Source organism: Paramesorhizobium endophyticum (assembly GCF_014640615.1).
GTDB lineage: Bacteria > Pseudomonadota > Alphaproteobacteria > Rhizobiales > Rhizobiaceae > Paramesorhizobium > Paramesorhizobium endophyticum.
This window is the reverse complement of record NZ_BMHH01000005.1, coordinates 1-57,671: the sequence shown is the minus strand read 5'-3', so window position 1 is coordinate 57,671 and position 57,671 is coordinate 1. Positions and strand designations below refer to the sequence as shown.

Sequence of the window (57,671 nt, the reverse complement as noted above, 5' to 3'; positions counted from 1 at the left end):
GAGCTGATCGCGCTGCTCGGTCCCTCGGGCTCCGGCAAGACGACGCTCTTGCGCCTCATCGCCGGGCTGGAGACGCCGACGGGGGGGACGGTGTTCTTCGGCCATGATGATGCCTCGAAAAAGACCGTCCAGGAACGCAATGTAGGGTTCGTTTTTCAGCATTACGCGCTGTTTCGGCACATGACAGTGCTCGATAATGTCGGTTTTGGCCTGAAGGTGCGCCCGTCATCGAGCCGCCCGCCCAAGGAGGAAATCCGCCGCCGCGCGTTGGAACTGCTCGACTTCGTCCAGCTCGGCGGGCTGGAGAAACGCTATCCCGCGCAACTCTCCGGCGGCCAGCGCCAGCGCGTCGCGCTCGCCCGCGCCATGGCGATCGAACCGAAGGTGCTGCTGCTCGACGAACCCTTCGGCGCGCTCGACGCGCAGGTGCGCAAGGAACTGCGCCGCTGGCTGCGCGAAATCCATGACAAGACCGGCCACACCACAATCTTCGTCACCCACGACCAGGACGAAGCGCTGGAACTTGCCGACCGTATCGTCGTCATGAGCCAGGGCCGCATCGAGCAGGTCGGCACGCCGGACGAGGTCTATGACCGGCCCAACTCGCCCTTCGTCTACGGTTTCATCGGCGAGTCGAGCACGCTTCCAGTGAAGATCGAAAACGGCGCGGTGCTCGTTTCCGGGCAGAACACCGGCCTGACTTCGGATGGCCTGCCGGACGGCGAGGCAACGCTCTATTTCCGCCCGCACGACGTGGAGCTTGCCGATGGCTCCGGCCATGGCATTGCCGGAACGGTGGTGGCCAGCCGCCGCGTCGGCGGCACGCGCCGGATCGAGCTGGAAGTGGAAGGCGCCCGCGTCGAGATCGAAGTTCCCGCCGGATACCCCGCGGCGGACGGAACCCGCATCGTTTTCAGGCCGAAGCACTGGAAGCTGTTTGCGGGGAAGGTAGGGTAGTTCAGCTGTTCCAGGGAGAGATGAGTTCGAGCCCCGTGGTTTTGAAGTCTCGTACGTTGCGTGTTGCAAGATGACCGCCATTGACCCGCGCAATAGCGGCAATCATGCCGTCTGGCGTAGACATAGGGTTCCCCATACGGGCCGCATTGCCCATGATTTCGCCGTAGGCCAAGGCCGCTTCTTCGGTGAAACCAAAAATGCGGCCGGCAAAGCGTTGCCGCCAGTCCGATAATCGCTCCTCCAATTGGGGGGAGCGATTATCGGGCTTGATGCGGAAAATACCGAATGCGATTTCGGCGATTACCACAGTAGACAGGGCCAGCTCTGCGTCATGTCGGGCCATCCATGCGATAATGGCCTCATGCGGCACCTTTTTCATGGTTTCCGATACGATGTTAGTATCGAGAAATATCAAAGGTCTATACCCTTATCAGGCTTGCGGTTTTCTTGGATCAGTGCGTCGAGATCGATGTCTGTATCGATCCCTTTCGCAAGCCGGGCATAGAATGCGGCGGCAGGTTCGCGTCCGGTCTCGCGCGCCTCATAGGCTTCCAGCGCCCGCTCCACGATATCCGCGATGGAACGGTTCTCGCGTTGCGCAAGTTTGTGCGCAAGCTCCCGGGCCTTCGCGCTGCGTACTGAAAGTTGCGGTTTGGCCATGGTTGGCTCCTTTCGGAGATTTGTTCGAAAGGAAATATAATCCAACACCGCCCAGCCATCAAGATGGCAGGAGATGGCCGGCCATCAGGCTGGCAAACACCTTGCGCCGCTCTATCTTCTAACGCAAGAGTAACAGCCGGATACGATTTGTGCGTTGCGGGTGAATCGATTTAGCCGGACTTGGGGATAGCTGACGCAATTTGGCCAAAACTCGTCAGCACCACGGATCGGGGGCTTCGGGGACACGCATCGTTTTTCAAAAGGCTGCGGTGTGCTACAACCGTCTGCTTCCGGCCAAAACTCGGAAAACTGAAACCGTTTCATTCATAGGGCTGCAAGGGCATATGCCGGCTTTGTCTTTTTCTGTGTCGTCTTTCTTTTCGCGTAAGCCCGATGGGAAACTCCTTGCCGAACTGCCTATTCCTATCCGGGCCTCGTATAAATCACCGGAGGATCTGGAGACGCTCGCCGCCGCCGTCGCGCGGGGCGAACATATCCGCCTGCCGGAATATGAGCCGTTCGATTTCACCAAGCGGCTGTCCGAAAATGCCGGGCTGATCCTTCACGTCTACCGCACCTCCGACGCCGCTGCGCGAGCGGGCGAGACGATCACCCCCGCCGCGCAATGGCTGCTCGACAATCATTATACGGTCGACAAGAACATCCAGCAGGTGCGCCGCTCCCTGCCTGCGCGCTTCCTGCGCCAGCTGCCGCCTTTCCCGCCGGTGGAGGGGATGCCGCGCATCCTCGCGCTGGCCTGGCTCTATGTCGCCCATAGCGACAGCAATTTCTCGCTGAAAACGCTGACGGCGGTGGTCAGGGGCTTCCAGACGGTGGAGCCGTTGCGCATCGGTGAATTGTGGGCGCTGCCTTCCGCCGTGCGCTTCGTTCTCATCGAAAACGCGCGCCGCCTTGCGCTGCGCGTCGAGCGCGCCCGCGGCATGCGCAATTTCGCCAACAAGGTGGCCGACGAGATCGCGCTCGCCCAGTCCAAGGAAGCGCTGAGCCAGGTCCTGTCGCAATATGCGGAAGCGGCCCGTGACAGCACGTTCGCCACGCATCTTCTCTATCGCCTGCGCAACAGCCCGAACGATGTCGGCGCTGCCGCCGACTGGCTGGAAAAGGAGCTTGAGAAGCACGGCAGCGACGCCGAAGATGCCCTCATCCAGGAACATGCCCGCCAGTCCACCGGCGGCGTGTCGATGGGCAATATCATACGCAGCCTCAAGGCCATCGATGACGTGGACTGGACCTCATGGTTCGAGACCGTCAACGAGGTCGACGCCATCCTGCGCGAGCACAGCGATTTCCAGAAGCTCGATTTCCGCTCCCGCAATGCCTATCGCGTCACCATCGAGAAGATGGCGCGCCATTCCCCTAAAACCGAGATCGAGATCACCTGGGCCGCGCTGCGCCTTGCCGAGGACGGCAACCGGGCCGAAATCGCCGGGCGTGAGGATGCGAAGGGCACCGGCGCGGTCGCCTATTATCTGGCAGGCGACGGCAGGCCGGAGCTGGAGCGTATCTGCGAATACCAGCCGCCTTTGTCACTGCGCCTCCTGCGCTTCTATCGCGGCCTTGGGCTCTGGGGCCTCGCCGTGCCCATCGCCATCTTCACGGTGGTGCTGCTGGCGCTTGTCCATTCCGGCCTGTCCGCTTTCGGCGTTTCCGCAGGCGCGGCGGCGGCCTTCACGCTTCTCGCCATCTTCCCGGCAATGGATGCCGCCTTCGCGCTGTTCAATTCGCTGGTGCCGCTGTTCATCCAGCCCACGCGGCTCATCGGCTATGAGTTCAAGGAGGGCTTGCCGCCCGAGGCGCGCACCCTCGTGGCGGTGCCGACCTTCATCACCTCGCGGGATTCTGTCGATGAGCAGATTCGCAATCTCGAGGTTCATTACCTCACCAATCCGCGCGGCGAAGTCTATTTCGCCCTCGTCAGCGATTGGGTCGATTCGCAGCAGGAGATGTCAGCTGCGGATATGGAGGTGCTGGAATACGCCCGCGCTGAAATCGACAAGCTGAACTATCACTATACCGGCGAAGGACAGCCTCGCTTCTTCATCCTGCACCGCCGCCGTCTCTATAATCCCAGTCAGGGCTGCTGGATGGGCTGGGAGCGCAAGCGCGGCAAGCTGCACGAACTGAACCTTTTGCTGCGCGGCGATCAGGACACGAGCTTCTTCCCCGCCGATCCGCGCCTGCCCATGGACGTCAAGTTCGTCATGACCCTTGACGCCGACACGCGCCTGACGCCGGAGGCTGTCACGTATCTCGCCGGCAAGCTCAGCCACCCGCTCAACCGCCCCGTTTTCGATCCGAAGACGGGCGAGGTGGTGCGCGGCTACGGCATCCTCCAGCCGCGTGTCACGCCCTCGCTGACGACGGGCGACGACGCCTCCTTCCTGCAGCGCGTCTTCTCGGTCAATCGCGGCATCGATCCCTATGTCTTCGCCGTGTCGGACGTCTATCAGGACGTGCTGGGCGAGGGCACGTTCACGGGCAAGGGTCTCTATGAGATCGATACGTTCGAAAAGGCCATGGCCGGGCGCATCGAGGAAAATGCCGTCCTCAGCCATGATCTGCTGGAAGGCGGCTATGCGCGTTGCGCCCTTGTCAGCGATGTCGAAGTGGTCGAGGACTACCCCACGGGCTACAATGTCGATATTTCGCGCCATCATCGCTGGGCGCGCGGCGACTGGCAGCTTCTTTCCTATCTTTTCTCGACCGGGCGCGGCATCAATTCCATCACCCGCTGGAAGATGTCGGACAATCTGCGCCGCTCGCTGAATCCGGTCCTCTGGGTCATCGCCTCAATCGCCGGCTGGACCTTCCTGCCGTTCAGTGTGGCGGCGCTCTGGCAGTTCTTCCTCTTGGCGAGCATGTTCGTCGCTCCGACATTCGGTTTCATCCGCAATTTGCTGCCGCCGGGCATGGATTATTCGCTGAAGGGACATCTGGAATCGCTGCTGACGGAGGTGAGGCTTGGCGCTGCGGACGTGTGGCTCCGTACCACCTTCCTTGCCAACAATACCTGCCTGATGGCCGACGCCATCGTACGCACGCTCTATCGCCTCGGTGTCTCGCACCGCAATCTCCTGGAGTGGCGTACGGCGGCGCAGGCGAAATCCTCGCCCGATACGCTTGCCTATTACACGCGGCTGATGTGGCCGGCCATGGCGCTTGCGGTCGTGTCGTTCCTGATCCCGCTTCTTGCGGAAAGCAAGGCGCTGCTCGTTGCCGTGCCCTTCGCGGTTCTCTGGCTCTTCTCGCCGCTCATCGCCTGGCTCGTCAGCCGTTCGGCCAAGCCGCAGGACACGCTGGAGGTCCGCTCGTCGGACAAGGGCGATCTGCGCCGCTACGCCCGCCGCACCTGGCGCTACTTCGAAACGTTCACGACCGAAGAGCACAACCACCTTCCGCCCGACAATTTCCAGGAAGACCCGTTCCCGGTCGTCGCGCCGCGCACCTCGCCGACCAATATCGGCGTCTATCTCCTCTCGGTGGTGGCCGCGCGCGATTTCGGCTGGATCGGCTTTGCCGACGCGCTGAACCGCATCGACCAGACGCTCGGCACCGTCGAAAAAATGGAGAAATATCGCGGCCATCTCTATAACTGGTACGACACGACCAGCTTGAAGCCCCTGATGCCGCTTTACGTCTCCGCCGTGGACAGCGGCAATCTGGCCGGTCATCTGGTTACGCTTTCCTCTGCCCTCGAAGAATGGGCCGAAGCGCCGTCCGTCTATCTCCAGAGCGACCTCGACGGCATCCTCGACGTCAACGACATTCTTGAGGAAACACTGGCCGAAATCCCCGATGACCGCCGCATCCTGCGCCCGCTGCGCCGCCGGCTGGAAGAGCGTATTTCCAATTTCCGCCGCGCCGTCCGCACGGTGAAGGAGGAGCCGGAAACCGCCTCGTTCCGCACCATCAATCTGGCGCTCTTCGCCAATGACATCGTCAAGCTGACGGATGAATTGAACAGCGAGATCGGCACGCCGCTGAGCCTCGCAGCCAGCCAGTGGGCGCGCATTCTCGTCGATACCTGCAAGGCCCATACGGACGACGCCATCGGCGAGCATGACACCGATGCGCTGCGCGAGCGGCTCCGCGAGTTCGCCACCTGCGCCCGCCAGCTAGCCTTCGACATGCAGTTCGACTTCCTGGAGCGCAAGGAGCGCCGTCTGCTCTCCATCGGCTACCGCGTGCAGGAAAACGAGCTGGACGAGAGCTGCTACGATCTTCTGGCCTCGGAAGCGCGCCTCGCCAGCCTCTTCGCCATCGCCAAGGGTGACGTGCCTGTCGATCATTGGTTCCGTCTCGGCCGCCTGCTCGTGCCGGTCGGCTGGAAGGGCGCGCTCCTTTCCTGGTCCGGCTCGATGTTCGAATATCTGATGCCGCCGCTGGTGATGAAGGAGCCGCTCGGCTCGCTGCTCGACCAGACCAATCGTCTCGTCGTCAAGCGCCAGATCGAATATGCGACGTCGCGCGGCCTGCCCTGGGGCATTTCGGAAGCGGCCTACAATGCCCGCGATCCTGAGATGAACTACCAGTACACCAATTTCGGCGTGCCGACGCTGGGCCTCAAGCGCGGCCTTTCGCGCAACGCCGTCATCGCGCCTTATGCCAGCCTGCTCGCCGCGCAGTACCAGCCGGCGGAAGCGGTGGCAAATTTGAAGCGCCTGCGCACCGTCGGCGCGCTTGGGCCTTACGGCTTCCACGATTCGGTGGATTTCACCCCGTCGCGTGTGCCTGAGGGCGAGAAATGCGCGGTCGTGCGCAATTACTATGCGCACCACAGCGGCATGTCGATCATCGCCGTCAACAACGTCATCTTCGATGGGCGCATGCGCGAGCGTTTCCATAGCGATCCGGTGATCGAGGCGGCGGAACTGCTCCTGCAGGAGAAGGCGCCGCGCGAAATCCCGATGGTCTACGCCAAGGCGGAAAACCCGATGCGGACCGACGACGGCGGTTTCGACGATGCGCCGATGCGCATCATCGACAATCCGCTGAAAGCGCCGCGCGCCACGCAGATCATGTCGAACGGCCAATATGCCGTCATGCTCACCGCCAACGGCGCGGGCTACAGCCGCTGGAACAATCTCGGCATCACCCGCTTCCAGGCGGATGCAGCCGAGGACATGCAGGGCACGTTCCTGTTCCTGCGCGATGTGGAAACCGGCCATTGGTGGTCCGCCACCGGCGAGCCGACCCGCAACGCGGAAGGCGAGGCCAAGGCTGTCTTCACCGACGAGAAGGCAGAGTTCTTCAAGACGGTGGGCGATATCAAGACGGTGGTCGAGTGCATCGTCGCCTCGGAATCGAATGGCGAAGGCCGGCGCATCGACATCATCAATACGAGCGCGCGCGACCGCGTCATCGAGCTGACATCCTATGCGGAGCTGGTGCTCGCCCCGGATGAGTCGGACAGCGCCCATCCGGCCTTCTCCAAGATGTTCGTGGAAACCGAGATTGCCGCCAACGGCACGACGGTCTATGCGACGCGGCGCAAGCGCGCGCCGTCGGATCCGGATATCCATGTGGCGCATTTCGTCGCCGATCTCTCCGGCGCGGCGCGTGAGGCGGAAGCCGAAACCGACCGCCGTGTGTTCATCGGCCGTGGCCGGTCCTTGCGCAACCCCGCCGCGCTGGAGACGAACGCTCCTCTTCTGGGCAGCCAGGGCTGCGTGCTCGATTCCATCGCCTCGGTGCGCTGCCGTGTGCGCGTCCCGGCGCGCAAGAAGGTGAGCCTCGTCTTCTGGACGCTCGCCGGCGATAGCCGTCAGGGCCTGGAAGAAACGGTGTCGCGCTACCGCCACCCCGAATGCTTCGCCCGCGAGTTCTCGCTGTCGTGGACGCGTTCGCAGGTGCGTCTGCATCACATCGGCATCGGCCCGGCGCAAGCCGCCGACTACCAGAAGGTCGCGACTTACCTCCTCTATCCAGACCGGGCGTTCCGCCAGTCGCCGGAGGCGATCGCATCCGGCCTCGGCAAGCAGTCGGAGCTCTGGCCGCTCAGCATATCGGGCGACTTCCCGATCTTCGCCTTGCGCATGGATGACGAAGCGGCGTTCGACCTGTTGCGCGAGGTGCTGAAGGCGCAGGAATATTGGCGCGCCAAGGGGCTGGTGGTCGATGTCGTCGCCATCAATGAGCGCGCCTTCTCCTATGCGCAGGATTTCCACCGCGGCATCGAATGGGTTGCCGACAGCTATCGCGCCCGCGGCGTCTGGGCCGGTCCGCGCCAGCACATCTTCGCGGTGCGCCGCGACCAGATGAGCGAGGAAACCTATAACACCCTGCTCGCCTCCGCCCGCATCGTCATGCATGCGCAGAACGGCTCGCTTGCCGAGCAGCTCCGCCGTACGCAGGAGATATCAGGCGATTTGGCCGCGCGCAGCGAGAGCATTATAGAGGCCGAAAGCGCCGTTTCCGCCGCTGAGCGCGCGGCGGAGATTGCGAAGCCGCTGGTTACGACGCCGGTTCTGCCCGTGAAGGAACGGGCGCTGCCTGACGGCACGGACCTGCAATTCTGGAACGGCTATGGCGGCTTCGATACCGATGGTGATTACGTGGTGCGCCTCAATGGCCAGCGTGTCACGCCGCATCCGTGGATCAACGTCATCTCCAACCCGAATTTCGGCTTCCATGTTTCCGCCGAGGGTGCGGCCTTCACCTGGGCCGGCAACAGCCGGGATTTCCAGTTGACCCCCTGGGCCAACGATCCGGTGGCGAACCGTCCGGGCGAAGCGATCTATGTGGTTGATCTCGACTCGGGGGAAGCCTCCTCGCCGGTCGCCGCCGTGCTGCGCGACGAGGAAGCTGATTACGAGGCCAAGCTTGGCGCCGGCTATGCCCGCTTCGCGAGCGAGCGCGACGGCACCGCGATGACCCTGACCCACATCGTCGATCCCGCCGAACCGGTCCGTATGTCGAAGCTGGTGATCAGCAACCGGGGTCGCGCTGTGAGACGCCTGCGCGTCTATGCTTACGTCGAATGGGTGCTGGGCAATGTCCGCTCCAGGACCGCGCCTTTCATCGTGCCCGCGCATGATGAAAAGCTGGGTGCTCTCTTCGCCCGCAACCCCTATCAGGTCGACAAGTCCGGTCAGGTCGCCTTCTTCGCGGCGTCGCGCCAGCCCTCTTCCGTTTCGTCGGACCGTGTCGAGTTCATCGGCAATACCGGCTCTGTCGAGGAACCGGACACGGTGCTGCAGGGCAGGCCGCTGTCCAACACGGTCGAGGCCGGGCGCGATCCTTGCGCGGCGCTCGCCTTCGATCTGGAGATCGCGCCGGGCAAGGAGGAAGAGATCATCTTCTACCTCGGCTGCACCGAGGGCGAGACCGAGGCGCGCCGCCTCGTCGCTGCACAGCGGGTGAAGTCCTTCGAGGATACGCTGGAAGCGTCCCGTGTGCTCTGGCGCGATTTCCTCGGCAGCCTGCAGGTAAAGACGCCCGACCCGGCCTTCGACCTCATGGTCAATCGCTGGCTGCCCTATCAGAGCCTCGCCTGCCGCATCTGGGCTCGCGCCGCCTTCTACCAGGCGAGCGGCGCTTACGGCTTCCGCGACCAGTTGCAGGATACGCTGGCGCTGCTGGCGCTCGACCCGTCACTGGCGCGCCGGCAGCTCGTCAACGTCGCCTCGCGCCAGTTCCGCGAGGGCGATGTGCAGCATTGGTGGCTGCCTTCGACGGGGGCGGGCGTCCGCACGCTGATCTCGGACGATGTCGTCTGGCTCGGCTATGCCGCCTCGCTCTACACCCAGACAACAGGCGACCTGGCCGTCCTCGATGAGGAAGTGCCGTTCCTTGAAGGCGCGGCTTTGGAGGAGGGGCAGCACGACGCCTTCTATCAGCCGGAGGTCTCGAAGGAGACCGCCAGCATTTACGAACATTGCGCGCTGGCGCTCGACCTCGCCATTGCCCGCACCGGCGAAAACGGCCTGCCGCTGATTCTCGGCGGCGACTGGAACGACGGCATGAATCTCGTCGGCGTCCATGGCAAGGGCGAGAGCGTCTGGCTCGGCTGGTTCCTCGCCTATACGCTGCGGCAATTCGTGCCCATCGCCGAAGCGCGCAAGGACGCAAAGCGGGCGGAGGCCTGGACACGCCATCTCGAAAGCCTCAAGGCTGCGCTGGAAGAAGCCGGCTGGGACGGCGCATGGTACCGCCGCGGCTATTATGACGACGGCTCGCCGCTCGGCTCCAAGGACAGCGACGAATGCCGCATCGACGCCATCGCGCAAAGCTGGGCGGTGCTGTCGGGCGTGGCTGATCCGGAGCGTGCCGGGCAGGCCATGCAGTCGCTGCGCGAGCAGCTTCTGGATGTGGAAGGCGAGCTCATCCGCCTCTTCACGCCGCCCTTCGACAAGACCGTGCATGATCCCGGCTACATCAAGGGCTATCCGCCGGGCGTCCGCGAGAATGGCGGCCAGTATACCCATGGCGCAACCTGGGCGATTCTGGCGCTGACGCAGTTGAAGCAGAATGACGAGGCCTATCGCTGGTTCGAGATGATCAACCCGATCCATCACAGCCGCAACCCGGAGAGCTATCGCGTCGAGCCCTATGTGGTCGCCGCCGATATCTACTCCGTCGCGCCCCGGCGCGGGCAGGGCGGCTGGACCTGGTACACCGGCTCCGCCGGCTGGCTCTACCGCGTCGCGACGGAAGGCATACTCGGCATTCGCCGCGAGGCGGATCGCCTGTTCATCGACCCGGCGCTGCCCTCGGCATGGGAAGAATGCTCGGTGTCGCTGCGCGTCGACGAAGCCACCTACCGCATCGAAATCAGGACAGGCGGCAAGGCAGCGTCGGTCAAGCTTGACGGCAAGAAGGTGGCAAGCCCCGAAAAGGGCATCCCGCTGAAGAAGACCGGCGAGCACGAACTCATCGTGGAGCTTCCAAAGATGCCGCAAGGGTAGTAGGGGAATAGGCAAATAGAGAAATAGGGGAGTAAGGGAATCCAGTTATCCTTACTCCCCTATCGCATATTCCCTTACTCCCTTCTCGGAGAGCCCGATGACCAGAACCGACATCGCGCAGCGCGTCTACAATCACGCATGGAAGCTCGATCCGATCATCCGCAGCCTGCTGGATACGGATTTCTACAAGCTGCTGATGCTGCAGATGATCTGGGGCCTCTACCCGAAGGTCGAGGCGACGTTCACGCTCATCAACCGCACCACCACCGTTCGCCTTGCTGACGAAATCGACGAGGCGGAACTGCGCGCGCAGCTCGATCACGCCCGCACGCTCCGCTTCACCAAGAAGGAGATGATCTGGCTGGCGGGTAACACCTTCTATGGCCGCAAGCAGATATTTTCGCCGGAGTTCCTCGCCTGGCTCGCCGACTTCCAGTTGCCGGATTACGAGCTCGTCCGCCGCGACGGCCAGTTCGAGCTGAACTTCCACGGCCCGTGGATGCACACCACCATGTGGGAGATCCCGGCGCTCGCCATCATCAACGAATTGCGCTCGCGCGCGGCGATGAAATCGCTCGGCCCCTTCGCGCTCGATGTGCTCTATGCCCGCGCCAAGGCCAAGATGTGGAGCAAGGTCGAGCGGTTGCGGCGGCTGCGCGATCTCAGAATCTCCGATTTCGGCACCCGCCGCCGCCATTCCTTCCTCTGGCAGCGCTGGTGCGTCGAGGCGCTGAAGGAAGGCATCGGCGACGCCTTCACCGGCACGAGCAATGTGCTCCTCGCCATGGACACCGATCTGGAAGCCCTCGGCACCAATGCCCATGAATTGCCCATGGTGCTCGCCGCCATCTCGCGCAACGATAAGGAGCTGCGCAGCGCGCCTTATCGCGTGCTGAAGGACTGGGAGCGCTATTACGACGGCAATCTCCTGATAGTGCTGCCCGATGCCTTCGGCACTGCCGCCTTCCTGCGCGAGGCGCCCGACTGGGTTGCGAACTGGACCGGCTTCCGCCCCGACAGCGCGCCGCCGATCGAGGGCGGCGAGCGCATCATCCGCTGGTGGGAGGAGAAGGGGAAGAACCCGCGCGACAAGCTGCTGATCTTCTCCGATGCGCTCGATGTCGACACCATCGAGGAGACCTATCATCATTTCCACGACCGGGTGCGCATGGGCTTCGGCTGGGGGACCAACCTCACCAATGATTTCGCCGGTTGCGCGCCGACCCATATCAACGGCCTCAACGCGATTTCGCTCGTCTGCAAGGTCAGCGAGGCCAATGGCCACCCGGCAGTGAAGCTCTCCGACAACCCGCGCAAGGCTACCGGTGACTCAAGGGAAGTGGAGCGATATCTCAAGATATTTGGGAACGAAGATCGGGCGGAGCATCTTGTAAAAGTATGATTTGAGAAGTGAAGCCGGAAGGACGCAGACGCGCTTTCGCTCGCTCCAAAATTGTGCAATCAGGAAGATATGTTGGCCAGAGGAGGATGGCGCACCATGTATCTTGGAATTGATCTTGGCACATCAGGCATCAAGGCGCTGCTGATCGACGACAATCAGCGGATCACCGCTTCCGCCTCCGCTGCCCTCACCGTTTCGCGGCCCCATTCGGGCTGGTCGGAGCAGAACCCGGCGCATTGGATCGACGCGCTGGAGACCGTGCTTGGCGTCCTCAAATCCACTTTCCCGGCAAGGCTTGCGGCCGTGCGCGGCATCGGTCTTTCCGGCCAGATGCATGGCGCGACGCTGCTGGACGGCGAGGGCAAGGTGCTGCGCCCCTGCATGTTGTGGAACGATACGCGGTCCTACCAGGAAGCAGCCCGGCTTGATGCCGATCCGCGCTTCCGCGAGATTACCGGCAACATCGTTTTCCCCGGCTTCACTGCGCCGAAGCTTTTGTGGGTGAAGAACAACGAGCCGGAAGTCTTTGCCCAGGTGGCGAAAGTGCTGCTTCCCAAGGATTACCTGCGCTTCTGGCTGTCAGGCGAATATGTCTCGGACATGTCGGATTCGTCCGGCACCGCCTGGCTCGATGTCGGCAAGCGCCGCTGGTCGCCCGAACTGCTCGCCGCCACGGACATGGACGAAAGTCATATGCCTGATTTGGTTGAGGGCACCGAGGTTTCCGCCGTACTGAAGCCGGAGCTGGCTCGCCGCTGGGGCATCGAAGGCACGCCCGTTGTCGCGGGCGGTGGCGGCGACAATGCCGCGTCGGCCTGTGGCATGGGGGTGGTCTCGCCCGGCCATGCCTTCGTCTCTCTCGGCACTTCGGGCGTGCTTTTCGCGGCCAATGGCGCCTATCTACCCAATCCGGCAAGCGCGGTCCACACCTTCTGCCACGCCCTGCCGGACACATGGCACCAGATGGGTGTCATCCTGTCGGCCACCGACGCGCTCAACTGGTATGCGAGCATTGCCCGCAGCACGCCCGCCAATCTCACGGCGGAACTGGGCGATGAACTGAAAGCGCCGTCCGGCGTCACCTTCCTGCCCTACCTCTCGGGAGAGCGTACACCCTATAACGATGCCGCCATTCGCGGCGCCTTTGTCGGCCTTGGCCGCGAAAGCGACCGCGCCACGCTGACGCAAGCCATCGTCGAAGGGGTTTCCTTCGCCTTCCGCGATTGCCTCGAGGCGCTCGCCGCCGCAGGCACTAAGCTTGACCGGGTAACGGCAGTGGGAGGCGGCTCGCGTTCCGATTATTGGCTGAAGGCGATTGCCACGGCGCTTGGCATTCCCGTGGATGTCCCCGGCGACGGCGATTTCGGCGGCGCGTTTGGCGCGGCGCGGCTGGGCCTCATCGCTGCGGAAAAGGCCGATCCCTGGACGGTCTGCACCTTGCCCGCCATCGCGGAAACCATCGAGCCGGAGGCGCATCTGCGCGGCGCCTTCGACGACGCCTACGCCCGCTACCGCGCGCTCTATCCGGCGTTGCGCGGAGTGGCTTAATCCACCATCTCGCTTTCCCACGGCGGGTTTGCCCCAGCCCGGGAAACCGTCACCGCCGCGGCGCGCACGCCTAGCGCCACGGCCGCGTGGACCTGATCGTCCGTCAGATTGGCGACGGCGTCCTTGGTGAGCAGCCCCTGCCGGTAAAGGCCCACCAGCACTCCGGCATTGACCGTATCGCCTGCGCCGACCGTATCGGCGACCGCCACCTTGACACCGGGAACGCTGATTTTGCCGCGCGCCGTATAGGCGTCCGCGCCCGCCGCGCCACGCGTGATGATGATGAGCTTCGGCCCGCGCTTGAGCCAATCGGCGGCGATGGCGTCGTGATCGTCGCCTTCCCCGAACCAGGCGATATCCTCGTCTGACAGCTTGACGATATCGGCCATGGCGATCATGCGGCGCATCCGGGCAAGGTGCTTTTCGCGGTCGGCAATGAAGCCCGGGCGGATGTTCGGGTCGAGCATGATCACCCGACGTTCCGCCTCACGCGCCATCAGCGTTTCATAGGCCGTGCCGCAGGGTTCGGGAATAAGGCTGATCGCGCCGAAATGCAGCGCTGTCACACGCGAATCGAGCGCCGGCAGATCCGCCTTGCTCAACATGCGGCCGGCCGTGTTCTCGTCATAGAAGGCATAGCTCGCCTGGCCGTTGACGAGGCGCACGAAGGCGAGCGTCGTCGGACGGTCCGAGGTGACGCAGAAGGACGTATCGACATTCGAGCGCTTCAGCGTGTCGCGCAGGATATCGCCGAGGAAATCAGAGGAAAGGCCGCAGAAGAAGCCAGCGGGCGCGCCGAGCCTGCCAATGGCGATGGCGGTGTTGAACACCGAGCCGCCCGCGTAAGGGGCAAAAGCCGGTTCGCCCCCGGCAGTCTCGCGTGGCAGCATGTCGATCAACGCTTCGCCGCAGGAAATGATCATGCGGACCTCCTCCACATTCCGGCTCTAAACCGATTGAATTAAGGCGAAGCGCTACCTCGTTTCCGCCCCTCTTGCAAGCTCACACGTGCTGGCCGCCATTGATATGGATTTCCGATCCTGTGACATAGGACGAGGCTTCCGTGCAGAGGAAATAGATCGTCTCGGCCACTTCCGAGGTCTGCCCCAGGCGGCGCAGCGGCATCTGCTCGACCAGCTTTTCCGTACCAGGGGACAGAATGGAGGTTTCGATCTCGCCCGGTGCGATGGCATTGACGCGAATGCCGTGCGGGCCGAAATCCGAGGCCATCTCGCGCGTCAGCGCCGCAAGCGCCGCCTTCGAGGTTGCATAGGCCGTCCCGGCGAAGGGATGCACCCGGCTTCCGGCGATGGAGGTGACATTGACGACCGAGCCCTTGGCCGCTTCCAGTTCCCTGAAGAGGCCGCGCGCGAGCATGATCGGCGCGAAGAAATTGACCTGGAACACGTCGCGCCATGCCTGCATCGGCGTTTCCAGAGAATTCATGCGCCGCCCCCCTTCAGCCTTGGGCGAGATGCCGGCATTGTTGACGAGCGCATGCAACTGGCCGCCATCCGCCTCCAGCCGCCGGCGGATTTCCGAGATGCCGCGGCCTATATCCTCCGCATCGGCAAGGTCGATTCGGATGTGGTCGTCCGGTCCCGCCGGCCACGGGCAATTCTGCGAAAAATCCTGCCGCGAGCAGGTGATGACGCGCCAGCCCGCGCGGGAGAAGCGCTTAACCGTTGCGTGCCCGATGCCCCGGCTCGCTCCGGTCAGCACAAGGGTTTTTCTGGTGTTGGTGTCGGTCATGAAAGGCACCTTTGTTGAGGGCTTTTTCATAGACCATTCCACTCAAGATTTCGAGGCCATTGATCGGAGATGGTGAAGAGTGATTCCTGCCTCACCGGCTCCTATTGCGCGTTCCCCATGATCAGGTCGAGCAGCGTCGTCGGCTTGCCGCGGGCGGGTTGCGGGCCGCCGCCCACATCGGCTGGGGGAATGGGACCGCGCGCGGCCACGGGCGCGCTGTCGATCATGCCGGGCACACCGCCATTCCCTAGGGCATCCGGCGCCGGGGGCCAATATCCTTCATCCTCGCTTGCGACAGGCACCGGCGCGTTCGCATCATAGGGCGATGGCGCGTTGGAATCGGGCAGTTCGTCGCTGCCGCCGGGCAGCACATTCTCGATCTGGTAATTGCCGGGCAGGTCCGCGACCGGAACGCCCTTATGCGCGGCGACCATGAATTCCTTCCAGGCCTTGACCGGGAGTGAGCCGCCGCTGACATGCTTCATCGGCTTGCCATCGTCATTGCCGAACCACACGCCGGTCGTCAGGTTCGCCGTATAGCCGATGAACCAGGCGTCGCGGAAATTCTGGCTGGTACCGGTCTTGCCCGCCGCCGGCCAGCCGAAATTGCCGCTCTTCGCCGTGCCGTCTTCCACGGTCCGGCGCAGCATTGCGTTCATCATGCCGACATTGCGTGGGGAAATGACCTGCTGCGTCGTGCCCTGCTTGTTCTCGTAAAGCACCTTGCCGGAGGAGTCCGTTACGCGCTCGATGATATGCACCGGGGCCTTGTAGCCGCCATTGGCGAAGGGGGCGAAGGCATCGGTCAGTTCGAGCAACGTCACCTCCGAGGTGCCGAGCGCGAGCGAGGCGTTGTTCTCCAGCTTGGACTGGATGCCGAGCCTGTGGGCGGTCTCGATCACCGTCTTCGGCCCCACTTCCATGACGAGCTGTGCAGCAACGGAATTGAGCGAATGCGACAGCGCGGTCGCCAGCGTCACCGCGCCGAAATATTTGCCGTTGTAATTGCCCGGCGTCCAATTGCCGATCTTGACCGGCGCGTCATTGCGCACCGAATCCGGCGTGCGACCCTGTTCGAGCGCGGCAAGATAGACAAAGGGCTTGAAGGTCGAGCCCGGTTGCCGCTTGGCTTCCGTGGCGCGGTCGAACTGGCTGTTTGCATAATCATAGCCGCCGACCATGGCGCGCACCGCGCCCGTGCCGTCAATGGAAACGAGCGCGCCCTGGCTGACGCCCATCTTCTTGCCATTGGCGGAGATAAGGTCGCGGATCGCCTCTTCGCCGATTTTCTGAAGGTGCAGATCGACGGTGGTTTCGACGGTCACATCGTTCTTCGTCTCGCCGATCAGTCCGGGAAGTTCCTCCATCACGCGGTCGGCGACATAGTTCTCCGAGCCGGACCAATAGGCGGCGGCGCGTGTGGCGGGCTCGCTCATCGCTTCGGCGAGCTGCGTCTCCTTGATCATGCCCTGCTCGCGCATGGCGTTCAGCACCAGCTTCGCCCGTTCGGACGCGGCTTCCGGGTCGCGCGCGGGCGAAAGGCGCGACGGAGCTTTGAGGAGGCCCGCCAGCGTCGCCGCTTCCATCAAATTCACGTCCCGCGCCGACTTGTCGAAATAGCGCCGCGAGGCGGCGGCGACGCCATAGGAACCGGAACCGAGATAGACGCGGTTGAGGTACATCTCGAGGATCTGGTCCTTGGAATATTTGTGCTCCAGCCACAGCGCCAGCATCACCTCCTGCACCTTGCGCTCGATGGTGCGCTCGGGCGTGAGGAACAAATTCTTCGCAAGCTGCTGCGTGATCGTCGAGCCGCCCTGCACGGTGCGGCCGCTGATGATGTTGGTGACGATGGCGCGGGCAAGGCCGATGGGATCGATGCCGAAATGCGAATAGAAGCGCCGATCCTCGATGGCGATGACCGCCTGCGGGATGTAAGGCGACATGTCGTGAAGGCCGACCGCCTCGCCGCCCGTGGTGCCGCGATTGGCGATGAGATTGCCGTTGACGTCGACGATCTTGACGTTGGGCGGGCGGTCCGGAATGGCCCAGGCGGTCGTCGGCGGCATTTTCGCCGCAAAATAGACGACGACGCCGGCCAGCGCGATGCCGCCCCACAACCCCATGACGAGCGACCAGTAGACCATACGGCGGACGAGGCCGAAGAAGCCGCGGCGCTCGCCACGGCCGGATTTTCCGCGGCTGCGTTTGGAGGGCGCTTTGCGCGAAGCCTTGCGGCGCGGCGCGCGCGAGGCGCGATCTTCATCATCGACGCGCAAATCATCGTCCCGCTCGCCGGGCTCTCCCCCGAACGACGGTTCGATCCGTTTGTCCCTCTCATCACCCGAAGCCATGCCGTCTTAAAATCCGTCCGTTCCGTTTCCGCCGCAATCACCCATGCGTTGCAGGGTAATTGCGGCGGTTTAAAGGGACGTTACGGCGTCTGTTAACGGGAAAATAAAGGCATCCGCAATTACTTCGCCTTCAGGAAATCGCCCACTTCCAGCAGCACGAATTCATTGTCATCAGCCTTGTCGATCTGGCGTCCGGCGGAGAAGGGAAGATTGTTGTCGTTGCCGACGACGATCTGGTTTTCATCCACCACGTCGACATTCTCGATGGTGACGAAGGGCATCGTATAAGTGCCGTTTTCGCTGCCCTGGCGCGCCTTGCCCTCGGGGTCGCTGATCGCCATCAGGTCGATATAACCGATCTTGCGCACAGGTCCGCCGGCATTGGCGTCGGTCATCTCGATCTTGTAGATGCGCTTGAGCTTGGCAGGCGTCGAGAAGCAATCCGGCTGTGGGTTCTTGGGGTCGGCGCAGGCCTTCGCCGCCGTACCCGCGCCATTGTCGCGCTCGATGACGAGGCCGGTGGTGTCGTCGATCATGTTGAAATCGCCGATCGCCTGGCCGCCCGCGCTCAACGGATAAAGCCAGCTGCGGCCTGTCCACTTCTTGGCGGCAATGTTGAACTCAATGATGCGCAGCGCCGGGTTGTCTCCCGCCTTTTCCACCGAGCCGTCGGCGAGATAGCGCGGGCCTTCCAGCAGCGCATAGAGCTTGCTGCCGTCCTTCGAACGCGCCATGCCCTCGAAACCGCCGGAGCGCTTGAGATTGATGGCGGGGTTCTTGAGCGTCGGGTTGCCGGGCAGCGTGAAGGCGGGATAATCGGGCGAGCGCACAGGCTCTTCATCAACTACCGTTTCCACCACATCCGTCACCTTGCCGGACTTGTCCACATGGACGAGGAACGGGCCGAATTCCTCGCCAAGCCAGAAGCCATCATCCACGGGCTGGATGGATTCGACGTCGAAATCGGAGCCGGTCAGGTAGCGCTTCTCCGCGCCTTCAAGCACGATTGGAAAGGGCACCTTTTTGTCGGGGTCGGAGAGGAAGATAGTCTCCAGCCGCTCGACCTTACCCTGATCCCAATCGAACTTGACATGATGCAGCATCAGCGCCGCGTCGGGCGAGTTCAGCTTGTTGCCAAAGCCGTTGTCCGAAAGCGTCCAGAACGTGCCGTCGCTCATCGCCTTGATGCCCGAGAAGCCCTGCAGCGGCTGGCCGCCGAGCGGCAGCGAAATGCCGGTCAGGCGGTTCTCATCCTTGCCCGGAACCGTGCCTAGGCCTGTCGCGCGACGACGATCCGGCGTAGTGAACTTGCCGGAGGTCTTCAGATGCTCCGGCGCGTCTTCCGGGGCCTTGATGACCGAATTCGCCGGCAGGACGGCCTGCGCCTTCAGCGTGGCGGGAAATTTCGCCTCATCGGCAAAAGCCGTAGCGGAGGCCAATGCGACAAGCATCGTGGTGGTCGACAGAAGAAGCGCTCTCATGGAGAAAGATCCTGCATCCGGAGTTGATCGGTCTTTCCGCCATAGCCATCACCCATGTCGACCGGGTGACACGCCTATGAAGCTTTGATGAAGCGCCAGCCTTTCGCCCATGCTGCTTGGCTTGCAGAACAATGAGAACGCTGGGCGAGCATAAATCCGGAACTGCGGGTATTTCGTCGGTTACGGACACTTAAACTGGTAAGTCATTCGCACATGTGGGATGGGAGCAGGATAGCTTGCCGTTTGTATCATTTGCCGGGAAGCCGCGTGCCAGGAATGTTGGGTTATGGTGACTGTTTTCTGGAATGGCGCCGAGATTTCACGGACAAGAATTTCTGCCGTACCCCCACATAACTTATTGAAGGCGTTGACGCTGAACCTATCTTGCAGGCCGGCGTGGTTATCTCGAACTTCTATGAATGCTGTGTAAGTGCCGTTGTTCGTTGGTGTGACACTGTAGGTTTCTCGAATGCTTTCTGGCGTTGAAGACGCACAGCCGCACACAAGGAAAGACAGTATAATACTTTTATTTTTCGTTATCATACGCCCAACCTCCATTTCCATGCTGCGTTTTCGTAGAAGGTTGAATAAGCTCTCGGTATTGTTCGTGTCCAGCCGTTCAGCTTGGATTTCGAAGATGGATAACAGTCCCCAGAAATCCACTGGCAACTGATCAGGCAGCAATCCCGCTTCGGTTCGCCCTGTCCCCCTCCTTCCCCAGCAGCACCGCCACATCCTCTACTGTCATAGGCTTGGCATAATAGAAACCCTGCACCTCGGTCGCGCCCTCGTCGCGGGCAAAGGCGAGTTGCGTTTCGGTCTCCACGCCCTCCAGCGTCGCTTCCATTCGCAGCGCCTTGGAGAGGCTGATCATCGAGCGGATGATCTCGGCGCTGTCGCTGCTGTCGAGATCGCGGGTGAAGGAGCGGTCGATCTTCAGCCGGTCGAAGCGGAAGCGCCGCAGATTGTTGAGGCTGGAGAAGCCAGTGCCGAAATCGTCCATGGTCAAGTGAATGCCGAGCGCACGCACCCGCTCGATGGCGCTGATGACGCGCGGGCTTGGTTCCAGCAGCAGGCTCTCGGTGATTTCGAGATCGAGCCGGTCGGGCGCGAGGCCGCTCTCGCGCAAGGCCTCTTCGATCTTGGAAACCAGCCCGCTATCCTTGAACTGAACCACCGACAGATTGACCGACACGCCGATGGGAGCCGGCCACGAAGCAGCGGCGCGGCAGGCATCGTGCAGCACCTGTTGGCCGATGGGAATGATCATGCCCGAGCGCTCGGCAATCGGAATGAACTCGACGGGCGAAACCATGCCGCGCTCCGGGTGCTTCCAGCGCAGCAGCGCTTCGAAGCTGCGCAATTGCCCGGTCGAGACGGAATAAATCGGCTGGTAATAGACTTGGAACTCGCCTCGCGCGATGCCAAGGCGCATTTCCGCTTCGAGTGCCGCCTCATGGTCGCGCACCAGCTTCAGTTCCGCGCTGTAGAAGCGGTAGGTGCTGGTCGGCTCGCCCTTCGCCTCGTAGAGCGCAAGATCGGCGCAGCGCAAAATGTCGGAGCGCGTCCGCCCGTCATGGCCGATGCGGGCAATGCCGATGCTAGTGTTCGGGATGATCTCGGCGTCGCCGAATGGGATCGGCAGCATCACCGCCGCGATCAGCTGTTCCGCGAAAGCGCCGGCCTCTTCGTCCGCTTCCAGAAAATGCACGACCAGAAACTCGTCGCCGCCGAGCCGCACCACGACATCACCGGGTTTCGCCGTTTCCTTGAGGCGCGCGGCGATGGCGACGAGCACATGGTCTCCAGCGATATGGCCCATGGTGTCGTTGATGTGCTTGAAATCATCAAGATCGAGCAGATAGGCATGGGCGCGGCGCGCCTCCCATTGCCGGGTCGAAAGCCCTTCCTCCATCACCTTTGCCAGATAGGTGCGGTTGAAAAGCCCGGTCAGCGTATCGCTATGCGCCTGCTTGCGCGTCAATTCCTCCGCCTGCTCGAACCGGCGCATCTGGTCGAGATAAAGCTGCTGGCTGCGCCCGAACCGGCGGAACAGCCCGGCCATGATGAAGGGCAGGAACAGCATGAGAAAATGCATGATCGTTCCGGTGAACGTCGTCCACGCATCGCCGGAAAGCCCAACTAGGAGCCTGTAGCGCGTATCGAGAACGAAACCGGCAGCGGCAAGCAGCGCCCCCAGCGCCAGCCCCGCGATCAGATAGGCGCGCTCAAGCTCGCGCAGCCTGTATTTGTTGGATGCCTTGAAGAAGACCATCGCCCCGCAACCCCCATAAACATCCGCCGCGTTTCCCCATGCGGCGGGTTCCCCTATGGATTGCAGTGTCCACGAAGTTCTTAAAAATAGAATTAATTGTCATGCAGTTGTTATAATGATGTAGATGTTTCTTATATAGCCATACGGTGCAAGGATTGTTAACTATACGCGCCGTGCGGCTAGAGCATTTCCTCATTAGAAAGAAACAGTTGGCTTATTCTTTTATCGTTGCGGAGCGTGCCGCGGTAGGGGAATGGATCCCAGTGATAAGCACTGGGATGACGGGGTGGAGACATTTATCCACTGCCGGATATGCTTCTGCCAAGCGGAGAGGTTGGAGGTTTGCTTGCCAACCGCAAAGCAATCCGTCATCCCAGTGCTTGTCACTGGGATCCATTCCTCTACGTCTTCAAGACAATAACGGTCCAAAACGGAATTCAAGCGATTCCGTTAAAACGTGAATGCCTAAGGTCTCCAGAAACCATGATGGAATGCGAAGCCGCCTCAGCGCGGTTTTCTGCTTTTCGCCGGCTTGTCGCTAGCCCATGCTTTCTCGGCACCATCCTTCTTCTTCCAGCTTTTCGCCTTGGGTTCGAAGCGATCCTGCGAAGGGGCTTTGCGAGGGCGGGGAGCGGAAGAGCCAGCGCCATCGACCGGGCGGATCGAGACGCCCTTTTCGCCCGTGCCGCGCTCCTGCAGCGTGGCGAGATAATCCCCGGCCTTCGCGGCCGCGATTTCGAAGCGGGTTTCGGTTTCCAATATCTGGATCGAGCCGACATCGCGCTTCGTCACGTCGCCCGCCTTGCAGATCATCGGCAGCAGCCAGCGCGGATCGGCGCGCTGCTTGCGGCCGAGCGACAGCGAGAACCAAACGCCGTCCTCCATGAATTTCGCCGGGCGCTCTTCCCGTTCGCCCCGCGCCTCGCGATCGTACCCGCCGGTACGCTGTTCGTATTTGCCGGTACGCTCGCCCACCTTGCGGTCCTGTCCGAGCGGACGCATGGGCATGTCGGAAATCTCTTCCGGCGCGGGGCGTGCGGCAAGCTCGCGGCGCAAGTAAGCGGCGGCGATCTGTTCGGGGGAGTAGAGTGCTTGGAGTTCGCGGACGAGATCGAGCACATCCTCGTCCGCCGTCTCCGAAAGGGCGGGGTCGTTGAGGATGCGCTCCTTTGTCTTGTCCAGAATGGCGGAGATGCCGGGCGCGCTTACCGAAACGGCCTTGAGCTTCGCCATCTGCAGCAGCCGCTCCGCCACACGGCGGCGCGAGAACGGCACCACCAGCACGCAGGTGCCCTTGCGCCCGGCGCGGCCTGTGCGCCCGCTGCGGTGGAGCAGCGTTTCGGGATTGTTCGGCAGGTCGGCATGGATGACGAGATCGAGGTTCGGCAGGTCGATGCCACGCGCCGCCACATCGGTCGCCACACACACCCGCGCGCGCCCGTCGCGCATCGATTGCAGCGCATTGGTGCGCTCGGCCTGTGAGAGCTCGCCCGAAAGCGCCACCACCGCGAAACCGCGATTGGTAAGACGGCTGGTCAGATGTTTTACCGCCTCGCGCGTCGAGCAGAAAATGATGGTGTTCTGCGCCTCGAAGAACAGCAGCGTGTTGATGATCGCGTTCTCGCGCTCGCGCGGCTCCACCAGCATCGCCTGATAGCTGATGTCGCCATGCTGCTCTTTCTCGCTGGTGGCGGAAATGCGCAGTGCATCGCGCTGGAAACGCTTGGCGAGCTGGGCGATGGGCGCGGGCACCGTTGCGGAGAACAGCAGCGTGCGGCGGTCGTGCGGCGCTTCGCCCAGGATGAATTCGAGATCTTCGCGGAAGCCGAGGTCGAGCATCTCGTCGGCCTCGTCGAGCACCACGGCCCGAAGCGCCGACATGTCGAACGCGCCGCGGGTGATATGGTCGCGCAGGCGCCCCGGCGTGCCGACGACGATATGCGCGCCGCGTTCCAGCGCCCGGCGCTCGGTGCGGATGTCCATGCCGCCGACGCAGGAGGCAATGCGCGCACCCGCATCCGCATAGAGCCATTCGAGTTCGCGCCGGACTTGCAAAGCCAGTTCGCGCGTCGGCGCGATGACGAGCGCCAGTGGCGCGCCCGGATTGTCGAACCGTTCGGCATCGTCGAGCAGCGTCGGGGCAATGGCGAGGCCGAAGGCCACGGTCTTGCCGGAGCCGGTCTGGGCGGAAACCAGCAGGTCGGCATCGCGCGCCTGCGGGTCGAGCATGGCGGTCTGCACGGAGGTGAGGGCCGTATAGCCACGTGCGGTAAGAGCGCCGGACAGCGCCGGAGCGATTGTGGAAGGCAGGGTCATGAATGGCTTTCGCTGGCACGGCCGCCGCTGCCTCGATCCTTGCGGGACCCATGCAGTTTTTCAAGCGGCGGGCGGTGCGGGATAAATTTACGTTTGGGTTGTCTTTAGCGGCTTAGCGCCGATGCGTCAATTGCGGTTGGTTTGGGGAGTTTCTGTTTCACGATGAAATGGAGAGGTTGGCGGGCCAGTAACCCCCCTCTGCCCTCCCGGGCATCTCCCCCACAAGGGGGGGAGATTACGCAATCATTGATGCTCGGCACCAATCGCCAACGTCGCAAGGTAAGCGAAGAAGGTCATCTCAGCCAATCTCCCTCCCTTGTGGCGGAGATGCCCGGCAGGGCAGAGGGGGGGGTACTTGGCGCTTCCATAAAATAACAACCGCTCCTAATGCGCCTCGTCCCAGTTCTGCGCCGCCCGTGCATCCACCTGCAGCGGCACTGAGAGCGAGACCGCCGGCATGGCGGCGTTTTCCATGATGCGGCGGACGACGGTGATGGTTTCCTCCACCTCCTCGTCCGGCGCTTCGAACACCAGTTCGTCATGCACCTGCAAAAGCATCCGCGCGGAGAGCCCCGCCCGTTCCAGCGCGTCGTCCATACGGATCATGGCGTGGCGGATGATATCCGCCGCCGAGCCCTGGATCGGCGCGTTGATGGCCGCGCGCTCGTTAAAGGCGCGCATTTGCGCGTTGGAGGAGCGGATCTCGGGGTAATGCGCCCGCCGCCCGAAGATGGTCTCCACATAGCCATGCTCGCGGGCGAAGGCCTTGGTGGTTTCCATATAGTCGCGAATGCCGGGGAAGCGCTCGAAATAGGTGCGGATATATTGCCCCGCTTCCTCGCGCGGTATGGAGAGCTGGTTGGCCAAGCCGAAGGCGGAAATGCCGTAGATGATGCCGAAATTGATCGCCTTGGCGCGTCGGCGCACCTCGCTCGGCATGCCCTCGACCGGCACGCCGAACATTTCGGAAGCCGTCATGGCGTGAATGTCCATCCCTTCCGCGAAAGCCTGCTTCAATTGCCTGATGTCGGCGACATGGGCGAGCACGCGCAATTCGATCTGGCTGTAGTCGGCGGAGATGAGCTTGTGGCCCGGCGCGGCGATGAAGGCCGTCCTGATCTTGCGCCCTTCCGTGGTGCGAATCGGGATGTTCTGCAAATTCGGGTCGGACGAGGAGAGCCGGCCCGTCGAAGTGGCGGCCATCGCATAGCAGGTGTGGACGCGGCCCGTCTCGCGGTGGATATAGCCCGGCAGCGCGTCGGTATAGGTGGATTTGAGCTTGGTGAGCTGACGCCAGTCGACGATCTTGCGCGGCAGTTCGTGGCCCGCTGCGGCGAGGTCCTCCAGCACCTGCGCCGAGGTGGACCATTGCCCGGTCTTGGTCTTGGAGCCGCCGGGAAAACCCATCCTGCCGAACAATATGTCGCCAAGCTGCTTCGGCGAGCCGATGTTGAAGCGCTCACCGGCGAGCTTGTAGATTTCATCCTCCAGCGCCGCCGCCGACTGCGCCAGATCGCCAGAGAGCCGCGACAGGATCTGCCGGTCGATGGAAATGCCGCGCGCCTCCATGCGCGCCAGCACCTCGACCAGCGGGCGCTCCAGCCGCTCATAGACCGAGGCCATGCCTTCCGCCGCTAGCCGCGGCTTCAAGGCCTGCCAGAGCCGGAAGGTCACATCCGCATCCTCGCCCGCATAGGCGGTGGCGCGTTCGAGATCGACCATGTCGAAGGTGACGGCGGTTCTGCCGCTGCCCGCCACGTCCTTGTAGTGGATCGTCTTGTGTCCCAGCCAGCGCTCCGACAGGCTGTCCATGCCATGGCCGCCGGGACCCGCGTCGAGCGCATAGGAGATGAGCATCGTATCGTCGAAAGGCGCGATGTCGATGCCGTAGCGGTGCATGATCAGCCAGTCGAACTTCATGTTCTGGGCGATTTTCAGGACCGAGCGGTCCTCCAGCATCGGCTTCAGCGCTGCGAGGACTTGGTCGAGCGGGATCTGCCCCTCCAGCATCCCGCCGCCCAAAAGGTCGCCCGCGCCGGATTTATGCGCCAGCGGCACATAGGCGGCCCGGCCCGGAGCGACCGCCAGCGACAGGCCGATGAGTTCGGCTTCCATCGGCAGCAGCGAGTTGGTCTCGGTGTCGAAGGCGACGACGCCATTCTCGGTCGCCTCGTCGATCCATTGCTGCAGCGTGGCGAGGTCGCGGATGCAGGTGTAGGCCGTGGTGTCGATCTTCTGCGCAATCGCGCTGTCGGCGCGGGACTTGGCGAGCGCTGCGGGCGTCAGCACCGCGGAGCCGGCTCCCGGCTGGGGTTGGGAGGAAGCCGCGTCCTTCACCTCCACTTCCACCGTCGTCACCGTCACGCTGACTTCCATATCAGGGCCGTGGGCCTCCGCGCCCCATTGCGTCTCCACCGGCACCGGCTCGACCAGTGCGGCGTCGGTGCCGGTCGTCTCGGCAACACGGCGGGTGAGCGAGGTGAACTCCATCGCCTTCAGGAAGCCGATCAGTTTCGGCCCATCCTGCGGCTCCAGCACCAGCGCGTCGAGTTCGACTTCGGTGGGCACGTCATTTTTCAGCGTCACCAATTGACGCGACAGCCGCGCCTGTTCGGTATAGTTGACGATGTTCTCGCGACGCTTCTGCTGCTTGATTTCATGCGCGCGGGCGAGCAGCGTGTCGAGATCGCCGAACTCCTGGAGAAGCTGCGCCGCCGTCTTCGGTCCGATGCCGGGAATACCAGGCACATTGTCGGTCGAATCGCCGGTCAGGGATTGCAGGTCGATCATCTTTTCCGGCGGGACACCCCATTTCTCGATCACTTCGGGGACCGAGATCTGCTTGTCCTTCATGCCGTCATACATCTGCACTTTGTGATTGACGAGTTGCATCAGATCCTTGTCGGAGGAAACGATGGTGACGTCGCCGCCCGCTTCGACGGCAAGCCGCGCATAGGTGGCGATGAGGTCATCCGCCTCATAGCCTTCCTTTTCGATGCAGGGCAGGTTGAACGCTCGCGTCGCCTGGCGGATCAGGCCGAATTGCGGGACGAGGTCTTCCGGCGGCGCGGTGCGGTTGGCCTTGTAGTCGGAATAGATCTGGTGGCGGAACGTCTTCGAGGAATAGTCGAAGATGACGGCGAAATGGGTCGGCACAATGCCGACATCCGTATTGCGCGCGTCCTTCAAGAGCTTCCACAGCATGTTGCAGAAGCCTGAAACTGCGCCGACGGGGAGCCCGTCCGTCTTGCGGGTGAGGGGAGGGAGGGCGTGATAGGCGCGGAAGATATAGCCCGAGCCGTCCACGAGGAAGAGATGATCGCCGTTTTTCATGCGTATGATTTAAAACAAACAGGCGGGAAATGGAATGAAATCCCTGTCAGGAGAGTTGGGTGTGGACAGATTGTTTTGAGGGAGGCCGCACACGAAACCCCTCGTTTCGCTCTCACGATTCTCACGGGTTTGTTACGAACATGTAATGTTTCGTGCCCTTGAATCGCCATCTTCGTCCCCCAGATTTGGGCCATCGACACCACGTCGATATCCGGATTTCCGGCCCGTCCCCCGCCGGACCCCGGATCTGGCGGCAGCCTCATCCCCCCTCTCCGGGCTGCCGCTAATATAATGATCTGGCCGCTGCGATACCCCCCTCATCGCAGCGGTCAAATCTTTTTGGGCCTGCTTTGCATTGACTTGCGCTACGAGGCGCATTTTAGCTGGCGTCATGCCGATGCCCGACGACCTCACCCAATGTCTCGTTCTGAATACCGTCGCAACCGCGCGCGCCTTGCTGCGGCGCTGCGATGCGTGGCTCAAACCATTCGGGGTGACGGTCCAGCAATTTTCGCTGCTGTCCGCGATCCGGTTTCATCCGGGCGAGCCGGTGGCGGTCCTCGCACAGCGGATTTTGCTGGATCGTACCAGCCTGACTCGCAATCTCGACCTCCTTGAGCGCAAAGGCCTTGTGCGGCGCGTCTCCGGCACGGCGGGTAATGCGCGTCTGTGCGAACTTACGGAGCGGGGAAATATAATGTTGGACCAGCTTCTTCCGGAATGGCTCGAGGCGAGGTCTGTGCTCATGAATGGGCTCTCCGAAGACGACGCCCAGCATTACCTAAAGGTCGCCAGGCACCTCTCACGGGAATGAAGGGGATTGCCCGCCTCCCGCAAAGTGCGCTACGATGTGTATATGCACAGGGAGATTGCAATGAAGGAACCTGTAGTCGTGACGGGACTTGGCGCTGTGTCGCCGCTTGGAGCCGGCGTCAGCACCAACTGGCAGCGCCTGATCGCCGGGCAGAGTGGCATCCGGGTGAACACGCGCTTCGACACCGAAGGGTGGAAGTGTCGGATCGCGGGCCTCGTCCCCGGGCGTGATGAAGACCCCGAAGGTTTCGATCCCGAAGCGGCCATGGACCCGCGCGAGTTGCGCCGGACCGATCTTTTCATCCATTATGCGGTGGCTGCGGCGCAGGAGGCGCTCGATCAGGCGGGCTGGCATCCTGAGGAGCCTGCTGAGCGCATGCGGACCGCCACGGTGATCGCGACCGGCGTTGGCGGCGTTCCCGCCATCACCGGAGCGACCGAAACCATCCGCACATCAGGCGTGCGCCGCCTTTCGCCATTCGTCGTGCCCTCATTTCTGCCAAACCTCGCCGCCGGGCAGGTTTCCATCCGTTTCGGGTTCCATGGGCCATCAGGCGCGCCGACCACCGCCTGCGCCGCTTCGGCCCAGGCGATCGGCGACGCCATGCGCATGATCCGCTCTGGCGAGGCCGACATTGCGCTATGCGGCGGCACGGAAGGCTGCGTCGATCCCGTCGCCATCGGCGGCTTTACGGCGGCAAAGGCGCTGTCCTTCGATTTCAACGACGAGCCCTGGCGCGCCTCACGTCCCTTCGACGCCGCCCATGACGGGTTCGTCCTGTCCGAAGGCGCGGCCATGCTGGTGATCGAGAGGCTGAGCCACGCAGAGCGGCGTGGTGCTCGCCCGCTTGCCGTGCTTTCCGGCTACGGCACCACGACCGATGGCCACCACGTCACTGCCGGATGGCCCGATGGACGCGAAGCCGCGCGTGCTATGGAAATGGCCCTGACGATGGCCGGGATCCGACCGGACGAGATAGGCTATGTCAACGCCCACGCCACCTCGACCCCCGTCGGGGATGCGGCGGAATTGGCAGCGCTGGAGAAAGTGTTCGGGCCGGGCGGCGGAGGCGTACCGGTCGGCTCGACGAAATCCGCCACGGGCCACATGCTCGGAGCTGCCGGCGCCATCGAGGCGGTCTTTTCTATTCTTGCGATCCAGAACGGCATGCTCCCGCCCAGCCTCAATATCGACCAGCCCATGCCGGAAGCGGAGGGCTTCAACCTGCTCTCGAATGGCGCGCGGCCCGCTGAGATCGACCACGTCCTCTCCAACGCCTTCGGCTTCGGCGGTGTCAATGCAGCGCTGGTGTTCAGCCGGTTTCGGTGATTCAGTATAGGTCTCCAAGCTGCGTTGCTGGACTTTCCATTTTGCGATATTCTGATTTCCTACAGGAGATATCGCCATGCCGCTCTTTATCCGCGATGACGATGTGGCCGCCATGGCGGCGGAACTTACCAGACTGACGCGGGCGCGCAGCAAGACCGAGGCCGTGCGCATGGCGCTCCGGCATGAGCTGGAACGTACACGGGAAACCGTGCCCTGTCAGGATCGGCTTGCGCGGATTCATGAAATGGCCGCGGAGATTGGCCTTCCCAATCCTGACTTCGACATGAAGAGCTATACCGACGAGATGTGGGGCGATAATTGATGTTTCTTGACGCCTCCGCCCTTGTCGCCGTCATTAATCGCGAACCGGGCTGGGAGGACCTCTCGAAACGCCTGCCGGATGTTCAGAATGCCTGCTACGTGTCGCCGCTCGTGCGATATGAAGCGGTATTGGCGGTTGCCCGCGCCGCTGCTGGGGCCGGAGGTAAAACCGCCAAGCCCCGTCCTGGGCTGTTGGCCAAAGCGCGTGAGATCGTCGATACGCTGCTTGAAGATCTTGGAGCCGAAGAAATTGACATCACCGGATCCGTAGGCGATCAGGCGATCGACGCGGCGATGGTTTATGGCAAGGCCGTCGGCCATCCAGCCGATCTCAATTTCGGCGACTGCTTCGCCTATGCTTGCGCAAAGGCATACGATATCGGCCTCATCTACACGGGCAACGATTTCACCAAAACCGATCTCGCCTGAGTTCCCGACGCTGCCCCCTGTGCATTCCCCCACAAAATGGAATAGGGTGCGGCTCTTCGTGAATCGAAATCAGGTTAGTCCCATGTCCACGCTCGAACCCGTCCTTTCCCACCTCGATGCCAATCTCGACAAAAGCCTCGACCGGCTGTTCGAGCTGTTGAAGATCAAGTCGATTTCGACCGATCCCGCCTATAAGGCCGAGTGCCGCAAGGCGGCGGAGTGGCTGGTGAAGGATCTGGAATCCATTGGCTTTACGGCGAGCGTGCGCGAGACGCCGGGCCATCCCATGGTCGTCGCCCATCACGAGGGCGCTGCGCCCGATGCGCCGCATGCCCTTTTCTACGGCCATTACGACGTGCAGCCGGTCGATCCGCTGAACCTCTGGGAAAACGATCCGTTCGCACCTGCGATCAAGGATGTGGGCGAGGCGCGGAAGATCATCACCGGGCGCGGCTCGTCCGACGACAAGGGCCAGTTGATGACGTTCGTGGAGGCCTGCCGCGCCTACAAGGCTGTCCACGGCAATCTCCCTTGCCGCATTACCATTCTCTTCGAGGGCGAGGAGGAATCCGGCTCGCCGTCACTGAAGCCGTTCCTGGAAGCCCATGCGGAGGAGTTGAAGGCGGATTTCGCGCTGGTCTGCGACACCGGCATGTGGGACCCCGAGACGCCGGCCATCTCTGTTGGCCTGCGCGGGCTTGTGGGCGAGGAAATCATCGTCAAGGCCGCTGATCGCGATCTTCATTCGGGTTTCTTCGGCGGCGCGGCGGCGAACCCGATCCATATCCTGACGCGCATCCTTGCCGATCTCCATGACGAGAACGGCCGCGTGACCCTGCCGGGCTTTTATGACGGCGTGGAGGAAACGCCGACGCAGATTCTCCAGATGTGGGAGGGCCTCGGCCGCACCGCGGAAAGCTTCCTCGGCCCCATCGGCCTTTCCATTCCGGCAGGCGAAAAGGGCCGCAGCGTTCTGGAACTGACCTGGGCCCGCCCCACGGCGGAAGTCAACGGCATCACCGGCGGCTATACGGGTGAGGGTTTCAAGACGGTGATCGCGGCTGAGGCCCGCGCAAAGGTCTCGTTCCGCCTCGTCTACAAGCAGGCCCCCGAAAAGATCCGCGCCGCCTTCCACGATTTCGTGCGCGCCCGCATCCCAGCCGACTGTTCGGTGGAATTCCACCCGCATGGCGGTTCGCCTGCGATCCAGCTTGCCTACGATTCACCAATCCTCACCAAAGCCAAGAATGCGCTTTCGGACGAATGGCCGAATCCGGCAGTGCTCATCGCCATGGGCGGCTCGATCCCCATCGTCGGCGATTTCCAGCGCATGCTCGGCATGGAGTCCCTGCTCGTCGGCTTCGGGCTGGAAGATGACCGCATCCATTCGCCCAATGAAAAGTATGAGCTGAATTCCTTTCATAAGGGGCAGCGCTCCTGGGCGCGCATCCTCGCCGCTCTGGCGCAGAAATAAGGGGAGGGGCCGATGAGCATCCGTTTTCATAAGAACGACCTGCCCGATCTTTCCAACTATCAGGTCGATGCCGTCGCCATCGATACCGAGACGCTGGGTTTGAACCCGCATCGCGACCGGCTTTGCGTGGTGCAGATATCGCCGGGCGACGGCACCGCCGATGTGATCCAGATCGAGCCGGGCCAGAAGAAGGCGCCCAATCTGGTGCGCCTCCTGAAGGATCGGTCGATCACCAAGATTTTCCATTATGGCCGGTTCGACTTGGCCGTGCTGGCGCACACCTTCGGCGTCATGCCGCAGCCGGTGTTCTGCACCAAGATCGGCTCGCGCCTGACCCGCACCTATACGGACCGGCACGGGCTCAAGGATCTCTGCAACGAGCTATTGGAGGTCAGTATCTCCAAGCAGCAGCAATCCTCCGACTGGGCGGCGGAAGTGCTTACGCCCGCGCAGCTGGAATATGCCGCCTCCGATGTCCTCTACCTCCATCGCCTCAAGAACGTGCTGGAGACGCGCCTGAAGCGTGATGGCCGCGAAAAGGAAGCCGAAGCCTGCTTCCGCTTCCTGCCGACCCGCGCCCGGCTCGACCTGATGGGATGGCCGGAAGAGGATATTTTCGCGCATAGCTAAGAACTATCGCCAAGCACCGTCGTCCTTCGAGGCTCGCTTCGCGAGCGCCTCAGGATAAGGTTACTGGAACGCCGTCTCCCTTCATCCTCATGGTGAGGTGCTCGCGAAGCGAGCCTCGAACCACGAGGATGAAGGGAGACGGGATTCTGCTATTCCGCCGCCACAGCCGCCGTCTTCCCCGTCGGTGCCTTGTCAATCATCGCCCATAGCGGGCGGCGGAACAGGAAGTGGCCATAGCCGTTCCATTGCACCAGCGCGTAGAGAATGACCGGGCCGATAACGCCCGAGATGGTGGTGAGAAGCGAAATCGTGCCGATATCGGTGATGATGCCGGTTTTGAGCAGCACCGTCCGGGCCACCGCCATCGGCAGGAAGAAGGCGAGATAGACGACGATCGAGTGGGCTCCCAGCCAACTCAGCGCCCGATGCAACGGATTCCCCTCAGCCAGCAATGACAGCAGCGCCGATGTCGCCACGATGGCGAATGCGCCCGCAAGGCCGAGCAGGAGCGAGACGATGGGCAACTCGCTCCATCCACCCTGCGCCCCGGCCATGAATGCCTCCGACGTCAGCAGATGCGCAAACGCGGAGGGCGCGGACGTGAACACCAGTCCATATTCGACGAGCGCCCAGGCCGCGAGCCCGGCAAGCCCGATGCGCGGACGCTGGCGTAGCCAGTCCGCGGCGCGGAAGATCGCCGGGGCGAAGGCGTAGCCGGCATAAAAATAAACGAAGCGCCCGCAGAACTCGTCGATCATCACCCATCCCGTATGGATGGGCAGGCTCTCGAGCACCGCCAGCGAGCCGAAGACAAGCCAGACCGGCACCCGCTTCACAAATCGCGTGATGAGGAAAAAGACGGGAAGGATATAAATGAACCAGAGCGTGCCGAACGGTTCGATGAAAGCCAGGAGATAGGCTGAAACAACACCCCGCACGCCTTCTTCGGCGGCAATTCCCGGCGCCTTGAATACGAACTGGATAGTCAGCCACAGTATATAAAAGTAAAGAAAATGGATGACCTTGCGATCTATGTAGCGCCGCCAGGGGCGGTCGATCACCAGGCTGAGGAAAAGCCCGGAAATCAGGAAGAAGTCCGGCATCCGGAAAGGTTTGGCGAAGGCAACGACGTAATGCATCCAGCCTTCTGATTCGGCGGCTTTTTCCACACCTAATGTCGAATGCATCATCACCACGAAAATGATGCACATCCCCTTGGCTATATCGACCCAATCAATCCTTGTCTTCATTTCCGCGCCCGCCATAAAGCATATTTTCCAACCTGAATTATGTTTGTTTATAACAACTTAGTAAAATCGAAGGCTGTACCATTTTTCATTTTCCTGTTGTTAGATTATCCAAATATAGATTTGGAAATACTCTGTGCATTTCTTCCGGTGTGTCCTTGGCGCTACAGCGGGAATCAGACCCGCCGGATATAACGGGCTTCATCGAAGACTGGAGAAACGCCATGAAGATTATGCATTTCATCGCAGCTTCCGCAATCGTGCTTGGTGCGGCGACGTCCGCCAGGGCGGCGGATGCCGTTTACGAAGAGCCGACGCCGGAATACATGCCTCCGGTATTCAGCTGGACCGGCGCTTATCTCGGCGGCCAGGTAGGCTACGGATGGGGCAGGTCCAAGTTCAGCGCCTACGACGAGGACCTGGGGGCCGATAGTAGCACATTGAAGTCCAAGGGCTTCGTCGGCGGCGTTTTTGCCGGTTACAATTGGGAAGCCGGAAATGGTTTCCTTGTCGGCGCCGATGCGGATTTCAACTATGCAAGGGTTAAAAAATCGAACGACGATTTCGATGATGAGGACGGCTATGCAAGTGCGGAAACCAAGCTGGGATGGCTGGGCGCGGTTCGGGGGCGTGTCGGCTACGCGGTCGATCGCTTCCTACCCTATGTGGCGGGTGGTGTCGCCTTCGGCGAAGTCAAGCATAGCTTCGAGGAGATAGACGTTACGGAGCCGGCGCATTACACGGCAGATTTCAAGAAAACCCAGGTCGGCTGGACTGTAGGCGGCGGCGTCGATTATGCCGCTACCGACAACATCTTCCTTCGTCTCGAATATCGCTACACAGATTTGGGAAAGAAAACCTATCATATATCGGATGACTCGTCCTTTAAAACAGACTTCACGATGCACGAAGTCCGCGTCGGCGTTGCCTACAAGTTCTAATCCCTTGTCGTGTAAATACAACGCAAAGGCCCTGCTTCATCGCAGGGCTTTTTTTGCACAAGTATACATTCAGCAATAGATCTTTATATATTTTGGATAAATATATATGAGTTGGATTTTTACGTATTTACAGCGACTTATGTAAAATACAAATATTTTCACATTAAATTTTCTGAAATATATAAAAAATATACTGATGAAGGGCATCATTCTTTATTCTCAAGTGTCTTTCTTGTTACAGACAATACTTGGGAATGGTGCGTATAAGTTCCCCAATTCCACATAATTGAGCCTCTCGAAGACTGGAGAAACACAATGAAAATTATGCATATGATCCTGGTCTCCGCGATCGCCCTCGGCGCGGCGACCGCTGCAAGGGCGGCGGATGTCATCCCGCAGGAACCTGCGCCGCCGGAAGCGTTACCCCCGGCATTCAGCTGGACCGGCGCTTATCTCGGCGGCCAGGTAGGCTACGGATGGGGCAGGTCTAAGTTCAACATCTACGACGAGGACCTGGATGCCGATAATAGCACATTGAAGTCCAAGGGCTTCATCGGCGGCGTTTTTGCCGGTTACAATTGGGAAGCCGGAAATGGTTTTCTCGTCGGTGCCGATGCGGATTTCAACTATGCGAGGGTTAAAAAATCGAACGACGATTTCGATGATGAGGACGGCTATGAAAGTGGGGAAACCAAGCTGGGATGGCTGGGTGCGGTTCGCGGGCGTGTCGGCTACGCGGTTGATCGCTTCCTGCCCTATGTGGCGGGTGGTGTCGCCTTCGGCGAAGTCAAGCATAGCTTCGAGGAGATAGACGTTGCGGAGCCGGCACGCTACACGGCAGATCTCAAGAAGACCCATGTCGGCTGGACTGTAGGCGGCGGCGTCGATTATGCCGCCACCGACAATATCTTCCTTCGTCTCGAATATCGCTACACCGATTTGGGAAAGAAAACCTATCACATATCGGATGAGGATTCCTTTAAAACAGGCTTCAAGATGCACGAAGTCCGCGTCGGCGTTGCCTACAAGTTCTGATCCCCAGCAAGTCGTGCAAGGTCCCGCAGCTATGCGGGATCTTTTGCATGAATTTATATAATCTGCGGATATGTCAGGATAAATTTACAACTAAAGGTTATTTCGTAGCTATATTATTCAGTATAGTGCATTAATTTGCTATTAATGATTAATACGTGGTGCTCTCTAAAATAAATCAAAAATATACCTATAATACTTATTGATTTTAGGCGAGCGTGTCTTTCACGTTACAGACAATTATTGACGAGTATGTGTATAAACCCCGCCATCGACTTTAGTTGGCCTATCCGAGGACTGGAGAACACTATGAAGCTTATGCATTTGATGCTGGCCTCCGCCATTGCGCTTGGCGCGGCGACATCCGCCAGGGCGGCGGATATCATCCCGCAGGAGCCCGCGCCGCCGGAGGCGCTGCCCCCATCATTCTCCTGGACGGGTGCCTATATCGGCGCGCAGGCCGGCCATGCGTGGGCTTACTCTAAGGGGGAGTTTGAGGCGGATGGCGATATTTATTCCCACAAGCTGAGGCCGTCTGGCTGGCTCGGCGGTGTTTATGGCGGCTATAATTTCGACGCCGGGAACGGCTTCGTCTTGGGTGCGGAAGCCGACATCGTCTATGCAGGGGTCAAGAAGGACGAAAGCTTCTATCCCCTTGCTGATCCGACCGACGTGGGCTTTACGCATGAAGCCAGGATGCGCTGGGAAGGTGCGGTTCGCGCCCGCGTCGGCTATGCCGTTGATCGCTTTCTGCCCTATTTTGCCGGTGGTTTCGCCTTCGGCAAGGTCGAGCACGATATCGCGCGTGTGGGGATGGCTTCATACGAAAAGAAACAGACCCGGACCGGCTGGACTGTCGGTGGTGGTGTCGATTACGCCGCCACGGATAATATCCTTCTGCGTCTCGAATATCGCTATGTCGACCTCGGCAAGGAGAGCTTCGATTTTCTCGACAGCGAGTTCGAGAGCAAATTCAAGTCCCATGAGGTGCGCGTCGGCGTCGCCTACAAGTTCTGATCGCCCGTTGCGGCCATCAAAGCAAAGCCCCGCGTTTCATCGCGGGGCTATAATTCATCGAGGTCATATCCGTTCCCAGCGCAGGATCATGCGGTTGAATTTAAAGCGTGAACTGGTCGCCGAGATAAAAGCGCCGCACATCGGGATTGTCGACGATTTCCGCCGGCCGGCCATGGGTGAGCACCTGCCCGGCATGGATGATATAGGCCCGGTCGATGAGCCCCAGCGTCTCGCGCACATTATGGTCGGTGATGAGAACGCCGATGCCGCGGCTGGTCAGATGCCGCACCAGTTGCTGGATATCGGATACGGCGATCGGATCGACGCCCGCGAACGGCTCGTCCAGCAGCATGAAATTTGGCCGCGAGGCAAGCGCGCGGGCGATCTCCAGCCGCCGGCGCTCGCCGCCCGAAAGCGAGAGGGCAGGCGCCTTGCGCAAATGCGCGATATGGAATTCCTCCAGCAGCGCGTCCAGCTCCTGAGCGCGCTTCCGCTTGTCCTTCTCCACGACTTCCAGCACGGCCTTGATATTGTTTTCCACCGAAAGGCCACGGAAGATGGAGGCCTCCTGCGGCAGGTAGCCGATGCCGAGCCGCGACCGGCGGTACATCGGCATGGTGGTGACGTCGAAGCCGTCGATCTCGATGCTGCCGCTGTCTGCTGGGACGAGTCCCGTCACCATGTAGAAACAGGTGGTCTTGCCCGCGCCATTGGGGCCAAGGATGCCCACCGCCTCGCCGGCCCTGACGCCGAAGGACACGCCGTTGACGACCTGCCTGCCGCGATAGCTCTTCGTCAGGCCGCGCGCGACGAGCGTTCCCTTGAGGCGTGAAAGATCGCCCGTGGGGGCCATGCGGGGCGCCTCGGAAATATCGGTTGCCGGTGCCGGAGGCGCGTGAACCTCTCCGTCGCCTTCAACATTGGTGCGCGAGAAAACTGGCAAAACTGACACTATCGACTCTATTACTCGGGCTAGTTTCGTTTTGCGCCGGCGGCTTTGCCTTGCTCTTGCGCGCTTTTTGGTGTGAGGATGATCGACACCCGGCCTTCCTGACCCTTGCAGCTTTCAAGGAACGCCTTGCCGGTGCCGGTATTGGCAATCAGCTTGCAGCCGGTCGCGACATTGTCGCCATCCGAAAGCACCACCTTCTTGCCCGTCAGCGTCATGGTCTGCGACTTGGCGTCATAGGTGCCGGCGTCGCCGGTCGCGATCTGCGTACCCGACTTGAGGTACACTTTATCGCTGACTTCCAGATGATCGATGCCGGCGGCGCCGAGGCCTCCCGCTTGCGCGGGAGTGGCGCCCTTGCTGTTCTTGCCGCCCGACTGCCCCTGCTTGTCGTCGGATTTGTTGAAAAAGACCGTCATCTTGCCGGACTTGAGCACCGTCTCGCCCTGCACGACCGAGACATTGCCGGTGAAGATGGCCATGCCGTCCTTGTCGCGCATCTCAAGCTTGTCCGCATTGATCTGCACGGGGTCCTTGCTGTCGGAGAGACTGAGATTGCCGAAGGGAGCGCCCTGCTGCTGTTGCTGCTGGGCAAGCGCCGGTACCGAAAGCAATGCCGCCGCGGCGCAAAAAGCCATGGCCGCCCCGAACTGGGGAAGTTTCAACCGGAAATCATCAAGTGCCATCATTCTGCGCTGCATTCCCATATCCCCTAAAAAGTAACCGGCAGCGCCGATGTTCGCTCTTTAAAGCCGCGTCAAGGCGGCGATGCCCTCAGCCGTCATTCCCCGAAGCCGAAACAGCGCTCTTTTGCTCTTTCGCCGGGTCTATGACAAGCCTTACCTTGTCTTCGAACACCATCACCTTGCCATTATCGCGAATCTGCATCTTGTCAGCCGAGATATGCGCATTGCCGTTCTGAATATCAACGGGCTGGTCGGTGGTGATCTGCCCGCTTGAAATATTGACGTCCGCTGATTTCAGCTTCGCCGTCAATCCGCCGGTCGTTGTAACCGTAAAATCCTTATCGAGTTGCAAACGCCCGTTTGCATTGTCGTAGACGCCGGAGGTCGCCTCGATGTTGGCGCGCTGGTCCGCGCCGAGGGGAAGCTCCGCGTCGATATTCTCAAGGTTGATCACGCCGGTCTTGGAAACGTCCTGCGTCGCCTTGGACGCCGTCATCGTGTAAGGACGGTTGTCCTTGGTGAACCCGTCGAGCGTCGGGTTGGTCATGACAAGCTTGCCGTCCTGCATGTTCGTCGCCCCGGCCTCGACCTTGATCGGGCCGGAGGGCGCTGCAAGGAAGGTGAACCAGGAGAAGACGCCCGCAATGGCGACGGCGGCGATGGGAAGCACGGTTTTCAGCACCCGGACCCTGCCGGAATGGCGTTGCGCCGCATGGAAAACCGCGGCGTTCTTCTCGGAAGCGCCGAAATCCATCCGGACACCCGTCCCGCGGCTCGGGGCCGTGTTTGCCCCCCAGTTATAGCTGTTCTTTTGCGCGCTCATATGTTTTCTAAGTTCGTCTTGTTGATCGATCCGGGCCGCAGCAGCGTCCCTTGCTCAGTCAATATGGTTATTTTGGGATACAATAACAAATATACGCTAACCGATTCTTGTCCCCGGCACCAAATGGCAGGCAATTCTTCACGATTTCCTGCAACCGTTTGTTTCCGGAAACCGTTTATAGCAGCCGCGGCTCTGCGCAACAATGATTAGGATATAGCATGGCACAATCCGCTGAGGAAATCATCGACCGGCGCCGGCTGCGCCGCAAGCTCACCTTCTGGCGGATCGTGTCGCTGCTTGTGGCGGCGCTGGGCGCCGGCGCGCTCACCTGGTTTACCGGCGAGTTCGACGGGCGCAAGGAGCCGCATATCGCCCAAGTGAAGATCGAAGGGCCGATCCAGGAGGACAGCGAGCTGCTCGAGCGGCTCAAGGAGATCGCCGAAAGCGACGCGGTCAAGGGTGTGATCGTCACGGTGGACTCGCCGGGAGGCACGACCGCCGGCGGCGAATCGATTTTCGATGCCTTGCGCAAGATCGCGGAGAAAAAGCCCGTCGTCGCCCAGGTCGGCACGCTTGCCGCTTCCGCCGGCTATATGATCGCCAGCGCCGCCGACCATATCGTGGCGCGGAAGACCTCCATCGTCGGCTCCATCGGCGTGCTGTTCCAATATCCCGACGTGACGCAGCTTCTGAACAAGCTCGGCATCAAGATGGAGGCGATCAAGTCGACCCCGCTCAAGGCGGAGCCGAACCCCTTCACCCCCGCCAGCGAGGAAGCGAAGGCCATGATCCGTAATGTCATCATGGATTCCTACCAATGGTTCATCGATCTGGTCCAAAGCCGCCGCCCGCTCGACCATGCGCAGGTCGTCGCCCTCGCTGACGGGGCGGTCTATACCGGTCGCCAGGCGCTTCAGAAGAAGCTCGTCGATCAGCTGGGCGGCGAGGACGAAGCGGTCGAATGGCTGAAAACCAAGGGCGTGAACGAGAAGCTCAAGGTCATCGAGTGGAAAAAGAAGGAATCGGAAGGCTTCTTCTCCGCGCATTCCGCCGCCCGGCTGCTTGCGCGTGTCCTTGGGATTCCGGAGGAAAGCGGCAGCCTTTTGCAGGAACTGGGCGGAAAGCGCCTGCTTCAGCCCGGTCTCCTGTCAAGCTGGCAGGTGGAGGCGGCTCCGGCAGACGGTCAATAAGCTGTTGAATATCAAGGTTTCTGCGCATACTAATATTGAAACCGGGGTGAAAAGAGAGATCGACCGCCATGATCAAGTCCGAGCTTGTGCAGATCATCGCCAGCCGTAATCCGCATCTCTTTCAACGCGACGTCGAAAATATCGTTGGCGCTGTGTTCGACGAAATCAGCAATGCGCTTGCCGAAGGCAACCGCGTGGAGCTGCGCGGCTTCGGCGCCTTCTCCGTGAAAAACCGTCCCGCCCGCAGCGGCCGCAACCCCCGCACCGGCGAGGCGGTGGAGGTGGAGGAAAAGTGGGTGCCGTTCTTCAAGACGGGCAAGGAACTGCGCGACCGCCTCAACGCATCGACCGAAAAGTAAAGGCATTCCCCGCAGCCGGGCGGAATGCTTGGAATGCGCGGGTGCGGTGGAACAACATGACAAACCGTTTCGTCACCATCATCATCCTCGTGCCACTGGCCATCGTGCTCGTCGCGCTGTCGGTCGCCAATCGTGAGATGGTGACCCTGACGCTCGATCCGTTCAATCCCGGCAATCCGGCCCTCTCCTGGTCGGCGCCGCTCTTCGTCTGGCTGTTCGGCGCGCTGATTGCCGGCCTCATTCTGGGAAGCGCCGCGACGTGGGTTCGCCAGGGCAAGCACCGCAAGCGCGCCCGGGAGAGCAAGGCGGAGGCGGATCGGTTGCGGCGGGAGGTGGAGACGAACCTCGGCGCTACACCCCCCTCTGGGCTGCCGCCCATCTCCCCCACAAGGGGGGAGATCAGCTGATACGAACCTCGCGGTTCATTCTCCAACGTTGACGATTGATGCCAGCATTGTTGAAGGCGTAATCTCCCCCCTTGTGGGGAGATGCCCGGCAGGGCAGAGGGGGTATTGTCCCGCCGGCGTTTCCGATAAAAGCGCACCGCCCATACAGATATAGACCACATAGAAAGCATCCCGGTTGAAAACACCGAAACGAAAAGACAAGCGGCAGCGGCCGGAAGGTGAGGTTATGAAAACCGCCCGCCCGCAACGCGCCGTTGAAGAAAGACCAGCGCGTCCGGCAGCGGAGCCCGCGCGCCCGCGTGTTCTCAGGCGCCGCGAAGGCACGCGTCCGGACGAGAAGCTGCCGCTCGTCCTCGAGACCGAGCCATCGGCGGATTACGCGCTGCTCGATAGCGGCAATGGACAGAAGCTCGAGCAATACGGACCCTACCGCATCGTACGCCCCGAGGGGCAAGCGATCTGGCTTCCGGCGTGGAGCGAGGCGGAATGGGCGAAGGCCGATGCGGTTTTCACTGGCAATACCGACGAAGAGGGCATGGGCCGCTGGCACTTTCCCCGAACCCCGCTCGGCGAAACCTGGCCCATGGCCTATGAAGGCATTCCGTTTCTGGGCCGCTTCACCTCCTTCCGCCATGTCGGCGTCTTCCCCGAGCAAGCCTCGCACTGGTCCTATATGGACAGGCTCATCCGCGAAGCCGGGCGCCCCGTGCGGGTGCTGAACCTTTTCGGCTATACCGGCCTTGCCTCGCTCGTCGCCGCGCGGGCAGGCGCGGAGGTCACCCATGTCGACGCCTCGAAGAAGGCCATCCTCTGGGCGCGCGAGAATCAGGAAATGGCGGGCCTGTCGGACAAGCCGATTCGCTGGATCTGCGATGACGCGGTCAAGTTCGCCGCCCGCGAGGAGCGCCGCGACAGCCGCTACGACATCATCCTGCTCGACCCGCCCGCCTATGGCCGCGGGCCGAATGGCGAGGTCTGGCAATTGTTCGACGATCTGCCCGGCATGGTCGATCTCTGCCGCTCGATCCTGACGCCGAATCCGCTGGCTGTGGTGCTGACCGCCTATTCGATCCGCGCCTCCTTCTTCGCCATCCACGAGCTGATGCGCGAAGCCTTCACCGGGCTTGGCGGAACGGTGGAATCGGGCGAACTCATCCTGCGCGAACGCTCCGCCGGGCGCGCGCTTTCCACATCGCTTTTCAGCCGCTGGGTGGCGTGAATGACGGGTCAAGATAATTTCCCAAAGACAGGCAAGGTGAAGGAAGTCACCAGCCTGACCAACCCGATCATCAAGGATCTGCGCGCGCTTTCAGTGAAGAAATTCCGCGACCAGCAGGGCGTTTTCCTCGCGGAAGGCTTGAAGCTCGTCATCGACGCGCTCGACCTCGGCTGGCGCATCCGCACGCTGGTCTTCGCCAAGTCCGGCAAGGGCAACAGCTTGGTCGAACAGGTCGCCGCGCGCACGGTCGCCAAGGGCGGGCTGGTGCTGGAAGTGAGCGAAAAAATCATCTCGGCCATCACAAGGCGCGACAATCCGCAAATGGTCGTCGGCTGTTTCGAGCAGAAATACCAGCCGCTCGGGAGCCTCAAGCCGCAGGGCGACGACGTCTATATCGCGCTCGACCGGGTGCGCGACCCCGGCAATCTCGGCACCATCATCCGCACCGCCGACGCGGCGGGGGCGAAGGGCGTCATCCTCATCGGCGACACCACCGATCCCTTCTCCATCGAGACGGTGCGGGCGACGATGGGCTCCGTCTTCGCCATGCCGCTTTACCGCGCGAGCGAGGCGGAGTTCCTCGCCTGGCGCAAGGGTTTTCGCGGTCTTGTCGTCGGCACGCATCTGAAGGGCGCGGTCGATTACCGCCGCATCCCCTATGCCGGCAAGCCGGTCATCCTGATGATGGGCAATGAGCAGCAGGGCTTGCCCGAAAGCCTTGCTTCTGCCTGCGACCGTCTTGCCCGCATTCCGCAGGCCGGGCGCGCGGATTCGCTCAACCTCGCCATCGCAACCGGCGTGATGCTGTTCGAGATCCGGCGCGAGGCGCTTGTGCTCGACGAAAGGGTGGATGGGAAATGAGCCGGAAATCCATGGTTCTGAATGTCTTCGTGGTGGCTCTCGCCGTCCTTCTCGACCAGCTGATCAAATATTGGGTCGAAGCGGGCATGGATTATCACCAGCAGATCGATCTTCTGCCCTTCCTCGCCCTGTTCCGCACCCATAATGACGGCATCGCCTTTTCCATGCTGTCCTCGATGGGCGACACCGGCCTCATCGCCATGACGGCGCTGGTCGTCGCCTTCGTGCTTTATCTGTGGTGGACGAGCGGCCCGGAAAAGCGCCTCTCCCGCTTCGGCTTCGCGCTCATCGTCGGCGGGGCGCTGGGGAACCTTATCGATCGCAGCCTGCACGGCTATGTCATCGACTATGTGCTGTTCCACACCCCCACATGGTCCTTCGCGGTCTTCAACCTCGCCGATACGTTCATCACCATCGGCGCCGGGCTCATCATCCTCGATGAACTCATCGGCTGGAAAAGCAACGCGCGATAGTTATCCAATTTCCGCAATTTGAGGCAAGCCCGGGTCCGTTGGCTTCATCGGCAAGCCGGTGGGCCCGGATGAGTTTGCTCGCGATATTGTGATGCAAGCGGCGCGCGACATGCTGAAGACAAGCCGGAGCTTTCGCCTAACCTATTGAATCTGCGAAGCGGACGGGTGCGAAGCCATATTCACGACACCTTGTTGTCATCGTGATGTAGCAGTCTTCCGCTATCAGTGATTCAGCGTTGAATCGGCTCGCTGTATTTTTACCGGAAGCCCGGCGAATACAGCTGGCTGGTTCTATTTTTCTGCTTTTGCTTCACCTTATCTTTGGAAAAAGGTGAAATATGTTCACTGGGAGAAGACCGTCATGAGCGCATTGCTTGGAATTTCCCGGCAAATGGTTAAAGATGCAGGCATGTCGAGCATCGAGGCACACACGGCTCTTTTCACCCCACCAGATGACGCCAGCGTTCTGGGACGCATGGGCTCGCTGGAGGTCAGGCTTGCGCAGTCGGCAGCAGAAATCGCCGCAGCGCAGGAATTGCGATTCAAGGTTTTCTTCGACGGCCATGACACGAAGCACGAAAGCGCGGCGCACGAAAGCGCGGCGGCGCTCGAAGAGCGCGACGCAGACCGGTTCGATGCCACCTGCGATCATCTCCTCGTCTACGACACCGCCATTGCGGAGCCGGAGCACCGGCAGATTGTCGGCACCTATCGGTTGATGCGCGGCGAGAAGGCGCGTGCGGCCGATGGCTTCTATTCCGCCGGGGAATATGATGTTGACCGGCTGACGCTGGCCAAGCCAGACCTCAACTTCCTCGAACTCGGGCGCTCCTGCGTCAAGCCGGAATACCGCTCCAAGCGGACGGTGGAACTGCTCTGGCAGGGCATCTGGGCCTATTGCCGCCGCCACCGCATCGACGTTATGTTCGGCTGCGCCTCGTTCTCAGGCACAATTCCTGCCGCCCACGCACTGGCCCTGTCGTTCCTCCACCACAATTGCCGCGCCACTGCCGAGTGGGACGTGCCTGCGCTGCCGCAGCATTACCATCCGATGGATCTGATGCCGCTGGAGGCGATCAATCCCAAGGTGGCGCTGTTCTCCATGCCGCCGCTCATCAAGGGTTATCTGCGCCTCGGCGCGATGATCGGCGACGGCGCCGTGGTGGACCATGCCTTCGGCAGCACGGATGTGTTCATCATCCTGCCGGTGTCGCACATCTCGAGCCGGTATATCACGTACTATGGGGCGGAAGCAGACCGGTTTATGTGAAACGCAACGCCCCTCCTTCCCCCTTGCGGGGAAGGTGCCCGCGTTAGCGGGCGGATGGGGGTGGTGACGTTTGTGCTATGCTGGATATCTTGGCGTAAACGTCACCACCCCCACCCGACCCTTCGGGCCACCCTCCCCGCAAGGGGAAGGGACCGGGCTAGTTCTTCGCCGCCAACCCCTTCAGCCTATACAGCGCATCCATCGCCTCGCGCGGCGTCATCTCATCCGGATTGAGCGCCAGTACGGCCTCGCTCAACGCGTCATTGCTTTTCTGCGGTTTCGGCGGCTCGCGCTTCACCTCGACCGAGAACAGCGGCAGGTCGTCGATCAGCTTCTCCGCCTTGCCTGAGGTCTCGCCCGCTTCGAGCTGGTGCAACACGTCGCGCGCTCTCTCGACCACCGCTTCCGGCAGTCCGGCGAGGCGGGCCACCTGCACGCCATAGGAGCGGTCGGCGGCGCCCTTCGCCACCTCATGCAGAAACACCACGTCGCCATCCCATTCCTTGACGCGCATGGTGACGTTGGCCAGTCGCGCAAGCTTTTCCGAAAGCGCCGTCATCTCGTGAAAATGGGTGGCGAACAGCGCGCGGCAGCGGTTCTTTTCATGCAGATATTCAACCGACGCCCAGGCGATGGAAAGCCCGTCGAAGGTGGCGGTGCCGCGTCCGATTTCATCGAGGATGACGAGAGACCGCTCGCCCGCTTGATTAAGGATCGCGGCGGTTTCGACCATTTCCACCATGAAGGTCGAGCGGCCGCGCGCCAGGTCGTCCGATGCGCCGACGCGGCTGAAAAGCCGGTCCACCACGCCGATATGCGCTGATCCTGCCGGGACGAAAGAACCCATCTGCGCGAGAATAGCGATGAGCGCGTTCTGGCGGAGAAACGTCGATTTACCCCCCATGTTGGGGCCGGTCAGAAGCCAGATCGCGCCGTGTTTTGCGCCACTTTGCGGGGAGAGGTCGCAATCATTGGCGACGAACGGGTTGGCCGCCTGGCGGCGCAGCGCCTGCTCCACCACCGGATGCCGCCCGGCGACGATGTTGAAGGCGAGGCTGTTATCGACCATGGGACGGCAATAGCCCTGCTCCTCGGCAAGACATGCCAGCGCGGAGGAGACGTCGAGCACCGCCAGCGCCGCAGCGCCCGCGCGGATCGCCTCGGCATGGGTGACCGTTTCGCTGGTCAACTCGTCGAAAACGGCAAGCTCGATGACGAGCGCGCGGTCGGCGGCATTGGCGATTTTCGTTTCCAGTTCCGCCAGTTCCGTGGTGGTGAAGCGCATCGCGCTTGCCATGGTCTGGCGATGGATGAACCGACCCTTTGCCTCCGCGCTGCCCGTCATGGTTTCCTGATGGCTGGCGGGCACCTCGATGAAATAGCCCAGCACATTATTGTGCTTGATCTTCAGCGACTTGATGCCGGTCTCGTCCATATAGCGGGCCTGCAGCCCGGCGATGATCCGACGCGACTGGTCGCGCAAATCCCGCATTTCGTCGAGTTCGGCAGTGTATCCGGCCCGCACGAACCCGCCATCACGCTTCAGCAACGGCAGTTCGTCGCCAAGCGAACGGTCGAGATGTTCAGCATAATCCCATGGCAGGCGGGCGATGGCTTCACAGGCTTCGGCCACTTCCTCCGGCAGCGTGCGGCCCGCGAAGAGTTGTCCAATGCCTCGCGCCGCTTCCAGTCCGCGCCGCAAGGCGTCGAGATCGCGCGGGCCGCCGCGTCCCACGGCAAGGCGCGACAGCGCGCGCGGCATGTCGGGCACGCCCTTCAGTTCCACTCGCAGGCCGTCTGCCAGTTGTTGCTCATGAAGGAAGAAGGCAACCGAATCCTGCCGCTGGGCGATGGCGCCGGCATCGGTCAGCGGCGCGGTCAGCCGCTCGGCGAGAAGCCGCGCTCCGCCGCCCGTCACCGTGCGGTCGATGGCTTTCAGCAGGCTGCCGTCGCGGTTGCCGGAAAGGGTGCGTGTCAGTTCCAGGTTGGCGCGTGTCGCTGGATCGATGAAGAGCGAGGAGCCCTCCCGCTCGCGCTCCGGCCGCATCAAAGGCGGGCGTTCGGATATCTGCGTCTTCTCAATATAGGCGATGGCGCCGGATATGGCCGAAAGCTCGCCGCGCGAGAACTGCCCGAAGCCGTCGAGCGCCGCCACGGCGAAATAGCGTTTGATGCGCGCCTCTGCCGTGGCGCTGTCGAAAAGGCTCGCCGGCTGCGGCGTCACCGCCCGGCCGATGATATCGAAAACGGAACGAAGTTCCGGATCGTGGAACGCCGGTTCCGCGACGATCAGTTCACGCGGATCGACGCGCATGATGTCGGCGAGCAGCCGATCCGGGGAGGTTTCCGAAACGCGGAAGGTGCCGGTCGAAATATCGATCCAGGCGAGCGCCATACTGCCTTCGTCCGAGCCCCGGACGCGCCCCAGCGTCATCAAATAATTCGCCTCGGACGGGTCGAGCAGCTTTTCCTCGGTGATCGTGCCGGGGGTGACGAGGCGGATGACATCGCGCCGCACCACCGATTTCGAGCCGCGCTTCTTCGCCTCCGCAGGATCCTCCACCTGCTCGCAGACGGCGACGCGATAGCCCTTGGCGATCAGCTTCTGCAAATAATCGTCGGCGGCATGGACCGGCACGCCGCACATCGGGATATCCTCGCCCAGATGCTTGCCGCGCCGGGTGAGCGTAATGCCCAGCGCCCGCGAGGCTTCCACGGCGTCGTTGAAGAACAGCTCGTAGAAATCGCCCATGCGGTAGAACAGGAGCGAACCCTCGTTCGCCGCCTTGATCTCGATATATTGCTCCATCATCGGCGTCAGGCGCACGCCCGCGTCGTAGCTGTCCGCGCCGGTCTCGGCGCCATCGGTGAATTGCGGCAGGTCGTTCAACGTGTATTCCCGGATTGTGGTCGAGGTTTCGAGACGAATACCTATTACGTCTCGCGCGGTTTACACATGCTCCGACTAGCGGTATCGAACTTTTCTCCACAGAACAACAGACCGGAGGGAACATGCCCGTCGATACGTCCAATGCTGGGAGCCGCAGCGCCCCCTCCGTTACCGAGCAGGAAGCGCTCGAATTTCATGCGCAAGGCCGCCCCGGCAAGCTGGAAATCAACCCGACCAAGCCCATGGCGACGCAGCGCGATCTGTCGCTCGCCTATTCACCCGGCGTCGCGGTTCCGGTGAAGGCGATCGCAGAAGACCCCGCCCGTGCCTATGACTATACCGCCAAGGGCAATCTGGTCGCGGTCATCTCCAACGGCACGGCGATCCTCGGCCTCGGCAATCTCGGCGCGCTGGCGTCCAAGCCCGTCATGGAAGGCAAGGCGGTGCTGTTCAAGCGCTTCGCCGATGTCGATTCCATCGATCTGGAAGTCGACACCACCGATATCGACGCCTTCGTCAATGCCGTGCGCTATTTGGGCCCCTCCTTCGGCGGCATCAATCTGGAGGACATCAAGGCCCCGGACTGCTTCATCATTGAAAGCCGCCTGCGCGAATTGATGGACATTCCCGTCTTCCATGACGACCAGCACGGCACGGCGATCATCGCGGTGGCTGGCCTCATCAATGCGCTGCATCTGACGGGCCGCGACATGAAGACGACGAAGCTCGTCTGCAACGGCGCGGGCGCTGCCGGAATCGCCTGCATCGAACTCGTCAAGGCGATGGGCTTTGCGCCTGAAAACGTCATCCTCTGCGACACCAAGGGCGTCGTCTATCAGGGCCGCGAGGAGGGGATGAACCAGTGGAAATCCGCCCATGCGGTGGAAACCTCCAAGCGCACGCTTGCCGAGGCCATGGACGGCGCGGATGTCTTCTTCGGCGTCTCCGCCAAGGGCGCGCTGACGGAGGACATGGTGCGCTCCATGGCGCCCAATCCCATCATCTTCGCCATGGCCAATCCCGACCCTGAGATCACGCCGGAAGAAGTGGCGCGCATCCGCTCCGACGCGATCATGGCGACGGGCCGCTCGGACTATCCGAACCAGGTCAACAATGTGCTGGGCTTCCCCTATATCTTCCGTGGTGCGCTCGACGTGCGCGCCACGACGATCAACGAGGACATGAAGGTCGCCGCCGCTAACGCGCTTGCCGAATTGGCGCGTGAGGACGTGCCCGACGATGTCGCCGCCGCCTATCAGGGTAACCGCCCGCGCTTCGGCCCGAACTACATCATCCCCGTGCCGTTCGATCCGCGTTTGATCTCCGCCATTCCGGTGGCAGTGGCCAAGGCGGCGATGGAAACGGGCGTCGCCGGCAAGCCCATCGCCAATCTCGAAGCCTATGCGCGCGAGCTATCCGCCCGCCGCGACCCCATCGCCTCGACGTTGCAGGGCATTTACGACCGTGTGCGCCGCCAGCCGAAGCGCATTGTCTTTGCCGAAGGCGAGGAGGAGCAGGTCATGCGCGCCGCCGTCTCCTATGCCAACCAGCGGCTCGGCACGGCCATCCTTCTGGGCCGCGAGGACCGCATCCGCGAGACGGCGCAAAATGCCGGCGTCGATCTTGTCAAGGCGGGGATCGAGATAATCAATGCAAGGCTTTCCAGCCGTAACACGGTCTACGCCGATTATCTCTATGAGCGGCTGCAGCGGAAGGGCTATCTCTTCCGCGACTGCCACCGCATCATCAACAACGACCGCAACCATTTCGCCGCCTGCATGGTGGCGCTGGGCGATGCCGACGGCATGGTGACGGGCGTCACCCGCAATTACGCCACCGGCATCGAGGATGTGCGCCGCGTCATCGACGCCAAGCCGGGCCACCGGGTGATTGGCGTCTCCATCGCGCTCTGTCGAGGCCGCACGGTGTTCGTCGCCGATACGGCGGTGCATGAAATGCCTGACGCCGAGGAGCTTGCCGATATCGCCGAGGAAGCGGCGGGCATGGCGCGGCGCATGGGCTATGTGCCGCGCGTGGCGCTGCTGGCCTATTCCACCTTCGGCCATATGGGCGGCGAGCGCTCGGAGCGCATTCAGGAGGCGGTGAAGGTCCTCGACAAGCGCCGCGTCGATTTCGAGTATGACGGTGAGATGAGCGCCGATGTGGCGCTGAACCCGGCGCTGATGGAGCAATATCCTTTCATCCGCCTATCGGGCCCGGCAAACGTCCTCGTCATGCCCGCCTTCCACTCCGCTTCGATCTCTACCAAGATGCTGCAGGAACTGGGCGGCTCCACCGTCATCGGCCCGCTCCTCGTCGGCCTCGACAAGCCGGTGCAGATCGTCTCGTTGGGCGCGAAGGATTCGGACATCGTGAATATGGCAGCGATAGCGGCGTATAACGCGACGACGTGAGGGTTGCCGTCTCCCTCCTCTTGCGGGGAGGGAGACACGTAGCATCGGGTGAGGGGAGGGGACTGCGGTGACAATACTGAGGGCTTTGTTCATCTTCCTAATGCTTATCATTCCCGCGATGGCTATGGATCGCGAACAGCTAATAGCTGGTCTTTCGGTATTTGACGATGGAGCCGATGCGCAACGTCTGGAAGACAAGATTGCTGAACTGATAGAGAAAGGCGATGAGAACGGACTTAAAAATCTAGGTGAGCAAATCAGGGAAAAAGACGGCCCGCTCCTTGAGGGGATACTGGCGCTATCCCTTTCCGCCGACGTTACCAAGATCGCCTCGTCCATGACGCCATGTCGTCATGCGAATATTGCAATTAGGTTGATTGCTCTCATGATTTCAAATGGCATCGCCAAACCGGTCATCAGGAGCGGCATTATTATGATCGACGGCACCAAAATGGATAGTGATTTCGCTAACTATATGTGGATGTGCAAGAATATATCTAGATTGCCGCCGCATGAACCCAGAATAGGTTCCAGATGTATAATGACGGGAGCAGGCTGCCAGGACGACCCTGATATGAATTAATAACAGCCAGCGACATCACCACTTAACTGAGATCATCCCCATACCCACTCCCCCCAAAACGCGCTATAGGGGGCGACCGTCCCATTGGTAGAACCCTTCATGAGCGCGTCGGACCTGAAACTTGGTGAAATCGTCAATGGCGAGAAGCTCCGCCGGCGGCTGGATGCGCTCGCAAAGGAGGCGGACGGGCAGGCCCTGCGCGGGCAGGTGCTTCAGGCGCTGAAAGAGACGCTGGCGAGCGGACGGTCCGCTGCCGAGGCGATGCTGATGAAGGATGGCGGCGGCAGGCGTTGCGCCATCCGCCTTTGCCATCTGATGGATGTCATCATCGAAACGCTCTACGATTTCGCCATCGCGCACGTCTATCCGGTCACCAATCCGTCCAAGGCCGAGCGCATGTGTATTGCCGCAGTCGGGGGTTATGGGCGCGGTGCGCTGGCGCCCGGCTCCGATATCGATCTCCTGTTTCTTCTGCCCTACAAGCAAACGCCATGGGGCGAGCAGGTGGTGGAATATGTCCTCTACATGCTCTGGGACCTTGGCCTGAAGGTCGGCCACGCCACCCGCAATATCGACGAAACCATCCGCCTCTCGCGTGAGGACATGACCATCCGCACCGCTGTGCTCGAAGCACGCTTCCTGTGCGGCAGCCGCGAGCTGTTCGACGAGATGGAGCGCCGTTTCGGTGAGGAGGTGGTCAAGGGCACGGCGCCGCAATTCATCCAGGCCAAGCTCGCCGAGCGCGACGTTCGCCACCGCAAGACCGGCGAGACGCGCTATCTGGTCGAGCCGAACGTCAAGGAAGGCAAGGGCGGCCAGCGCGACCTGCACACCCTGTTCTGGATCGCCAAATATTTCTACCGCGTCCGCACCAGCGAGGAACTGGTGAAGGCGGGAGTCCTGTCACGCGAAGAGCACAAGCTCTTCATGAAAGCGGAGGATTTTCTCTGGGCGGTGCGCTGCCACATGCATTTTTTGACCGGCAAGGCGGAGGAGCGGCTTTCCTTCGATATTCAGCGCGAGATCGCCAGCCGCTTGGGCTATACGTCACATCCCGGCCTCCACGACGTAGAGCGCTTCATGAAGCACTATTTCCTCGTCGCCAAGGATGTCGGCGATTTGACGCGCATCATCTGTGCGGCGCTGGAAGAGGAGCAGGCCAAGCACGTCCCCGGCTTCAACCGCATCTTCCTCACCTTCTCACGCCGCAAGCGCAAGCTGGCCGGGACGAAGGATTTCATCGCAGACAATCACCGCATCAATATCGCCGATGAGGGCGTGTTCGAACGCGATCCCGTCAATATCATCCGGCTGTTCCATCTGGCCGACAGACACGGGCTCGAATTCCACCCGCAGGCGATGCAGCAGATCACCCGCTCGCTGAAGCTCGTCAATGCGGATTTGCGTGAGAATCCGGAAGCCAACCGGTTGTTCCTCGAAATCCTGACTTCACCGCGCAATCCGGAACTGATCCTGCGGCGCATGAACGAATCCGGTGTGCTGGGCAAATTCATCCCCGACTTCGGCAAGATCGTTGCGATGATGCAGTTCAACATGTATCATCACTATACCGTGGACGAGCATCTATTGCGCTGCATCGCCATTCTCTCGGACATCGAGCATGGCGAACTGGAGCAGGAGCACCCGCTCTCCAACTCGCTGATGCCGGCGCTGAAGAAGGACCGCCATCTCCTCTATATCGCGCTGCTGCTGCATGACATCGCCAAGGGCCGCCCGGAGGACCATTCCGCCGCAGGCGCCCGCATCGCCCGCAGGCTCTGCCCGCGCTTCGGCCTCTCTCCTGCTGAAACCGAGACCGTGGCCTGGCTGGTGCAGGAGCATCTGACCATGAGCATGGTTGCGCAGTCGCGCGATTTGAACGACCGAAAGACCATCGAGGATTTCGCCGCCACGGTGCAGACGCTCGAGCGGCTGAAACTGCTGCTGATCCTCACGGTCTGCGATATCAGGGCGGTCGGCCCCGGCGTCTGGAACGGCTGGAAAGGCCAGTTGCTGCGCACACTCTTCTACGAAACCGAGTTGCTCCTGACCGGTGGCTTTTCGGAAGTTTCGCGCAAGAACCGCCTGGAGCAGGCCCGGGGAGAGCTTGCGACGGCGCTGGGCCAGTGGCCCGACGAGGAGCGCGAGAATTACCTCAACCTGCACTATCAGAATTATTTCCTGACGGTGAGCCTCGAAGACCAGCTCCGTCACGCCGATTTCATCCGCGAGGCGGATGCGGCGGGCAGACAGCTGGCGACGATGGTGGAACCGCGCGCCTTCGAGGCGGTGACGGAAATCACCGTGCTCTCCCCCGACCATCCGCGCCTGCTCTCTGTCATAGCCGGGGCCTGCGCCGCGGCGGGGGGGAATATCGTCGATGCGCAGATCTTCACCACCAGCGACGGGCGCGCGCTCGACACCATCCTCATCAACCGCGAATTCGAGACTGATGGCGATGAGAAACGGCGCGCGGAGCGGGTCGGCAAGCTGATCGAGGACGTGCTTTCGGGCCGCTCTCATCTGCCCGACATGCTCGCCAAGCGCACCAAGCCGAAGCGCGCCGCCAAGGCCTTCCGCGTCGAGCCGCGCGTGGAGATCGACAACAAGCTCTCGAACAAGTTTACGGTTATTGAAGTCGAAGGGCTTGACCGGCCCGGCCTTCTGTCCGAACTGACGGGCGTGATTTCCGGCCTCTCCCTCGACATCGCCTCGGCGCACATCACCACCTTCGGCGAGAAGGTGATCGATACCTTCTATGTCACCGATCTGGTGGGCCACAAGGTTTCCAACCCTGCGCGGCAGGGCAATATAAGGCGCAAGCTGCTGGCGATTTTCGGCAAGGAAGAAACGCATGCAAGAAGCACCAGCCGCGCGCACCAGGCGGCGGAATAGAGACAAAGCAGTATGATCAAAATGCATCGCTACGGTGATGAGAACACCCCCCTCTGCCCTGCCGGCCATCTCCCCCACAAGGGGGGAGACCGGCTGACACAACGCTCCGCCCTTATCCTGCTACGTCTGCGATTGGTGCCTGACGTTTATAAAGGCGTAATCTCCCCCCCTGTGGGGGAGATGCCCGGCAGGGCAGAGGGGGGTGAATTACGTAGCAGAAAAGGCTCCCACCCATGAGCCTCGTCAAGAAATTCGCCACCGTCGCGTCCGGCACGCTTGCCAGCCGCATCTTCGGCTTCACGCGCGAAATGCTGATGGCGGCGGCGCTGGGGACCGGGCCGGTAGCAGATGCGTTCAACGCGGCGTTCCGTTTCCCGAACACCTTCCGCCGCCTCTTTGCCGAGGGCGCGTTCAACTCCGCCTTCGTGCCGCTCTTTGCCAAGGAGATCGAGAAGAACGGGCTCGACGGCGCAAGGCGCTTTTCGGAGGAAGTCTTCGGGGTCCTCTTCACGGTGCTCGTTGTCCTCACCATTGTCATGGAACTCTCCATGCCGCTGCTGGTGCGCTATGTGATCGCGCCGGGCTTTATCGACGATCCCCAGAAATTTGAAGGAACGATCCGGCTCGCGACCATCATGTTCCCCTATCTCGCCTGCATGTCGCTGGCGGCGATGATGAGCGGGATGCTGAATTCGCTCCACCGCTATTTCGCGGCGGCGATTGCGCCCATATTCCTCAATATCATCCTCATCGGCGTTCTCGCTCATGCCTGGTATGAGGGCCATGACGCGATGAGGGTCGGCATCGAGCTTTCCTGGGGCGTCATGGCGGCGGGCCTCGTCCAGCTTGCGATCGTCTGGATGGCTGTGAGGAATGCCGGCATGAAGATCGGCTTCCGCCGTCCGCGCTTCACGCCCAACGTCAAGCGTCTGCTCATTCTGGCGCTGCCCGCGGCGATTACCGGCGGCATCACCCAGATCAACCTCCTGATCAACACAAACATCGCCTCAGGACAGGATGGGGCGGTTTCCTCGCTCGTCTATGCCGACCGCGTCTATCAGCTTCCGCTCGGCGTGGTGGGTATTGCCGTGGCGACCGTTCTCCTACCCGAACTCGCGCGCGCCTTGCGTGGGGGGAATTTGAAGGAAGCGGCGAATTTACAGAACCGCTCGGTCGAGTTCACGCTGTTCCTGACGCTGCCCGCAGCGGCTGCACTGCTCGTCATGTCCGAGCCGATCGTGCGGCTTCTCTACGAGCGCGGCGAGTTTTCGCCTCATGCAACCAGCGTCGTCGCCGGGATTCTCGCGATCTACGGGCTCGGCCTTCCCGCCTTCGTCCTTATCAAGGCGTTCATCCCCGGCTTCTTCGCCCGCGAGGACACGCGCACGCCGATGATCTTCGCCGGCATATCCGTGATTGTGAACGTCTCGCTGGCGCTGACGCTATTCCCGCTCTATTCGGCGCCAGGCATCGCGATTGCCGAAATCGTCGCAGGCTGGGTCAACGCCATCCTGCTCTTCTCAACGCTCGTCTGGCGCGGGCATTGGGGACGGGACATTCCATTGCTCACCCGCATTCCGCGCCTGGTTTTGGCGGCGGCGGTCATGGCGGGCGGTCTTTACTTCGCCACCACGCGCTTCGATTATCTGCTCGCCCATGGCGTTCCGTTCCTCGTGCGGGCGGCGACGCTGGCCGTGCTCGTGGTGGCGGGCGCGGCGGTCTATTTCGCCCTTGCCTTCGGGCTTGGCGGAGCAGATGCCGGCATGATCAGGCGAAGCCTGAAGCGCAAGGGCAAGCAACCAAAGTGATTCCGCTTGATCGGGGCGCACCGCTCTGCCAAAACGCCGCAACAATCGTTCCCTCCACAGGCGGAAGCATCATGGATACGTTCAAACCGCTCGTCTTCTCCGGCATCCAGCCCACGGGAAATCTGCATCTGGGCAATTATCTGGGCGCGATCAAGCGGTGGCTCGATTTGCAGGACAGCCATGAGTGCATCTATTGTGTCGTGGACATGCACGCCCTGACGGTCAATCCCGATCCGGCGGAACTGATGCAATCGACGCGCGAGGTGACGGCGGCATTCCTGGCTTCCGGAATCGATCCCAGGAAGAGCATCGTCTTCAACCAGAGCCGCGTGCGCCAGCATGCCGAGCTCGCCTGGGTGTTCAACTGCGTGGCGCGCATGGGCTGGATGAGCCGCATGACGCAGTTCAAGGACAAGGCGGGCAAGGACCGCGAAAACGCTTCACTCGGCCTCTTCGCCTATCCAAGCCTGATGGCCGCCGATATTCTGCTTTATCGTGCGACGCATGTTCCTGTCGGCGAGGACCAGAAGCAGCATCTGGAACTGACCCGCGATGTCGCGCAGAAGTTCAACAATGATTATTCGGACCGGATCGCAAAGCTCGGCATCGGCGTCGAGATGCAGGTTGGCGACGAGACGGTTTCCGGCTTCTTCCCGCTGACCGAGCCGATGATTTCGGGCCCCGCCATGCGCATCATGTCGCTGCGCGACGGGACCAAGAAAATGTCGAAATCCGATCCTTCGGACCTCTCCCGCATCAATCTCGTCGACGATGCCGAGACGATCGCCAAGAAGATTCGCAAGGCGAAGACCGACCCGGAGGCATTACCATCAGATGTGGAAGGACTCTCGGGCCGTCCGGAGGCGGACAATCTCGTCGGCATCTTCGCCGCACTTTTGGGCACGGACAAGGAAGCCGTCATCCGCGATTTCGGCGGCAGGCAGTTCTCCGATTTCAAGCCGGCGCTTGCCGATCTTGCCGTCGCCAAGCTCTCGCCGATCACATCCGAAATGCGCCGCATCTCCGCCGATCAGTCCTATGTGGATTCGGTGCTGAAAGATGGCGGCGAACGGGCGGGCGCTCAGGCGGAAGAAACCATGCGCCACGTGCGCGACATCATCGGCTTCCTGCAAGACGCATGATCCCGAAAAGTTGCAGACTTTTCGGACAAGAACATGCGTATGAAATATGCCTCCTTGCAGGTTTCGCCGCGCGATGACACATTGACGCCATGGTTTCAAAACGTCTCAGCCGGGAAGCCGGACACCGCCGCAAATTTCTTGCCGTCATCGACGAAACGCCGGAGTGCGAGCGTGCGGTGGCTTATGCCGCGCGCCGCGCCAAGAATACCGGCGGTTCGCTCGTCTTCCTGTTCGTGATCGATTCGGCGGATTTCCAGCATTTCCTGGGCGTGGGCGAGATCATGCGCGCCGAGGCGGAAGAGCGGGCGCATGGCGCGCTCAACAAATTCGCCGCGAAAGTGCGCGAGGAGCAGGGGCTCGAACCGGAGCTCGTCCTGCGCGAAGGGCAGACCGCCGAGGAAATCCACACGCTTATCGAGGACGACCAGGATATCGCCATCCTCGTGCTCGCCGCTGGCGCCGGCAATGAAGGGCCAGGGCCGCTGGTGCAGTCGATTGCCGGGCGCGGCGCGGCTTTTCCCATCCCCGTCACCGTGGTGCCGCACAACTTGACCGACGAAGACATTGATGCGGTGGCGTGACGCGCCTATATACCTCACGCAAACTTCATTGTCCGAAGCATTGCCGGGCTTAAGGGATGGCCTTATTTTAGCCCTGTTTCAGGAACGAGCCGCGGGAGAAAGCCAGTGTTCATCCAGACCGAGACCACGCCCAATCCGGCGACCTTGAAGTTCCTGCCCGGCAAGGTGGTCATGCCGGAAGGCACGGCCGATTTCCGCGATGCGGACGCGGCAAGCAGCACTTCGCCGCTTGCTGCGAAGCTCTTCGCCATTCCCGGCGTGACGGGCGTCTTTTTCGGCTATGATTTCATCACCATCACCAAGGACGGCCCGGACTGGCAGCATCTGAAGCCCGCAATCCTCGGCACGATCATGGAGCATCTGATGGCCGGCTCGCCGGTCATGGCAGTTCAGGACAATGCCTCCGACCATGGCGAAGGCGAGTTCTTCGACGAGGCTGATATCGAGATCGTCGATACGATCAAGGAATTGCTCGAAACCCGCGTCCGCCCCGCCGTGGCGCAGGACGGCGGCGACATCACCTTCCGCGGCTTCGAGAAGGATACCGGCACCGTCTATCTCAACATGAAGGGCGCCTGCTCCGGCTGTCCGTCCTCGACGGCGACGCTGAAGCACGGCATCCAGAACCTTCTGCGCCATTTCGTTCCGGAAGTGCAGCACGTCGAGGCGGTTTGAACCGCTGGTGTCTGTCGAACTCAACTGAAGCGCTGACAGAAATGACGCCTGGTCCAGCCGTCATCCTCGGGCTTGTCCCGAGGATCTGCCATAAGAAAAAGATAAGCGATTACCGTCCTGGCAGAGTAGGCCACGGTACATCGTCGACCGTGAAGAATCTCAATTCTACGCGGCGGCTGATTTTGTGCCGATGGGCAGCGCAGCCAT

The 57,671-nt window shown here is 61.7% G+C and carries 41 protein-coding genes (1 of these 41 running past the window's edge); 27 read left to right on the top strand and 14 right to left on the bottom strand.

Going from position 1 to position 57,671, the window contains the following annotated elements; genetic code table 11:
• A protein-coding gene (locus IEX53_RS07810) for a sulfate/molybdate ABC transporter ATP-binding protein (protein ID WP_188823119.1) crosses the window boundary here: on the top strand, positions 1 to 957 show its 3' portion. The gene continues 84 nt to the left of window position 1, outside the view; the window shows 957 of its 1,041 coding nt (coding positions 85–1,041); its start codon lies beyond the left edge, outside the window; it ends in the stop codon at positions 955 to 957.
• A gap of 1 nt (position 958) precedes the next feature.
• Here the strand turns inward: IEX53_RS07810 and IEX53_RS07805 are convergent, their stop codons facing one another.
• Together IEX53_RS07805 and IEX53_RS07800 are read right to left on the bottom strand one after the other, a co-directional pair.
• Entirely contained in the window at positions 959 to 1,372 is a 414-nt protein-coding gene (locus IEX53_RS07805) for a type II toxin-antitoxin system VapC family toxin (RefSeq protein ID WP_188823117.1), read from the bottom strand.
• On the bottom strand, positions 1,369 to 1,617 hold the full coding sequence (locus IEX53_RS07800; RefSeq protein WP_188823115.1) for a type II toxin-antitoxin system VapB family antitoxin: 249 nt from the start codon (positions 1,615 to 1,617) through the stop codon (positions 1,369 to 1,371). The genes IEX53_RS07805 and IEX53_RS07800 overlap by 4 nt, the downstream gene beginning before the upstream one ends.
• Before the next feature lie 344 nt (positions 1,618 to 1,961).
• Between IEX53_RS07800 and IEX53_RS07795 the strand changes: the two genes are divergently transcribed.
• The 3 genes from IEX53_RS07795 (at position 1,962) to xylB (ending at position 13,494) form a co-directional block, all read left to right on the top strand.
• A complete protein-coding gene (locus tag IEX53_RS07795; RefSeq protein ID WP_188823113.1) occupies positions 1,962 to 10,544 on the top strand; it encodes a glycoside hydrolase family 94 protein in 8,583 nt (2,860 codons plus the stop codon).
• A gap of 97 nt (positions 10,545 to 10,641) precedes the next feature.
• Positions 10,642 to 11,946, top strand: coding sequence for a nicotinate phosphoribosyltransferase (gene pncB, locus IEX53_RS07790; protein WP_188823111.1), 1,305 nt, complete (start codon positions 10,642 to 10,644; stop codon positions 11,944 to 11,946).
• 96 nt (positions 11,947 to 12,042) lie between these two features.
• Positions 12,043 to 13,494, top strand: a complete 1,452-nt coding sequence (xylB, locus tag IEX53_RS07785; protein WP_188823109.1) for a xylulokinase — start codon at positions 12,043 to 12,045, stop codon at positions 13,492 to 13,494.
• On the opposite strand, the gene IEX53_RS07780 is transcribed toward xylB, so the two are convergent.
• The 7 genes from IEX53_RS07780 to polA form a co-directional block, all read right to left on the bottom strand.
• Complete coding sequence (locus IEX53_RS07780) at positions 13,491 to 14,417, bottom strand: carbohydrate kinase family protein (protein ID WP_188823107.1); 927 nt, start codon at positions 14,415 to 14,417, stop codon at positions 13,491 to 13,493. The genes xylB and IEX53_RS07780 overlap by 4 nt on opposite strands.
• Positions 14,418 to 14,496: 79 nt before the next feature.
• Positions 14,497 to 15,276 carry an SDR family NAD(P)-dependent oxidoreductase gene (locus IEX53_RS07775; RefSeq protein WP_188823105.1) on the bottom strand — a complete coding sequence of 260 codons (780 nt, stop codon included), beginning with the start codon at positions 15,274 to 15,276 and terminating at the stop codon, positions 14,497 to 14,499.
• Positions 15,277 to 15,347: 71 nt separating this feature from the next.
• Positions 15,348 to 17,600, bottom strand: coding sequence for a transglycosylase domain-containing protein (locus tag IEX53_RS07770; RefSeq protein WP_188823103.1), 2,253 nt, complete (start codon positions 17,598 to 17,600; stop codon positions 15,348 to 15,350).
• A 119-nt stretch (positions 17,601 to 17,719) separates the two neighbouring features.
• Entirely contained in the window at positions 17,720 to 19,081 is a 1,362-nt protein-coding gene (locus IEX53_RS07765) for an esterase-like activity of phytase family protein (protein ID WP_188823101.1), read from the bottom strand.
• Positions 19,082 to 19,754: 673 nt separating this feature from the next.
• Positions 19,755 to 21,356 carry a putative bifunctional diguanylate cyclase/phosphodiesterase gene (locus IEX53_RS07760; RefSeq protein ID WP_188823099.1) on the bottom strand — a complete coding sequence of 534 codons (1,602 nt, stop codon included), beginning with the start codon at positions 21,354 to 21,356 and terminating at the stop codon, positions 19,755 to 19,757.
• Between the two features lie 504 nt (positions 21,357 to 21,860).
• On the bottom strand, positions 21,861 to 23,672 hold the full coding sequence (locus tag IEX53_RS07755; protein ID WP_188823098.1) for a DEAD/DEAH box helicase: 1,812 nt from the start codon (positions 23,670 to 23,672) through the stop codon (positions 21,861 to 21,863).
• A gap of 384 nt (positions 23,673 to 24,056) precedes the next feature.
• A complete protein-coding gene (gene polA / locus IEX53_RS07750; RefSeq protein WP_188823096.1) occupies positions 24,057 to 27,005 on the bottom strand; it encodes a DNA polymerase I in 2,949 nt (982 codons plus the stop codon).
• A gap of 397 nt (positions 27,006 to 27,402) precedes the next feature.
• Between polA and IEX53_RS07745 the strand changes: the two genes are divergently transcribed.
• The 6 genes from IEX53_RS07745 to IEX53_RS07720 all read left to right on the top strand — a co-directional run bounded on the left by IEX53_RS07745 (position 27,403) and on the right by IEX53_RS07720 (position 32,002).
• A complete protein-coding gene (locus IEX53_RS07745; protein ID WP_188823094.1) occupies positions 27,403 to 27,819 on the top strand; it encodes a MarR family winged helix-turn-helix transcriptional regulator in 417 nt (138 codons plus the stop codon).
• Positions 27,820 to 27,879: 60 nt separating this feature from the next.
• Positions 27,880 to 29,148 carry a beta-ketoacyl-ACP synthase II gene (fabF, locus tag IEX53_RS07740; RefSeq protein WP_188823092.1) on the top strand — a complete coding sequence of 423 codons (1,269 nt, stop codon included), beginning with the start codon at positions 27,880 to 27,882 and terminating at the stop codon, positions 29,146 to 29,148.
• 76 nt (positions 29,149 to 29,224) lie between these two features.
• Complete coding sequence (locus IEX53_RS07735; RefSeq protein WP_188823090.1) at positions 29,225 to 29,470, top strand: type II toxin-antitoxin system VapB family antitoxin; 246 nt, start codon at positions 29,225 to 29,227, stop codon at positions 29,468 to 29,470.
• A complete protein-coding gene (locus tag IEX53_RS07730; RefSeq protein WP_188823088.1) occupies positions 29,470 to 29,898 on the top strand; it encodes a type II toxin-antitoxin system VapC family toxin in 429 nt (142 codons plus the stop codon). The genes IEX53_RS07735 and IEX53_RS07730 overlap by 1 nt, the downstream gene beginning before the upstream one ends.
• Before the next feature lie 82 nt (positions 29,899 to 29,980).
• A complete protein-coding gene (locus IEX53_RS07725) occupies positions 29,981 to 31,372 on the top strand; it encodes a M20/M25/M40 family metallo-hydrolase (RefSeq protein WP_188823086.1) in 1,392 nt (463 codons plus the stop codon).
• A 12-nt stretch (positions 31,373 to 31,384) separates the two neighbouring features.
• The gene (locus tag IEX53_RS07720; protein WP_188823085.1) at positions 31,385 to 32,002 is read left to right on the top strand and encodes a ribonuclease D; all 618 of its coding nucleotides are present in this window, start codon (positions 31,385 to 31,387) and stop codon (positions 32,000 to 32,002) included.
• 149 nt (positions 32,003 to 32,151) lie between these two features.
• On the opposite strand, the gene IEX53_RS07715 is transcribed toward IEX53_RS07720, so the two are convergent.
• Positions 32,152 to 33,252 (bottom strand): acyltransferase family protein, encoded by a 1,101-nt coding sequence (locus IEX53_RS07715; RefSeq protein ID WP_236016090.1) that lies wholly within the window; start codon positions 33,250 to 33,252, stop codon positions 32,152 to 32,154.
• 221 nt (positions 33,253 to 33,473) lie between these two features.
• On the opposite strand from IEX53_RS07715, the gene IEX53_RS07710 reads away from it, so the two are divergent.
• The 3 genes from IEX53_RS07710 (at position 33,474) to IEX53_RS07700 (ending at position 36,239) form a co-directional block, all read left to right on the top strand.
• A complete protein-coding gene (locus IEX53_RS07710; RefSeq protein ID WP_188823081.1) occupies positions 33,474 to 34,190 on the top strand; it encodes an outer membrane protein in 717 nt (238 codons plus the stop codon).
• Between the two features lie 315 nt (positions 34,191 to 34,505).
• Entirely contained in the window at positions 34,506 to 35,225 is a 720-nt protein-coding gene (locus IEX53_RS07705) for an outer membrane protein (RefSeq protein WP_188823079.1), read from the top strand.
• A 306-nt stretch (positions 35,226 to 35,531) separates the two neighbouring features.
• Positions 35,532 to 36,239 carry an outer membrane protein gene (locus IEX53_RS07700; RefSeq protein WP_188823077.1) on the top strand — a complete coding sequence of 236 codons (708 nt, stop codon included), beginning with the start codon at positions 35,532 to 35,534 and terminating at the stop codon, positions 36,237 to 36,239.
• Positions 36,240 to 36,339: 100 nt separating this feature from the next.
• On the opposite strand, the gene lptB is transcribed toward IEX53_RS07700, so the two are convergent.
• From lptB to lptC, 3 genes are all read right to left on the bottom strand, one after another.
• Positions 36,340 to 37,092: an LPS export ABC transporter ATP-binding protein gene (lptB, locus tag IEX53_RS07695; protein ID WP_188823076.1), complete on the bottom strand. Its 753-nt coding sequence runs from the start codon at positions 37,090 to 37,092 to the stop codon at positions 36,340 to 36,342.
• A 119-nt stretch (positions 37,093 to 37,211) separates the two neighbouring features.
• A complete protein-coding gene (locus tag IEX53_RS07690) occupies positions 37,212 to 37,826 on the bottom strand; it encodes an LptA/OstA family protein (RefSeq protein WP_373288612.1) in 615 nt (204 codons plus the stop codon).
• Between the two features lie 136 nt (positions 37,827 to 37,962).
• Positions 37,963 to 38,697, bottom strand: a complete 735-nt coding sequence (lptC, locus tag IEX53_RS07685; RefSeq protein WP_236016088.1) for an LPS export ABC transporter periplasmic protein LptC — start codon at positions 38,695 to 38,697, stop codon at positions 37,963 to 37,965.
• A 218-nt stretch (positions 38,698 to 38,915) separates the two neighbouring features.
• On the opposite strand from lptC, the gene sppA reads away from it, so the two are divergent.
• From sppA to olsB, 7 genes are all read left to right on the top strand, one after another.
• Positions 38,916 to 39,887, top strand: coding sequence for a signal peptide peptidase SppA (gene sppA, locus IEX53_RS07680; protein ID WP_188823074.1), 972 nt, complete (start codon positions 38,916 to 38,918; stop codon positions 39,885 to 39,887).
• A gap of 68 nt (positions 39,888 to 39,955) precedes the next feature.
• Entirely contained in the window at positions 39,956 to 40,246 is a 291-nt protein-coding gene (locus IEX53_RS07675; RefSeq protein ID WP_188823072.1) for an integration host factor subunit beta, read from the top strand.
• A gap of 56 nt (positions 40,247 to 40,302) precedes the next feature.
• Positions 40,303 to 40,653, top strand: a complete 351-nt coding sequence (locus IEX53_RS07670) for a LapA family protein (RefSeq protein WP_188823070.1) — start codon at positions 40,303 to 40,305, stop codon at positions 40,651 to 40,653.
• Between the two features lie 226 nt (positions 40,654 to 40,879).
• Entirely contained in the window at positions 40,880 to 41,872 is a 993-nt protein-coding gene (locus IEX53_RS07665) for an RsmD family RNA methyltransferase (RefSeq protein WP_188823068.1), read from the top strand.
• Positions 41,873 to 42,733 (top strand): TrmH family RNA methyltransferase, encoded by an 861-nt coding sequence (locus IEX53_RS07660; RefSeq protein ID WP_188823066.1) that lies wholly within the window; start codon positions 41,873 to 41,875, stop codon positions 42,731 to 42,733. It begins immediately after the preceding gene.
• Entirely contained in the window at positions 42,730 to 43,206 is a 477-nt protein-coding gene (lspA, locus tag IEX53_RS07655; RefSeq protein WP_188823064.1) for a signal peptidase II, read from the top strand. Before IEX53_RS07660 ends, lspA begins: the two co-directional genes overlap by 4 nt.
• Before the next feature lie 361 nt (positions 43,207 to 43,567).
• Positions 43,568 to 44,476, top strand: a complete 909-nt coding sequence (gene olsB, locus IEX53_RS07650) for a l-ornithine N(alpha)-acyltransferase (RefSeq protein ID WP_188823063.1) — start codon at positions 43,568 to 43,570, stop codon at positions 44,474 to 44,476.
• 157 nt (positions 44,477 to 44,633) lie between these two features.
• On the opposite strand, the gene mutS is transcribed toward olsB, so the two are convergent.
• Complete coding sequence (gene mutS, locus IEX53_RS07645; RefSeq protein ID WP_188823489.1) at positions 44,634 to 47,288, bottom strand: DNA mismatch repair protein MutS; 2,655 nt, start codon at positions 47,286 to 47,288, stop codon at positions 44,634 to 44,636.
• Between the two features lie 200 nt (positions 47,289 to 47,488).
• On the opposite strand from mutS, the gene IEX53_RS07640 reads away from it, so the two are divergent.
• From IEX53_RS07640 to IEX53_RS07610, 7 genes are all read left to right on the top strand, one after another.
• Positions 47,489 to 49,780, top strand: coding sequence for an NADP-dependent malic enzyme (locus IEX53_RS07640; protein ID WP_188823061.1), 2,292 nt, complete (start codon positions 47,489 to 47,491; stop codon positions 49,778 to 49,780).
• Between the two features lie 67 nt (positions 49,781 to 49,847).
• Positions 49,848 to 50,363, top strand: a complete 516-nt coding sequence (locus tag IEX53_RS07635) for a hypothetical protein (protein ID WP_236016087.1) — start codon at positions 49,848 to 49,850, stop codon at positions 50,361 to 50,363.
• Positions 50,364 to 50,462: 99 nt separating this feature from the next.
• Positions 50,463 to 53,258 carry a [protein-PII] uridylyltransferase gene (locus IEX53_RS07630; RefSeq protein ID WP_188823058.1) on the top strand — a complete coding sequence of 932 codons (2,796 nt, stop codon included), beginning with the start codon at positions 50,463 to 50,465 and terminating at the stop codon, positions 53,256 to 53,258.
• Positions 53,259 to 53,491: 233 nt separating this feature from the next.
• Complete coding sequence (gene murJ, locus IEX53_RS07625) at positions 53,492 to 55,066, top strand: murein biosynthesis integral membrane protein MurJ (RefSeq protein ID WP_188823057.1); 1,575 nt, start codon at positions 53,492 to 53,494, stop codon at positions 55,064 to 55,066.
• Between the two features lie 71 nt (positions 55,067 to 55,137).
• Entirely contained in the window at positions 55,138 to 56,208 is a 1,071-nt protein-coding gene (trpS, locus tag IEX53_RS07620; RefSeq protein ID WP_188823055.1) for a tryptophan--tRNA ligase, read from the top strand.
• An 89-nt stretch (positions 56,209 to 56,297) separates the two neighbouring features.
• Positions 56,298 to 56,789, top strand: coding sequence for a universal stress protein (locus tag IEX53_RS07615; RefSeq protein WP_188823053.1), 492 nt, complete (start codon positions 56,298 to 56,300; stop codon positions 56,787 to 56,789).
• 105 nt (positions 56,790 to 56,894) lie between these two features.
• Positions 56,895 to 57,464 carry a NifU family protein gene (locus IEX53_RS07610; RefSeq protein ID WP_188823051.1) on the top strand — a complete coding sequence of 190 codons (570 nt, stop codon included), beginning with the start codon at positions 56,895 to 56,897 and terminating at the stop codon, positions 57,462 to 57,464.
• Positions 57,465 to 57,671: the final 207 nt, after the last annotated feature.

Coding starts and splice junctions, on each gene's coding strand:
- xylB (WP_188823109.1), top strand. CDS start 12,043: ATGTATCTTGGAATTGATCTTGGCACATCAGGCATCAAGGCGCTGCTG.
- IEX53_RS07775 (WP_188823105.1), bottom strand. CDS start 15,276: ATGAAAAAGCCCTCAACAAAGGTGCCTTTCATGACCGACACCAACACC.
- lptC (WP_236016088.1), bottom strand. CDS start 38,697: ATGAGCGCGCAAAAGAACAGCTATAACTGGGGGGCAAACACGGCCCCG.
- lptB (WP_188823076.1), bottom strand. CDS start 37,092: ATGGCCCCCACGGGCGATCTTTCACGCCTCAAGGGAACGCTCGTCGCG.
- fabF (WP_188823092.1), top strand. CDS start 27,880: ATGAAGGAACCTGTAGTCGTGACGGGACTTGGCGCTGTGTCGCCGCTT.
- IEX53_RS07700 (WP_188823077.1), top strand. CDS start 35,532: ATGAAGCTTATGCATTTGATGCTGGCCTCCGCCATTGCGCTTGGCGCG.
- IEX53_RS07800 (WP_188823115.1), bottom strand. CDS start 1,617: ATGGCCAAACCGCAACTTTCAGTACGCAGCGCGAAGGCCCGGGAGCTT.
- IEX53_RS07705 (WP_188823079.1), top strand. CDS start 34,506: ATGAAAATTATGCATATGATCCTGGTCTCCGCGATCGCCCTCGGCGCG.
- IEX53_RS07615 (WP_188823053.1), top strand. CDS start 56,298: ATGGTTTCAAAACGTCTCAGCCGGGAAGCCGGACACCGCCGCAAATTT.
- sppA (WP_188823074.1), top strand. CDS start 38,916: ATGGCACAATCCGCTGAGGAAATCATCGACCGGCGCCGGCTGCGCCGC.
- lspA (WP_188823064.1), top strand. CDS start 42,730: ATGAGCCGGAAATCCATGGTTCTGAATGTCTTCGTGGTGGCTCTCGCC.
- IEX53_RS07675 (WP_188823072.1), top strand. CDS start 39,956: ATGATCAAGTCCGAGCTTGTGCAGATCATCGCCAGCCGTAATCCGCAT.
- IEX53_RS07725 (WP_188823086.1), top strand. CDS start 29,981: ATGTCCACGCTCGAACCCGTCCTTTCCCACCTCGATGCCAATCTCGAC.
- IEX53_RS07765 (WP_188823101.1), bottom strand. CDS start 19,081: ATGAGAGCGCTTCTTCTGTCGACCACCACGATGCTTGTCGCATTGGCC.
- IEX53_RS07690 (WP_373288612.1), bottom strand. CDS start 37,826: ATGGCTTTTTGCGCCGCGGCGGCATTGCTTTCGGTACCGGCGCTTGCC.
- polA (WP_188823096.1), bottom strand. CDS start 27,005: ATGAAAAACGGCGATCATCTCTTCCTCGTGGACGGCTCGGGCTATATC.
- IEX53_RS07670 (WP_188823070.1), top strand. CDS start 40,303: ATGACAAACCGTTTCGTCACCATCATCATCCTCGTGCCACTGGCCATC.
- pncB (WP_188823111.1), top strand. CDS start 10,642: ATGACCAGAACCGACATCGCGCAGCGCGTCTACAATCACGCATGGAAG.
- IEX53_RS07720 (WP_188823085.1), top strand. CDS start 31,385: ATGAGCATCCGTTTTCATAAGAACGACCTGCCCGATCTTTCCAACTAT.
- IEX53_RS07780 (WP_188823107.1), bottom strand. CDS start 14,417: ATGATCATTTCCTGCGGCGAAGCGTTGATCGACATGCTGCCACGCGAG.
- murJ (WP_188823057.1), top strand. CDS start 53,492: ATGAGCCTCGTCAAGAAATTCGCCACCGTCGCGTCCGGCACGCTTGCC.
- olsB (WP_188823063.1), top strand. CDS start 43,568: ATGAGCGCATTGCTTGGAATTTCCCGGCAAATGGTTAAAGATGCAGGC.
- mutS (WP_188823489.1), bottom strand. CDS start 47,288: ATGATGGAGCAATATATCGAGATCAAGGCGGCGAACGAGGGTTCGCTC.
- IEX53_RS07795 (WP_188823113.1), top strand. CDS start 1,962: ATGCCGGCTTTGTCTTTTTCTGTGTCGTCTTTCTTTTCGCGTAAGCCC.
- IEX53_RS07710 (WP_188823081.1), top strand. CDS start 33,474: ATGAAGATTATGCATTTCATCGCAGCTTCCGCAATCGTGCTTGGTGCG.
- IEX53_RS07755 (WP_188823098.1), bottom strand. CDS start 23,672: ATGACCCTGCCTTCCACAATCGCTCCGGCGCTGTCCGGCGCTCTTACC.
- trpS (WP_188823055.1), top strand. CDS start 55,138: ATGGATACGTTCAAACCGCTCGTCTTCTCCGGCATCCAGCCCACGGGA.
- IEX53_RS07770 (WP_188823103.1), bottom strand. CDS start 17,600: ATGGCTTCGGGTGATGAGAGGGACAAACGGATCGAACCGTCGTTCGGG.
- IEX53_RS07760 (WP_188823099.1), bottom strand. CDS start 21,356: ATGGTCTTCTTCAAGGCATCCAACAAATACAGGCTGCGCGAGCTTGAG.
- IEX53_RS07735 (WP_188823090.1), top strand. CDS start 29,225: ATGCCGCTCTTTATCCGCGATGACGATGTGGCCGCCATGGCGGCGGAA.
- IEX53_RS07730 (WP_188823088.1), top strand. CDS start 29,470: ATGTTTCTTGACGCCTCCGCCCTTGTCGCCGTCATTAATCGCGAACCG.
- IEX53_RS07630 (WP_188823058.1), top strand. CDS start 50,463: ATGAGCGCGTCGGACCTGAAACTTGGTGAAATCGTCAATGGCGAGAAG.
- IEX53_RS07745 (WP_188823094.1), top strand. CDS start 27,403: ATGCCCGACGACCTCACCCAATGTCTCGTTCTGAATACCGTCGCAACC.
- IEX53_RS07665 (WP_188823068.1), top strand. CDS start 40,880: ATGAAAACCGCCCGCCCGCAACGCGCCGTTGAAGAAAGACCAGCGCGT.
- IEX53_RS07715 (WP_236016090.1), bottom strand. CDS start 33,252: ATGAAGACAAGGATTGATTGGGTCGATATAGCCAAGGGGATGTGCATC.
- IEX53_RS07660 (WP_188823066.1), top strand. CDS start 41,873: ATGACGGGTCAAGATAATTTCCCAAAGACAGGCAAGGTGAAGGAAGTC.
- IEX53_RS07640 (WP_188823061.1), top strand. CDS start 47,489: ATGCCCGTCGATACGTCCAATGCTGGGAGCCGCAGCGCCCCCTCCGTT.